A 57671-nucleotide genomic window follows, 5' to 3' on the forward strand; every position below is an offset into this window, starting at 1 on the left:
GCTGACTAACAATCAGCTTTTTTGTGCTGTCAATTTTAATCTTATTCGATTAATATATCTAATATGAATCCAAAATAATTAATATTTTTTATTTTTTCAACAAATTTATCAAATTATAATTTCCTAAGAAACAAAAAAAGACAGAGAATCACTCTCTGTCCACCTTTAACTTATTATTTTATTATTCTATATTGTTTGTCTCACATTTTTTACAGTTATTTCTAATACTCTTGTCAAAAATGGAAATTTTTCTTTCATCATATCATATTCATTTCCCGAATCAAGAAATACTGCTGTTCCTTCTATCACAAATCCAGTTCCCATTCCTACCTTACCTTGAACATCAGGACTTCCTAGCGTTACTATCATTTGATTATTTATTTTTATATTTTTTTCAGTTTTATGCAGCCAAGCAGCTGGAATTAATATCTTATTTTCACCTACAATCTGTAAATATTTGTTCCAAGTATTAGAAACATGTACATTTCCATCTGCCCAAGTTGTAATAGACACAACACCATTATGAGCTAAAACATTTTTAAAAACTTCATTAAACATAATTCATTCCTCCTTATTTTATATTTTTATTGCTTGTGATATTATTTACAATTTTTCTTCTTTTATTCCTTTTTCTCATTTTAAGTAAATGAAAAAGATATCTCTAATTAAAATGTTTGCTTTTAGTTATTTTATTAGATTCTTTATCCACTTTCCAGAACGAAGTCTTGGAATAGTAGCTACTACCTTAAATGGTTCTTCCAGACATACCATAAGGTATACAAAGATTATTGGAAATTTAAAATATACTGCTCCCAAAAATGATAATGGAACTCCAATACACCATACAGCTATAAGCTCTGTCATTATAGCATAAAGAACATCTCCTCCTCCTCGAAGCACACCAATAATCTGTACTATTCCAAAAAACCTCAGTGGAAGAGCTACTGCCATTATTCTGAGGACAATTATTACATTGTGATAAGTTTCTGGTGTTATCTTAAAGAGCATTGCTATTAATGGAGCCACTGCAAAGAATATTATTCCTATAATTATTCCAACTATTACTCCAAAAATTGATATTTTTAAAGCATCTTTTTTTGCTTCTTCCTCAAGTCCAGCTCCAATTTTATTTCCTATCAATATAGCAGAAGCTGAGGCTATTCCTATTCCGAATATATTGAATACATTATTTATGGTATTGGCTATCTGCATAGTTGCAGTAGCATTTGTTCCCAGCTTTGAATAAGCTACAAAATATGCTGTTATTCCTCCTATCCACATTACATCATTAAATATAACTGGTGCAGCTGTTTTAAAAAACTTTATTATAAGGGAAAAATTAAAATCTAAAAGCTGTGATAAGCTTCCTGCCACTATATTCTTATTTTTATATATAATAAAAAGAATAAAAGAAAGTTCCATACATCTTGATACAGTTGTTCCCAAAGCCGCACCTGCAACACCCATAACAGGTGCACCAAATTTTCCAAATATGAATATATAGTTAAGTATTCCATTGAACATAAGCCCTACAAGGCTCCCATACATTGGTATTTTAGTCTGACCTATACTCCTAAGTGACGCTGCAAAAGCCAGAGATATAGTAGTAAAAATATAGCTTAGAGCAACCATTCTCAAATAATCTCTTCCTAAGAATATTACTACTGGTTCCTTAGTAAATATACTCATTATCTTATCTGGAATAAAAAAAGCTGCAAAGGCAAAAAATATTGTTGCTCCTATTCCAAATACAAGAGATATTCCTAAAAACTTATGTATGCTTGATATATCTTTTTTCCCCCAGAACTGTGACATAAATATTCCAGCTCCTAAAGTTATTCCCATTATAGAATAATAATAAACCATGTAAAATTGATTTGATATCCCAACAGCAGCGATTTCATTTTCTCCCAGACTTCCAATCATCAGATTATCCAGAAGATTTAATGAAGCTGTTACAAGGCTTTGCAATATTATTGGAACTGCTAATACCAGCAGGGTTTTTATAAATCTTTTGTCTAGTTTCAATTTATTAAGCATTAATTTTCCTCCTAAAAAAATAAAAGCAGATGGGTTATCAGCCGCCCACCTGCTTTTTTCTTTATTTAACCTCGTATATTATACTATTTTGCCTGCTGTATGTCAATTTTAAAAATAAAGCTATACATTTGATAAAAAATAGTGTATAATACTTTTTGTAGTGATAAAAGATTTATGAGTTTTGAGGTTTTAATATTTAAAGGTCTTTCAAGAAGTATCTTCCTAAGTATTAAATTTATGCCTGATAGTTTGTCATAACTATTGCCAAAATATCACAAGTTATATCATTAAAAATTTAATTTATGGAGGAAACAAATGAAAGGTACAGTTAAATGGTTTAACCAAGAAAAAGGATTTGGATTTATTACTGGTGAGGATGGAAAAGATATATTTGCTCACTTCTCTCAAATCCAAAAAGATGGATTCAAAACTTTAAATGAAAATGAAGAAGTTACTTATGATGTAATTGAAGGTCAAAAAGGACCTCAAGCAGCTAACATCAAAACTAAATAATTAATTTGGTATTGAATTAATCGGAACTAAGGAGACTTAGTTCCTTTTTTTATACACAAAAATTTTGATTATAAAAGTATTTTTTTCTTTCATTTTTTATGGTAAAATTGTAGTTGGAAAATATGCATAAACATGTGGGAGGAATGATGTTTAAAATTTTTAAGCCTTTTATACCTAAAGCTGTATTAGCTTCACTCTTCAAAATGGGAGAAGCATTTTGTGACCTATCTCTTCCTTTAATAATGGCTAAAATTATAGATATAGGTGTTTCTAACAAAGACTTAACATATATTACCAAAATGGGTGGAACCATGGTAGCCATTGCATTGATTGGATATATATGTTCTATCTTCTGTAATTATTTTTCTGTCCATTCAACTCAAAATTTTGGTGCCTCTCTTAGAGACAAGGTATTTACTAAAATACAAAGCTTCAACTTTATACATCTCAATAAGTTTACTCAAGCATCTCTTATTACAAGAATAACTAAAGATGTAGATCAAATTATGAACATGTTTCTTATGTGTATAAGGATGGTGCTGAGAGGTCTTATAACAGGTGTAGGAGCTATAATCATGGCTGTATCTATCAATCCTGTTCTTGCTATACTTTTTATCTTCATAGTTCCAACTATTGTTGGAATTACTATGTATTATATGGAAAAATCTTTTGGTATTTATGCTGAAGTACAAAAAAAGCTTGATAATCTTACTCTTGTAATGAGAGAAAACCTTACAGGTATCAGAGTAATCCGTGCTCTTTCAAAAGAGAGAGTTGAAGCTGAAAGGTTCAAAGAAAAAAATGATGATCTCAAGCTAAAAACAATTGAAGCTGATAATCTTATGGCAAGTAAACTTCCATTTATCACCCTTATAATGAATATTGGAGTTGTTGCTGTCCTATGGTTTGGAGGTATCAGAGTAAATTATGGAAAAATGCATTTAGGTGAAGTTGTTGCTTTTATAAATTATCTTAACATGCTTCTTTTTTCTATGAATGCTCTTTCATTTCTTTTCACTTTATACAGCAGAACTGCTATATCATATAGAAGAGTTAAAGAGGTTCTCTCAGAAAATATAGTTAATATGTCAGAAGAAGAATTCGAAAAAATTTTTACAGATACTATTATTGAATTTAAAAACGTTTCATTTTCATATGATAATACTGATAATTATATTCTTGAAAATATAAACTTAAAAATAAAAAAAGGTGAAAATATTGGAATAATTGGAGGTATAGGTTCTGGAAAAACTTCTCTGATATCCCTTATTCCTAAATTCTATGAAGTAACTAAAGGTGAAATTCTTATAGATGGTATAAATGTTAATAAATACAAAGACAAAGAATTAAGAGATAAAATAGGAATAGTAATGCAGAAATCATTTCTTTTCTCTCAAAGTATAGAAGAAAATATTAAATGGGGAAAAGAACAGGCCTCTGATGAAGCTGTCAGAAATGTTATCTCGATAGTTCAAGGAAAAGATTTTGTTGAAAAACTTCCCAGTCAATATAAAACTGAAGTAACTAAAGGTGGAACTAATTTTTCTGGTGGTCAAAAACAAAGACTTTCTATAGCAAGAACTCTTATCAAAGAGCCTGAAATACTAATATTTGATGATAGTTTCAGTGCTTTGGATTTTATCACAGAATATAATCTCAAAAATGAACTTAAAAATTATCTTAAAAATACTACTATTCTTACTATTTCTCAAAGAGTCGCTTCTCTTATGAAAATGGACAGAATAATAGTAATGGATAATGGAAAAGTAGTAGGATTTGATTCTCATGCTACTTTAATTGAAAATTGTGAAATCTATAGAGAAATATGTGAATCACAGGAAATTTGTATACTAGGGGGAAATTATTGTGAAGTATAATCTATTTAAAAAACTACTCCCTTATTTAAAAAAATATAAGCTTGAATTTATTTTTTTGATTTTTCTAGCAATAATAGGAAATCTCCTTACTTTAATAGGTCCTTATCTTGTAGGAAAAGGAATAAATCAAATACACTTTCAAATGAATAAAAATGACTTTATTCAGCTTGGAAAAATGTCTATATTACTTCTTTTTTCATATATAGCTGGTGCAGTCCTCACTTTAATACAAAATATAAAAATGAATATAATATCTCAAGATGTTGTAAATAAGATGAGAAAAGATGGAATAGAAAAAATACATAAATTTCCATTAAAATATTTTGATGGTATTTCACAAGGAAATATTATCAGTATAATGATAAATGATATTGATAATATAAGTGGTTCTCTTTCTCAAATAGGTACAAGAGTAATAGTAAATATACTTACTATATTTACTGCTTTAGGAATAATGCTGTATATCAGTCCTTCCCTTACTTTAATACAACTTTTCTTAGTTTCTTTTACTGGAATATTTTTAAAAAAAATAACAGAAAAAAGCCGTGAAAAAAGAAGAGTACAGCAAAGATATCTTGGAAAACTTAGTGGATATATTGATGAAATCCTTACAGGGCAGGCTGAAGTAAAATCTTTCTCATATGAAGAAAGAGCTATTGAAACCTTTAGAACTCTCAATTCTTCTTATAAAGACAATGCAATAAAATCAATTTTCTTGGCAGGATTTAATTTTCCTACACTTAACTTTATAGGAAATTTAGGATATTCACTCATTATTTTGATTGGAGCTATATTTATGCTTCAAGACAAAATAACTCTTGGAGGTCTTTCAAGCTTTGTTATTTATTCGAAACTATTTAACAGACCCATAGCAAGCATATCTGAAGCATATAGTATTATTCAGACTGTTTTAGTCAGTGCTGAAAGATTTTTTCAGTTTATGGATCAAGATGAGGACTTAGATGTTGGTAAAAAAGATATTGATTTTGAAAACCTAAAAGGGAATATAGAATTCAAAAATGTAGATTTTTCATATAATAAAGAAGCTCCTGTTCTTAAAAATCTTTCATTCAAAACTGGAAATGGAGAAGTTGTTGCTATAGTAGGACCTACTGGAGGCGGAAAGACTACCATTGTAAATCTTTTAATGAGGTTCTATGATATAACATCTGGAAAGATACTGTTAGATGGAGTAAATATAGAAGAATACAAGAAAAGTGAAGTCAGAAAACTTTTTGGTATGGTGCTTCAAGACAGTTGGCTTTTTACAGGTACTATAAAAGATAATATAAGCTATGGAAATACTGATATTTCATTTGATAAAGTTATCAAAAGTGCAAAACTTGCATGTGCTCATGATTTTATAATAAAATTTCCTGATGGATATGATACCATAATCAGTGAAGATAATATGATCCTTTCCCAAGGCCAAAAACAACTTATTACAATAGCAAGAATTATTGCTTCAGATCCTAAATTTTTGATTCTTGATGAGGCTACAAGTGGAGTTGATACAAGAACAGAGATAAGACTGCAAAAAGCTATTGCTAACCTCATCAAAGGCAGAACAAGTTTTATAATAGCTCACAGACTTTCTACTATCAAAAATGCTGATCTTATTCTTGTTCTAAAAGATGGAAAAATAACTGAACAGGGAACACATAATGAATTGATGAATAAAAATGGATTTTATTTTAATCTGTACAGTACTCAATATGCTATATAAAAAAGGAGAATAATCAAAAAGATAAATTAATTTTTAGAAGTTTGAAAATTAAAGAGGTTTGTATAATTAATGATGTGATAAAAACATGAAAAACAGTAGTCTGAAAGAAATGAGTTTCCAGTAATTAAGCAGTTAGAAATTTTAACTGCTATAATTACTGAGATACAACAATGGAACTGCTGTAATCCTTCATTTATTCTTCTATGTTTTAGGAACAAAATAATAATAAACCTTTCTGCTGAAAAATTTCTAAAATTATATTTGCTGTGATTTGTTCTCTTTTTTATTTTCTTTAATCTAAAACTATTGCATATATTAATTTATCTCAGTGTTTTGATTAATCTTTTCATTTTATTCTCTTATATATTTTTCTAATCTATCTATTGCATCTGCTAATTTATCCTTTGTAATATCTATAGCAGCAACTTTTACATCATTTACTTCAGAAGCTCTCTGTAATACTCCTTCCATATCTTCTCTTGTTACTCCAAAATCTTTATATGATGTAGGAAGCCCTATTTCCCTATAAAAAGGGAGAAGTTTATCTATTTCTTTAGTATTATTATCCAGCATTAACTGCACTAATACTCCATATGATACAATTTCTCCATGAAGATGATTATGTTCTACCTTTTGCAATGTAGAAAATCCATAACACATTGCATGGGCTATACAACTGTTATAATCATTAATAACATGATTAGATACAAGTCCTGTGTTTATAATAATAGATAAAATAGTTTCCTCAAGCTCATTTGATACTCTATTTTCTTTGCAATCTCTTAAGGCTTTTGAACCATATTCTACTAAAGGTTCCTGACAAAGCTTAGATAATGTCACTCCCAAAGCATTAGGATGATCTAGCTTTTTTCCTCTTGATGAAAATTCAGGTTCATATCCTTTGGCAAGAGTATCTCCAATTCCAGCCCACAAATATTTATCTGGTGCTTCTGCTATGATCTTTGTATTGATAAAAGTGTGTTCAGCAGGTACATTTCTCCAATATAATCCTTCAAATACTCCATTCACAGTATAGATAGCACAAACTGATGTAACTGCTGCACATGTAGATGAAATAGTAGGAAATACAAATAATGGTTTCTCTAAATCTCCAGTAAGTACTTTACAAGTATCTATTGCTTTTCCTCCACCAAAAGCAAATATCATATCTGCTTCATGAACTGCTTTTTTCTCTTTAAGTTTTTCTACATTGGCATAAGCCGCCTCTCCTCCATACCACAAAGTATCTATTACTTCTAAATTACTTCTGCTCAACATATTTTTTACTAAATCTCCTGCTTTTTCTAAAGCTGTTTTTCCTCCAATAAATACAATTTTTTTTCCATAGTTGGAACAAACTTTCACAATTTCATTATATGCTGAATCTCCAATACTATAATTTGGTAAAAATACACTTCTATTTGACATTTTTCTTATCTCCTTTTATTATTTATTCATCATGCTAATATTTGCTGCTGATTTAATTCTTTTTCTGAAAAAATTAAATGAGATATTTCCTGAAAATACATTAGCTAATAAAGATCCTGATACTTGATGCACTACTGTAGCTACTGCTGCTGGCAATGCACATAAAGGATTTGCAAATTGTGCTGCTAATCCTACTGCCAGACCAGAATTTTGTAATCCAACTTCAATAGAAAGTGCTTTTTTCTTAGAATCATCCATTTTAGTAAACATTCCAATAACATATCCTAGAATAAATCCAAACCAGTTATGAAGACATACTGCCATAATAAGTACAGCCCCAGAATTAATAAGATTCATTTTATTAGGTGCTACACACAGCCCCATAATCATCAAAATACATACAATTGGAATAATTACCAATACTTTAGATATTTTATGTACTTTTTCTCCAAATGCTTTATGAACTGCCATTCCTAAGAAAATAGGAACAATGACAACTTTTACAATATCAAGAAGCATCGCATACATGTTAATTTCTACCCATTGTCCTGCTAAAAAATATGTAAGTGCTGGTGTTAAAAGAGGTGCTGCTAATGTAGATACAGTAGTCATTCCAATAGAAAGAGCTACATCTCCTTTAGCAAGATAAGTCATAACATTGCTTGCAGTTCCTCCTGGACAAGTTCCTAAAAGAACTAGTCCTACTGCTAATTCAGGTGGAAGTCTCAATATTTTAGCTAGAAAATAAGCCATCAAAGGCATTATTGTAAACTGTGCAAAACATCCAATAAATACATCTTTAGGTCTTGTTACAATTACTTTAAAATCTTTTTCATTAAGAGTGAGTCCCATAACAAACATAATAGAACCAAGTCCTATTGTTACCATAGATTGTCCTAAAACCTTCGTTCTTCCTAATGTAATAAACACCTGTGGTAAGACCATAGCAACTGCTACCATAAGTAAAACTAAAACAATAAAATATTTTCCTAAAAAGTCACTTAATTTATTTAATAATCTCATTTTCATCTCCTTATTTATATCTATCAAATTTCCTCTTTAAATATCCACTCACCATTTTATCCGCCTCTGATTTTTTTATCCGATCTTCTATGTATTTTCTCATTTTTTTCTCCCCTTCTATGTTTTTTAAAATTTTTGTAAAAAAAAACAGCCTCGTCAGGCTGTTAAACATACACTTTAAATATACTTAGTCAGATTCCTTATTCTATCCTAAATATCTTAAGCCCAGTCCATTTTTCCTAACATAATCTTTTGCATATAAAAATTTATTGCTTATAATGACTATTATAACCAATATTATACATATGCTTATTATTATGTTAGCTGATAAATACATAACTGGACTCCTTTTTATAATTTTTTATTTTCTTATAATACTCCTTTTTATAGAAAAATACAAGTGTTTTTTTGAAAAAAATAAAAATAAATTTTTATTTTTATTTTAATCTCCTCTTTATTTTTATTTTTTTTCAATAATATTTAAATACTAAAAATTTAAAATTTCATAATTTTAGTTTGAATATCAAATTTTTATTGACACAAAATAATTATATTGATATAATCCTATCATAAAAAGTTTATAAAATAAATTTATGTTAAGATAGATTAAGTCTATCTTAAATATAACTTTATTTTTTTGGAGCAATAATTTTAACTAAATTTAAAAGGACTATGCAGTCAGAAGAAGGAGTAGCGAAAGTGAAAAAAATAATAATACTTATAATATCTTTTTTTACCAGTATATCTTTATATTCCTACGAAATTAAAGATAATTTTCTCCATGATTCTTTTGGAAATTCCATAGAATTAAAAAAATATAATAGAATGGTAATCATAGACTTAGCTGTAGTTGAAACTATATTTATGCTCAATGGAGAAGAATGTATAGCTGGAATTGTAAAGAATTCTCAAAGTAAGGTATGGCCATATGAGAAAACTGAAAACCTTGCCTCTGTTGGTACCCCTCATAAACCTTCATTTGAAAAAATTATTTCTTTAGAACCAGATTTAGTAATACTGAATGAAGGTTCTGCATTAGCCTCTTCATTAAAAGAATTAAATATTCCATTTATTTTTCATAATTCTCTAAAAAGTCCTGATACAATATTAGAAAGTATAAAAATATTTGGAGTTCTCTTGAATAAAGAAAATAATGCAGATATTTTATATAATGAAAGTTGGAAAAAATTGAAAAATATAAAAGAAAAAGAGAAAATAAATCCTTTAAATTTAAAAGGAATGATAGTTTATTCTGCTTCTCCATTAGTTTCTTTCAGTAATAAATATCTTCCAGGAAAAGCTTTAACATATATGGGAGTGGAAAATATTGCTGGTGACCTTACTGGAAATATGCCAATAATATCTTCTGAACATATTTTAGCAAAAAATTTAGATGTTATTATCGTTTCAAAAAATGTTGGAGGAGTTGAGGAATTATTGAAAGTAAATCCTCTTTTATCTGAAACAAAGGCTGCCAAAGAAAAAAATATTATTGTATTTGATGCTATTGATTTTTTGAGAGGATCTCCCAGACTTTTTGAAACTATGGAGGTTCTTTATAAACAGCTAAGTGAAATAAAGAAATGAAATGAATGATACAAAAAAGGATAACCTACAAAGGTTATCCTCAATAATTTATTTCTCTAATTCTACTGTAAATTTAAGTCTTTTCAGTCCATTTTTTATAGCTTTTATTTTTAATTTGCTCAATTTTGTATCTGATAATTCTTCAATAGGAGCTTCCTGAATAGAAGAAAGTTCTCCATAATTTGATACAAGTTTTTCAATATCTTTTTTTGTAAGTTTACTTATTTTCCCAAGAATTCTATATCCTTTTGGGCTTATTTTATTATCTAAGCTGCTGTAACTTTTCTTATATCCGAGTACACTTGCAAAATTTTCAATCTCAAGAAGTTCTGCATTATTAAATTCTCTAAGCTGTGCAAGAATACTTTCATATTCAACTTCTTCACTTTTATAATCACTTAAAAATTCCAACATTTCTTCATGTATATCTTGAGCCAGATCCTCTAATTGAAGCTCTATAAGTCTTCCTTCTGCTCCCAGTTCCAATACATATCCTTTTAACTCTTCTTCTATTCTCATCATCATTTCAAATCTCTGTAAAACCAATGCAGAATCATAAATAGTCACTATATCATCAAGTTCCAATATAGTTAGATTTGCTAGAGATTTATCTAACACATATCTATATCTTTCCATAGTTTTCAAAGCCTGTGATGCTTCATTCATTATTTCAGACATATCTTTAAGTTTATATCTCATTTCGCTTTTATACAAACTTATAGTTTTTCTTCTTTCAGAAACAGCTATTACCAATTTATTAGTTTGTTTTCCTGCCCTCTGTGCTGTTCTATGTCTCGTTCCACTTTCTTCAGATGAATATTTTCTGTCAACTTGAAGATGTACATTTGCATATATAATTGTTTTACATTCTTCATCAACTATTATAGCTCCATCCATTTTAGCCAATTCAAATATTCTCTCTGGTGTATACTCACAATTTATATAAAATCCACCATCAAGCATTTTTTCTACTGCTTCATCCATACCAACCACTATTAATGCTCCAATTCCCGCATCAATGATATTGTATACTCCTTCTCTCAGAGGTGTTCCAGGAGTTATCTGCAAGAGCATTTCTTCAAGTTTTTTATTGACCATCCTTGTTCATCCTTTCTAAAAGTTCTTCTAAATTTTTTAAATATATTAATTTTAATTTATATTTGTTGCTGTTTTTTTCTATCTCTTTTCTATTAGCTTCTGGAATATATACTCCCTTGAATCCCAATTTTTCAAGTTCTTTCAACCTTTTTTCAATAAAAAAAACTTTTCTGATTTCCCCTCTTAGTCCTAACTCTCCAATAGCTGCTATCTTCTGGCTTATCTCTACACCTCTGTACACAGATAGAAGTGATATAAGAACAGCTAAATCTGCTGCTGGATCTTCTATACTCAAACCTCCAGGTATATTCACAAACATATCTTTCATAGCAAGACTCATATGCATTTTCTTTTCTGCTATTGCAGTAAGAATTTGTATTCTGTTTCTATCAAATCCTTGAACTATTCTTTTTGGTATTCCTATACTTGATTCTGTAAGAAGTGTTTGTATCTCTAAAAGAAATACTTTTGTTCCTTCTAATACTGGAACTACCATACTTCCTGCATTTTTTTCATCTCTTTCACTTAAAAAATATTCTGAAGAGTTTTTTATTTCCTTCATTCCATCTTCTTCCATACTAAAAACAGCTAATTCATTAGTTGAACCAAATCTATTTTTAGTACTTCTTAAAATTCTATAAAAAAGCCCTTCCTCTCCTTCAAAATTAAATACAGCATCCACCATATGTTCAAGCATTTTTGGCCCTGCTACTTTTCCATCTTTAGTTATATGTCCTACTATAAAAAATGATATATTATACTTTTTAGCAAGCTCTATTATTTTTAAAGTACATTCTCTGATTTGTGTAGGTGTACCTGGTATTGAATCTATTGATGAATTATACAATGTCTGTATTGAGTCTACTATTACTACTTTAGGTTTTTTGGCTATGAGATATTCATAAATATTAGATACATCTGTTTCAGCCATAAGAAATAAATCTTTAGCACTTATTTTAAGTCTTTCTCCTCTATTCTTTACTTGAGAAGGAGATTCTTCTCCTGAAATATATATAACTGTTCCATAGGAAGTATATCTGTCAGCTACTTGAAGCAGAAGCGTTGATTTTCCTATTCCAGGATTTCCTGTTACTAATACCACTTCTCCTTGAAGAAGTCCCCCTCCTAATACTCTGTCAAATTCTTCTACCCCAGTTTTATATCTATACATATCCTCCATCTTTATATCTGAGAATGAATATACTTTTTCAGAAGTTTCCTTCACAGAAACAGCAGAAGAAATTACAGGTGCACCTGCTGATGTTATCTCTATTTCCTCTTCAAAAGTACCCCATTCATTACATTGAGGGCACTTTCCCAGCCATTTAGATGATTTATATCCACATTCACTGCAAACATAAAAACTTTTATTTTTAGCCACTTTCTCTCCTATCCTTTGATAGTTTTTACTTTTTCTTTTACTATCTCAGCTACCTTATCATCTACAAATATATCAAGCCTAGCTCCTACCATTGCTGCTTCTCTTACAGAACTTGAACTTAAATACATGTATTCTCTTGCAGCTGGAATGAATACTGTTTCTACTTCTCCATAAGAAAGATCATGATTAGCAAAAGCATATCCAAGTTCATATTCATAATCTGAAACTGCTCTTAATCCTCTAATTATTATATCTGCCCCATTTTCTTTCATAAAATTTATTAGTAGCCCATCAAAACTTTTTACTTCTATTCTGTCATTGTTTTCTCCAACTAAAAGTTTTATCATTTTTTTTCTTTCTTCAAGAGAAAACCAGTTTTTTTTATTACTATTATTCATCACTGCTACAATAAGCTTATCTGTTATTTTCAATGATTTCTTTATAACATCATAATGTCCTTTAGTTATGGGATCAAAACTTCCAGCATAAACACCTATTTTCATAGTTCTCTCCTCTATTTAACCAGAATTATTTCATATTGGCAACTATTATTTGTAGCTATTTCTAATTCTAATACTTTTTTCTTCATTTTTAAGAACTCTTTAATAATTTCAAAATATATTTCTTTAAAAGATTCTATAAGAGTTTTTGACAATTTTACCTTTATTGTTCTGATATCTTTATCTTCAGAACACATCTTAATTTCTTTCATAAGTTCATGAATAAGCGCATCTTGTGATTTAATTTTTCCCGTTCCATTACAATGGGGACATATTTCTTGAAAATAATATGCCAAGGGTTTTCCTGAACGCTTTCTTGTCATTTCTACAAGCCCAAGATCAGTAAAATGTACAATATTATTTTTTATTCTATCTTTTTGTAAATATCTTTCTAAGACTTCTAACACTTTTATTTTATCTTCTTCTATTCTCATATCAATGAAATCTATTATTATTATTCCACCAAAATTTCTAAGTCTAAGTTGCCTAGGTATCTCTTTTGCTGCCTCTATATTTGTATTTACAACTGTTTCTTCAAGATTGAGGCTTCCTGTATTTTTTCCAGTATTTACATCAATACTGATAAGGGCTTCCGTCTTTTGTATAACAAGATATCCTCCACATTCTAACCACACCACTTCATTAAGAGCTTTCTCTATTTCTTCAGTTATTCCATATAAATCAAAAATATCCTTATCTTTTCCATCTTTGTACAATTTTATTTTTGTTTTAAGAGTTTTTTCACTAAAAGCATTAATATAGTCTATAACTTCCCAATATACCTCTTCATTATCTACTATAAGTTCATCTATATCATTAGAAAAAATATCCCTCAATACTGTAGTAATAATTCCATTATCTTTATACAGTACTTCTCCTATTTTAGCTCCTTTTATTTTCTTTTCTATATCTTCCCATTTTTTCACAAGATATTCTATTTCTCTTTCAAAATGGAATTCACTTTTCCCAAAAGCAGCAGTTCTTATTATTACTCCCATATTTTCAGGTTTTATTTCTTTAAATATACTTTCTAATCTTTCTCTTTCCTTTTCATCTTTTATTTTTTTTGAAATAGCTATATGATCATTATTAGGCATAAGCACTAAATATTTTCCTGGTATTGTAAAATGTGTAGTGACTCTAGCTCCCTTTGTACCACGAGGTTCATTGAGTATTTGCACTACTACATCATCTCCTACATTTAATATATCTTCAATAGGTCTGCTGCTATTTAATATTCCATCTAAATATTTTTCTTCAAATTCTCTCAAATCATTTACATAAAGAAAACCATTTTTTTCTAATCCAATATTTACAAAAGCTGATTCCATTCCTGGAAGAACATTAGCTACCTTTCCTTTATATATACTTCCATTTATTCGTCCTTCTTCCTCTCTCTCAACAAGTATCTCCACAACTTTTCCATTTTCTACTATTGCTGCTCTGGATTGAAATTCATCTATATTAATTACTATCTGATTCATTAATCTCCTTTCCAAGGATGTCTAATCTTGAATATATTCTGCCATTTATAACAATTTCATTTTTGCCAATACTATTGTCTATTTTTATATTAAAATATTTTTTCAGTCTCATTCTATTTGCTTTTTTTATTCCTACTAATTTTGATATATTTCTTTCATTTGCTTTTATATCTAATCTTTTTTCTTTTTTAGCTATAGAACAAAAAAATTTATAATAAATTTCTGTTTCTACAAGTTCTCTAAAAGCAGGATGAAATGGTCCATCCAAAATTACTCCTTCTTCTTGTAAATCTTCACTTGGTTGAAGTCCAACTCTTACAATGTTCACTCCATTGCTTTCTAAAAGTGAGTATATTTTTCTAGTTCTTTCTATTGCTTCATCTATAGATAAAGCTTTGTATTCTCCATTTTTAAACATTTCTTCCAACTTTGTTCCCCTTATAACAAGAGTAGGATATATTCTTGCTATGTCTGGTTTCATTTTTAAAGCTCTTTTTGCTGTTAAAAAATCACTTTCAAATGTTGACTCTGGAAGTCCTATCATTAATTGTATTCCTAATTCAATGCTATATTCTTTCAATAAATTGCATGCTTCAGTTACTATTTCTACAGGATAATATCTTGCTGTAGCTTTCAGTACCTTTTCATCCAGAGATTGAACTCCAAGTTCTACTGAAGTCACTCCATATCTTTTTAACTGTTCCACAATCTCTCTATTTATACAGTCAGGCCTTGTAGATAATCTTATACCATCTACTAACCCTTCTTTAACATATTTATGTACTGTCTCTAAATATTGTCTCTGAAGATCAAAAGAGATACCTGTAAAAGTTCCACCAAAAAAAGCCACTTCTTTCTTGGAATTCTTTGGCAGAGTTTCTAAATATGTTTCTATTATTTTTTTCAAATCTTTCATTGTCACATCAGTTTCACAACCATTTATTTTTTTTTGATTACAAAAGACACAGGCATTGGGACAACCAAAATGGCTTATAAAAATAGGAATATTATAATGCTTCATGGGTTTTTACACCTAGCTTTTTGCATAGTTCTTTAGCTGCTGACTGTTCTGCACTTTTTTTATTTTTTCCTGTTCCTCTACCTGTTTTTTCGCCAATTTTTACTTCTATTTCAAATATTTTTTGGTGATCAGGTCCAGTTTCTCTTATCACTTCATAAGAGGGTATTATTTTATATTCCCTTTGACTATATTCTTGCAGTATAGTTTTAAAATCCAATATATCTTCATTTTTATCTACATGATCTATTGAATCTTTTATATGACTTAAAGCATATTTTTTTGCTGTTTCAAAATCTGAATCAAGATATATTGCCCCTAATATTGCCTCAAATACATCACCCAATATAGAGCTTCTCTCTCTTCCTCCTGTCATTTCTTCTCCTTTACTTAAAAGAAGATATTTTCCAACATCCATTTTTTTTGAAATAGATGCCAATACAGGTTCACTTACAACCATAGATTTTATTTTAGCTAAGTCTCCTTCTGTTGAACTTTCATGGTTTTTATACAAATATTCAGTAACAACAAGATCTAGAACTGCATCTCCAAGCAGTTCTAGTCTTTCATTACTTATTTTTTTATATCTCCAGTGTTCATTTCCAAAAGATCTATGGATAAGTGAATTTTTCAGAAGCTCTTTATTATTAAAAGAATAACCTAAATTTCCTTCAAGCTCTAAATAATTCTTTTTCACTTATCCTCCTTATTTATATCTTCTCATTGCTACTACAGCATTATGTCCCCCAAATCCAAGAGAACTTGACATAGCTACTTCTATAGCTCTTTCTATTGGTTTGTTTGGCACATAGTTAAGATCACAAATTTCATCAGGATTATCATAATTTATAGTAGGTGGTACAATTCCTGTAAAAATAGTATTTGCTATTAATACAGCTTCTATTCCACCAGCTGCACCTAATCCATGACCTGTTGCCCCTTTAGTAGAAGAAACCAAAAGGTCTTTCGCTCTTTCACCAAATACAGATTTTATTGCCATAGTTTCATTTTTATCATTTGCAGGTGTAGAAGTTCCATGAGCATTTATATAGTCAACATCATTCATATCAATATTTCCTTCACTTAATGCCATTTTAAAAGCTCTTGCAGCTCCTTCTCCACCCTCAGCTGGCGCAGTTATATGATATGCGTCACAAGTTTCTCCATATCCCACTACTTCAGCATATATCTTGGCTCCTCTTGCTTTAGCTGCCTCCAGTTCTTCAAGAATAAGAATTCCAGCTCCTTCTCCCATCACAAAACCATCTCTATCTGCTGAAAACGGTCTTGAAGCTTTTTGAGGTTCATTATTCCTAGTAGATAAAGCTTTCATATTAGCAAAAGCATTCATTGCAAATGGAGTGATTGAAGCTTCTGTTCCACCAGCTATCATTGCTTTAGCTCTTCCTGTCTTTATCATTTCAAAAGCATCCCCAACTGAATGAGTTCCCGCTGCACAAGCTGTAACTATAGATTTATTTGGTCCCTTTACTCCAAAATATATTCCTATATTTCCTGCTGCCATATTAGAAATCATTCCAGGTATAGTAAATGGAGATATCCTTTTTACTCCTTTTTCCAACATAGTTTGATGCTGGGCTTCAAATATTTCTATTCCTCCAATACCTGAAGAAACAATTACACCAATATCTTCACAATTGTTTTCATTTATAACAAGTCCTGAATCTTCCAGTGCCATTTTAGTTGCAGCAATAGCAAATTGAGTATTTCTTGCCAATTTTTTGACTTCTTTTTTTTCAATTCCAAACTCTAATGGATCAAAATCTTTTACTTCAGCTGCTATTTTTACAGGCATATCTGCAGTATCATATGACTCTATAAGTCCTACTCCAGTTTCTCCTGCTAATATTTTTTTCCAGCTTTTTTCTAAACCAGTCCCCAATGCAGTTATTAACCCTAGTCCAGTAACTACTACTCTTTTCACATTCTCACCTCTATTTTTATAATTATAGCATATATAAGGAACGGGGTACATTCATACCCCGTTTCTTAATATATTAGATTTTTTTATTTTTTTGATTCAATGTAATCTATAACATCTTGTACAGTTTTAATTTTTTCAGCATCTGTATCAGGAATTTCTACATCAAATTCTTCTTCAAAAGCCATTATTAATTCAACTGTATCTAGCGAATCTGCTCCTAAATCTTCTACAAAATTAGCCTCTGGAGTTACTTGTTCAGCGTCAACCCCTAATTGTTCTACTACAATTTCTCTTATTTTATCTAACATTTTTTTCCTCCTTAAAATTCTTTATCTATGCATTATACTTAGATTTTACATTAAATTTTCCAAATCTTCAAGTTTTTCTATATTTTTTATTTCCATTTCCTTGTCGATTTTCTTTACAAGTCCTGCTAATACCTTACCTGGACCTATTTCATAAATTTTTGTAACTCCCTCAGATTTTAATTTTTTTATAGTATCTACCCATTTAACTGGTCCAAAACTTTGAGTATATATCTCATTTTTTATGTCTTCAACACTATTTAAAATATCCCCTGTAGTATTAGCTACAAGTTTTATATCTGTCATTTGAAAAGTAAAGTTTTCTGCTTCTTCTTTAAGCTTTTCTCCAGCCTCTCTCATTAGAGATGAATGGAAAGGTCCAGATACAGCAAGTGGCATTGCTCTTCTTGCTCCAGCTTCTTTTAAAGCTGTACATGCTCTCTCTATGGCATCTTTTTGCCCTGCTATTACTGTCTGGTTTGGTTCATTAAAGTTTACAGCTTCCACTATTCCTTCAACACTTTCTAAAACTTCTTTTATCTTTTCTAAGTCGAGTCCAATGATTGCAGCCATTCCACCATTTACTTTTACAGCTGTATCATTCATAAATTTTCCTCTTGCACTTGTAAGTTTTACTGTATCTTCTGTACTTAAATACCCTGCTGCTCCAAAAGCTGCATATTCCCCAACTGAATGCCCAGCAACATAATTAGGTTTTATTCCTTTAGCTTCTAATAATTTTGTAAGTATAAGGCTCATAGAAACTATAGCTGGCTGAGTATTTTTTGTTTCTTTCAATACTTCTTCTGGTCCTTCAAACATTATCGTCTTCAGATCAAAATCTAGTTTTGAAAACAGACTGTCAAATTCTTTTCTTGCCAGTTCACTGTTCTCATAAAGTTCTTTTCCCATTCCGACATATTGTGTTCCTTGTCCTGGAAAAACAAAAGCAATTTTTGACATAAAAAGCCCCCTTATTAATTACACCTGTTTTTTTAATATATCACAGCATTTAAAATATGTCAATAATTAATAAGCCCATTTCATAATAATTGATCCATAAGTAAGGCCAGCACCAAATCCTGTAAGAGCAATTAAATCCCCTTTCTCAAGAATTCCTTTTTCAAGCGCTTCCCCTAAGGCAATTCCTACAGAAGCAGCAGAAGTATTTCCGTATCTTTGAATATTCATATAAAATTTATCCATAGGAACATGGATTCTTTTAGCAGCTGATTCTATTATCCTTATGTTAGCCTGATGTGGAAATATCATTTTTAATTCTTCAGATTTGACATTTGCTATTTTTAAAGCTTTATTTGTTGCTGAAGGAAGAGCATGTACAGCAAACTTGAAAACCTCTCCTCCTTTCATTACAAGGAAATTTTCTCTATTTGCTATTGTTTCCGCATCATTAGGCTTTTTACTTCCTCCTGCTGGTATTTTAAGAATATAATCATCTTCTCCTTTTGCACCTAAATATGTAGAAAGCATTCCATATCCTTCTTCTACTTCAGATACTACTGCTGCTGCTGCACCATCTCCAAAAAGAATACAATTACTTCTATTAGTCATGTCAAGAATTCTTGAGAGAACTTCTGCACCAATAACCAAAACATTTTTATATATCCCGCTTCTTATCATTGATCCTGCTATTGTTAGAGAATATATAAATCCACTACATGCAGCATTAACATCAAAAGATGCTACATTTCTAGCTCCCATTTTATATTGTACAAGACATGCTGTGCTTTGAACAGGGTAGTCTGGTGTAACTGTGGCTACAATTATCATGTCTATATCTTCTATAGTCATTCCTGCAACTTTCAGTGCTTTTTCAGCTGCTTTTACACAAAGATCAGAAGTTGCTTCTTCAGGAGCTGCAAATCTTCTTTCTTCTACTCCTGTCATTGTTCTTATCCACTCATCATTAGTATCTAATATTTTTTCAAAATCAAAGTTAGACATAATTCTTTCTGGAACATAATATCCCATTCCTTTGATTCCTACACTCTTAAATTCCATTCTACCTCCTAATTTGTTTCTTCTTTATCAATATCTATAACTTTCTTTAATTCTTCTACAAAGTTTATTTCAGCAAATCTGTTTGCAACTTTTATTGCATTTTTTATTCCATTTGAATCCGAATTCCCATGTGCTTTTATAGAAAGACCATTAAGTCCTAAAAATATTGCTCCTCCATATTCAGAAGAATCCATTTTTAATTTTATCATCTTCAAAGCAGGCCGAAGCAGAAGGGCTCCTAACATATAAATAATGCTCTTCTTAATCTCTGCTTTTATTATATTCAGTACAAATTTTGCAATTCCTTCTGCTGTCTTTAAAACCATATTTCCAGTAAATCCATCTGTTACAACAACATCTATTTCGCCATTCATTACTTCTGTACTTTCAACATTTCCAACAAAATTAATCATTTTATTTTCTTTTAAAAGTTCATATGCTCCTCTTGTTATTTCATTGCCTTTTCCTTCTTCTGTTCCTATATTCAAAAGTCCAACCTTAGGCTGTTTTCTTCCCAAAAGAATTTCTACATATTTAGAACCCATCATAGCATATTGATTAAGAAATTCAGGCTTACAATCTGCTGTAGCTCCTACATCAAGCATTAACATATGCCCTTTCTTATTAGGAAACATAGTAGCAATGGCTGGTCTTAATACTCCTCTTATTCTTTTTAATTTAAGCTGACTAGTTGTAATTAAGGCTCCTGTATTTCCTGCTGAAACAGATGCATCAGCAATTCCTTCTTTTGCAAGTTCAAGAGTTTTATTCATAGAAGAATCCTTTTTAGTTTTTACTGCAGTTACAGGATCATCAGTCATTTCTATTACTTCTCTTGTATCTACTATTTCTATTCTCTCTTTAGAATATTTATATTTAGAAAGTTCAGCTTCAATTACCTCTTTTTTTCCAACTAATATAAGCTGTAATTCTTCTATTTCACTCAAAGCGGCTATTGCTCCCTTGATTGTTTCTACTGGAGCATTATCTCCACCCATAGCATCTAAAGCTATTCTCATTCTTTCCTCCCTAAAATAAAAAAACATTTTCTCATATATTATACATTACTTTTTCGAAATAGAAAACTAGATATTTCAATAATTTTAAAAAAATATGCACATATAAAAAAAGACAAGATTATGTTTCTTGTCTTTTTTTATTTAATTTGCATCTTACGTTGATTACTCAGCGTCTCCAGCTAAAACTTTTTTACCATTATAATCTCCACAGCTTAAACAAACTCTGTGAGGTCTTTTTGGTGATCCACAAACTTCGCAAGTTGCTAATCCAGTTCCAGTTAAAGCATGATGAGATCTTCTCATGTTCTTTTTAGCCTTAGATGTCTTTTTCTTAGGTACTGCCATCTTAGTTTCCCTCCTACTACACTCATATTTAAAAAATTAATTTTTTATTTGTAATAATTGCTGCCACCTTGAATCTATCCCATTATCACTATACTTTTCTATTTCAGAATTGTCTTCGCATTCAGGATCACATTGTGGGTATGGGGGCAGATCAAGTATTATATACTCTCTTATTAGTTCTAATAGATCTATTTCTCCATCTATGATTTCATCATAAATTTCATTACTATCTATTTCACATTCTACTTTCAGATTTTTCATATATTGTCTATATGCTGCCTCATCCAGAAAACTACCTGTAAATTCTCCAATTAAATCTATTTCAATTTTTTTTAAGCATCTTACACATTGAACAACAGCTTTTGTAAAATATTTTCCACTTACTTCTATTTTTCCATTGTTATCAGAAATTGCGCTTCCAACTATATGTATTTTATCTGAAAGTTCAATATCACCAATATTTTCTGCATAAAAATCAAATTTTATAGTATTGTTAAGAATGCCGCTAAAATCTTTAACTCTTAATTTCAAGACAACCCCCTCCAATCTATACCTAGATATTTTACTAATTTTTTTAAACCTTGTCAAGTAAAATTTCTTCACAAAGATTTTATTTTAAACATTAAATAAGAATTCCATTAGGTCTCCATCTTTTACTATATATTCTTTTCCTTCTAATCTTAATACTCCAGCTTCTTGTGAACCTTTCCATCCAGAATACCTGATAAAATCGTCAAAAGAAACAACTTTAGCTCTTATAAATCCTTTTTCAAAATCAGTATGAATTTCTCCAGCTGCTTTAGGTGCTGTATCTCCTATTTTTATAGTCCAAGCTCTCACTTCTTTTACTCCAGCTGTAAAATAAGTTTGAAGCCCCAAAAGTTTAAATCCTGCTCTTATAAGTCTATTAAGTCCTGCTTCTTCCACTCCTAAAGTCTCTAAATATTCCTGTTTTTCATCTTCAATATCCATTTCTTGAAGCTCTGCTTCCACTTTTGCAGAAACTATTACTACTTGTGAACCTACTGTTTCAGCATATTCTTTTACTTTCTCAACATATTCATTTCCAGAGGCTAAATCGTCTTCAGATACATTTGCTGCAAATATCATAGGTTTTAAAGTAAGTAATTGATATGTTCTTAACAGTTCTATTTCTTCTGGAGTTAAAGATAATATTTTCAACAACTGAAAACTTTCAAGATGTTCCTTACATTTTAACAGCACTGGCATCAGTTCCATTGATTCTTTATTTTTGCTTGTTACTAGTTTTTTATGTTTTTCAATAGCTTTTTCTATAGTTTCCATGTCAGCAAAAATAAGCTCAGTATTTATAACTTCTATATCTCTGAGAGGATCTACTGATCCACTTACATGAATGACATTCTCATCTTCAAAACATCTTACTACTTGGCATATAGCAGCAGTTGTTCTTATATTTGAAAGAAACTTATTTCCAAGTCCTTCTCCCTTAGCTGCTCCTTTCACAAGTCCTGCAATATCTATAAATTCAACAGTTGCTTGTACTACTCTTTGTGGATTAATTATAGCAGAAAGTTGATCAAGTCTCTTATCTGGTACTGTTACCATCCCTACATTTGGTTCTATTGTACAAAAAGGATAGTTTGCTGCTTCAGCAGCTCCAGCTTTAGTTATAGCATTAAAAAGTGTAGATTTCCCTACATTTGGAAGACCTACTATTCCTATTCCAATCATTAAAAAGCCCCTCCTAAAAATTTATATTACTACAAATTTTACCACATATTAGAATATTTGTAAATACTGAGAAAATCTCTATATGAAATAATGCATTCCTTTATTTTTTATTCAATAAAAAGACTTTTTATATTAGTTTATATTTTCTTTCATATACTTTTTCAAAAACTCTATAAATTTAGTTTTATAGTCACTTTCTTCTGAATTTTTCAGTGTTATCAGTTCTATTTTTAAAAGTTCAGTTTGATTGTTTAGGGGAAATATAAATATCTCATTTTCTTTAGAGTTTTTTTCATTGTGTTCTAAAATTTTCTTAGTTATCATACCAGGACAGACTACTGCTACAAGGCCAGAAGAACATAAAGCCATCTGAGTGTCATAATCTCTTGTATAATATAATGGTTTTAAATATATATCTTCACGTTTTGAATAAAAATCTATCAAATCATTTATTCTGCTCCAACCAGGCTCTCTTGCAAAAGAAATATTTTTAAATTCAGAAAAATTTACACCTTTTTTCATTTTCACTAAATCTTTTAAATTGAAATTCTTTTTAAATAATTTAGAAGAAATTATTATATTTATTTTTTCCATTCCAAGGAGATCAGCATTATATTTTGAACTGCTGTTTGCATTTACTCCAACAAATATATCAATATCTCCTTTGAGCATCATTTGTTCAAGCACTCGTGTTTCATGCATTACAAAGGATATTTCCACATCTGGAAATATTTCATTATATACTGGAAGAAGTTCTGGAAGTATAAGACTTATTCTTGTAGCATTCATTCCTACTATAAGTTTTTTATTATTTTTTAATCTGCTGAACTTCAATTTTACGTCTTCCTCTATTTTTTGTATTTCCATTACAGATTCATAAAGTACTTTTCCTGCTTCTGTAAGAGAAAAATGTGGTTTTCTATTGAAAAGTAAAATTTCATAATCCTCTTCTAGCCTTTTTATATGATCACTTACACATTGCTGTGTTACAAAACATCTTGCTGCTGCTCTGCTTACACTGAGTTCTTCAGCTACTTTTAAAAATATTTCAAAACTTGTTATCATAGTTTACTCCTCCTTTCCATTTTACAAAATTATAAACAAGTTTATTCTTGTAAGTTATTAAATAATATATTGTTTTACTTTTCTTCATTTAAAATTTATAATTTTAATATAAGGATGAAATTTAAAAAAATTAAATATGGTTTTTTTCTTAAAATAATAAAAAAATTATCTGAATCTTCTGGATAATTTTGTCATACCCTATGAAAACTACAGTTGTAATTGTAGTTTTCATTTCTTTTATTAATTTTAACATATTCATTTCTATTTGTCTTACAAGTTTATTCTTGTAAGTTGCTAAATTATATCTTGTTAAAATACAATATAAATTAATATATAAAAATAAGGCTGATCATAAAAGACCAGCCCTTGTGAGTTAGGGTTTTCACAACAAAATATAGAAAGTTCAGCAATAAGTTATTATTTAAACATATTGATGAAAAATGTTATTACTGTTGCGTTTGTAAAATCTATAAATAATGCTCCAACTATAGGCAAAACAAAGAAAGCTCTTGTTGCAGGTCCATTTTCCTTAGTAAATACTTCCATGTTAGCCATTGCATTTGGAGTTGCTCCAAGTCCAAATCCACAGTGTCCTGTTGCTATAACAGCAGCGTCATAGTCTTTTCCATTAAAGTTGAATGTAACAAAATAAGCATAAGCTGCCATAATTACTGTTTGTATTAATAGTATTGAAATAATTGGAATAGCTAGTGCTGCAAGTTCCCATAGTTTTAATGTCATCAATGCCATTGCCAAGAATAAAGAAAGTGCTATATTTCCTGTAATAGATATTTCTTTCATAGGAAGTACTTTTTTCTGCATATCAGTTATATTTCTAATTATAGCTGCAATAAACATGGGTCCTATATATGCTGGAATTACAATTCCATAAGTTTTCAAGAATGGTGCTATCCAGTATCCAATTCCCATTGCTAATGAAATAACAACTACTGCATCAAATAGAGTAGATTCTGATACTGGTTTAGTAGTTTCATCTTCCAATTCCTCAATTGACATTCCTGCTTCTTCTAAATTAGGTTTTAAATTATATTTTTCTTTAAGCCTTTTAGCAATAGGCCCTCCAATTAAACAACCTGCAATTAATCCATAAGTTGCAGCAGCTATTGAAACTGAAAGTCCTCCTGTAGCTCCAAACTCCTCCAAAACTGGTCCAAATGCTCCAGAAGTTCCATGCCCTCCTGTTAATGGTATAGAACCTACAGCAAGTCCAAGTAATGGATTAAGTCCAAATACTTTTGCTAATGCTACTCCTACTATATCTTGAATAATAACAAGAACAGTAGCTGTTATTAGGAATATAGCAACTCCAACTCCACCTTTTTTCAATAGTTTTCCACTTGCAGTAAATCCTATTGTAGTGAAGAAGATCAGCATTAGAAAGTCTTTTAAAACACCATCAAAATTAAAGCTGAAAGCACCAGTATTATGCCCAATCAATAAAAGTATAGAGAATATAACTCCACCTACAACTGGAGCTGGAATAAAGAATCTTTCAAGGAAAGCAACTCTTTTCTTAACCTCTCTACCAAGTAAAAGAACAATTATTGCAATTGCCAGCGTTTCTGCCATATTAAAGTTTAGTGTCAACATAATTTTCCCTCCATATAATATTTTATTGTTTTAAATAAAAATATAGGAGAGTCCTAATTCCGAAGTACCCGATCTTTGTATCGAGATAATATTGTATAATCAGGTCTTAATCTGATAATTTTCTCTATTAATTCAACTTTTGCTTCTGGAAGAGAATGTATCTCAATTTTCAGTATATCTTCCAAATATATAATATCATCTTTATGAATGATTCCTCTTTCCATATCAATTTTTTTAATTGTAAAAAGCGGATAATTTTTTTCATTATTTTTCTGTATATCTTCAAATATTCTATTAACTGTAGTTTCTCTAAAAACAGGAAGGGAAGTATTTTGAGTTGCACTTGATGTAGTTATAATTGCAAATACACAAGCGATCATAAAATATAAAAATTTTCTTTTCAATTTACCCCCCTCCTTATATTTAAATATTCTTTTATAACTACCTTATAGCAGTTTTAAAGAGAATTGTCAATAAAAAACCTTTTAAAGTAAAATCAATTTATCAATATTTAAAAATAACTTTTTATTTTATAATTAATATAAAAATATTTTTCAAATTTAAATTTTAGCAAAAAAATAGGGGACAGTAATAAATATGTCCCCATGTTATTTAATTTTTAATCACTATGCATGAGCTGCTGCTTCATCAGCCTTTTTTTCCTCAGCAGTTTTTAATCTTACTTGTGGCTCTCTAGGAAGAGCAAATTTAGGTATGAATCTATCAAATCCAGTCAAAGTCAAGAACAACATACTAAATACTGCCACAAAAGCTATAAAATTATATTTTATTATATCTATTGCTATAAAGTTATGTAATGGATAAACTGTTGAAGCTATACCTATATAGAATCCAATATAAACATGCCAGGGAATTAACTGAGATCCAAATACTCCCATTGCGTCACTGAATGTGGCATTTCTAAGTTTAAGAGTATATATATCCTCTTCACTTCCTACTACATTCTTTTCAACAAGGTTTCTGATAATAGGTCCAATAGTTACTATTTGAGCCATTTCATCTGCTAGTGCCATATTCCCAAATATTGAAAGAATTGCATTCCAGAACATAAGCTGTCTTACATTTTTTGAAATTTTTCCAACTAAATCAGATACAGGCTTAAAAGCATCCATAACCTTCATTATTCCACCAAACGCTGCTACCCACATCATCATTACTACAACCCAAGCCCCTGCATCTGAAAATCCTGTCATTACAAGATCATTTAAGTAATCAGTTGTACTTGTTACAGTTCCCGCAAATTTACCAAGAATATATGCAGCAGCTATTCCTAAGAATAGACATATAAATGTCTGGTATCCCATAAATGCTGCAACTAGAACTAATATTAAAGGAATTACCATATAATAAGGAACTCCATCTCTTACTTGATTTAATAGTGTAACTGCTGATTCTCTCTCTTCAGCTAGTTTTGTCCAAACTTCTGCTGGTATTTGATTGATAGCTTCTGCTCCATTACCAGTTACCGATGGAAGCCCCATCATCATTCCAGCAATTCCAAAAGCTACTACACCTAATAATAGTACAAGTCCTGACCATACACCTTGGTGTCTGATTCTTCTAACAACTTCTACTCCTTGAATTCCAGAACTTACTATTGTAGTATCTGAAATAAGACCTATATTATCTCCAAAACATGCCCCACCTGCTATTGCCGCAGTAGTAAGAAGAATATTCCCTCCTACTATATGGTTAAGCCATAAAAAGATAGGTGCACAGGCTGCAAATGTTCCCCAGCTTGTTCCTGTTGCTATTGATAAAACAGATGTCACTATTGCTCCTGTTAATGCTACAGTTTTTCCTGTTATCCCTAAATTTAATGCCATATTGATGATTGATGCTCCTACTCCAGTCGACATAAATGTTTCTGCTAGAGCATAAGCTGCCATCAAGATAAATAATGCTATTGTTATCTCCCTTACATTTGTTATTGCCGCATCAAGAATATATGCGAAATTTTTCTTCTCTGTCCACATAGCTATTAGTGCTGCAACTATTGTTGCTAATGGTGCTGCAATCAGAGCATCAAATCCACTTATCATAAGTGCTGCAAGCACAAATACTGGACTTAACTTAAGTATTGCTATCATATTTACCTCCAAAAATATTATTAAGTTAAACTGCGAATGATTCTAGCTGTAGTAGTCTTAAGCTTTATTTTATAACTCTTCAAAAAAATAAAAAAATATATCCCTAACTTATATTTTCTATTTTCCTTTGATTAGAATAGTCTATAAAAACAAATCTTAATATGGATATACTTACTCTGCTATTATCCCAATTCTCTACTACTTTTTTACCATCTTTTCGTTTAGTTGTCAAGCTATATATTTCAAAAGCAAACATATTACATATGTTTTTTTAAATTTGTATACCATCTTTCATTAAGAAAATGTATAGAAATTACCCTTTCATTGGATTTTTATTTTTTAAATCACTTATTAAAAAATATTTTATTGAAACTTTTTAACTAATACAAAAAGATATCTGTTTAAAAAACAGATATCTTCATATACAATTATTTATATTCTTTATTATTTTTTCAATAATGATTTTCCATTCATTTCTTTTGGCTTATCCAAACCTAGTATTTCAAGCATAGTTGGTGCTATATCTGATAATTTTCCATCTTCTAGTTTATAATCTTTGTATATATCTGATACCATTATAAAAGGAACTCTATTTGTTGTATGTGCTGTAAATGGTATTTTAGTAACTGGGTCTTCCATAAGTTCAACATTTCCATGATCAGCAGTTACAAAAAGTGTTCCTCCTAATTCCAATACTTTTTGAGAAACTTTTCCTAAACAGAAATCTATTTTTTTCACAGCAGCCACAGCTGCATCAAATATTCCTGTATGACCCACCATATCAGGATTTGCATAATTAACTATAATAACATCAAACTTTCCTGAATCCAGAGCTTCTATAAGCCCATCTGTTACTCCACATGCTGACATTTCAGGCTGGAGATCATATGTAGCTACTTTAGGAGATGGTACAAGTTTTCTTTCTTCTCCCTCATATTGTGCTTCTTTTCCACCATTAAAGAAAAAAGTTACATGTGCATATTTTTCAGTCTCAGCAGTTCTTAATTGTTTCAATCCAGCCTTTGATATTACTTCACCAAATGTATTAGTTATGTCTTTTTCCCCATAAATTACTGGGGCATCTATAGTAGAATCATATTGACGCATACAATAATATTTAAGCCCCAGATATTCTCTTTCAAATCCAGAAAATTCTTTATCATTTAAAGCTCTTGTTATTTCCCTTGCTCTATCAGGTCTGAAATTAAAGTTTATAAATACATCTCCTTTTTTGATAGTTCCTTCAGGATATATAACAGTGGGAATTACAAATTCATCACTTACATTTTCAGCATATGATTTTTCTATTGCTTCTATAGCTGAAGAAGCATGATTTCCTTTCCCATTCACCATAGCATCATATGCTTTTTTTACTCTATCCCAGTTCTTGTCTCTATCCATAGCATAATATCTTCCAGATATAGTTGCAATGATTCCTTCACCTATTTCTTTCATTTTTGCTTCAAGTTCTTTTAAAAACCCCTCTCCTGATTCAGGGGCTGTATCTCTTCCATCAAGAAAAGCATGAACATAAGCCTTCACACCATATTTTTTAGCCATTGTTAAAAGTCCATAAAGATGATCTGTATGAGAATGTACTCCTCCTGGAGATACCAAACCTCCAAAATGTACAGGTTTTCCTTCTTTTACTGCATATTCAAAAGCTTCTTTTAAAACTTTGTTATTAAAAAAAGTTCCTTCTCTGATATCTTTAGATATCTCAACTAATGGTTGATAAACTACTCTTCCTGATCCTATATTCAAGTGTCCTACCTCTGAATTTCCCATTTGTCCATCTGGTAATCCAACAGCTTCTCCAGAAGCTTCAAGTTCAGAATGGGGATATTCTTTCATAAGTCTGTAAAAATTTTCAGGATTTGCAGCTGTTACTGCATTTTTTTGTTCTGGATGTTTATTTATACCCCATCCATCCAATATCATAAGCATTAATGGTTTTTTATTCATTTAATTTTCCACCTCTTTTATTTTCCTGCTACAACTATTTCAGCAAATGAAGAAGCTTTTAAAGATGCTCCTCCTATAAGTCCACCATCAATATCTTTTTGAGCTAATAATTCAACTGCATTATCAGGTTTCATTGATCCTCCATATTGAATTATCATTTCTTCAGCAGTTTCATTTCCAAACATAGATATCAATACATCTCTTATTTGACTATGTGTCTCCTGTGCCATTTCAGGTGTAGCAGTTTTTCCTGTTCCTATTGCCCACACTGGTTCATAAGCAACTATTACTTTTTTAGCTTCCTCAGCAGTAAGATCTTTTAACCCACTTCTGATTTGAGTTTCAGTAACTTCACTAGTTTTTCCTGATTCCCTTTCTTCTAATTTTTCTCCAATACAAAGTATTGGCAACATTCCAGCAGCCAATACTGCTTTTACTTTTTCATTAATAAACTCATCACTTTCTTTAAAATATTCTCTTCTTTCTGAATGTCCTAAAATAACATACTCTACTCCTATTGATTTAAGCATAGCTGGAGAAACTTCTCCTGTATATGCTCCTGAATCTTTTGGATAAACATTTTCTGCTGCTATTGCTATATTGCTTCCTTTTACAACTTTTACAGCATCTGATAAAGCTGTAAATGGAGCTCCTATTATTATATCTACATTATTTATTCCTTTTACAAGTTCTTTCAATTCAGTAAGCATTTCTACTGCTTCTGCATTAGTTTTATTCATTTTCCAATTTCCAGCTATAACTTTTTTCCTCATTCTAAATAACCTCCATTTTATATTTACTTTTCAATAAATATTATCATAGTAATCATTATTTTTCAAATGTATCATTGGTCATATAATAACTATTAATTGAGCAATCTTTTACGATTTTCTTCTTCTGCAATATCATTATAATAATCTTCTACATTATCATAAAATTCTATCAAAAGATCTCCTATCGAAAATTCAAGTATATCTATAAATCCGATAAGGTCTCTTCTTTCATAAGCATGTTCTGCAACCTCCAGTTCTTTTTGAAAATCTTCTATATATTCATCAAAATCTTCATATATAAAATCAAGTATATGATTTTCTTTTATTAAAAGAAGAAGATTATAAAACCATCTCAAAAAAATAACCATTTCTATAAATTGTATTTCATCTTCATCGTTAAGACTTTCTTGTCCGCTTTCCTCAATATCATCAAATATATCAAAATATCTGTCAATAGATTCTTTAGCAATAAGAATTGATTCCAATATCATAGCTCCATGAGTTTTTGTTATTACTTCAATAACTTTAAGATCCTTACCTCCTATAATACTATTATCTCTTAAAGTGCTTCCATTCACATATATTTCATGTGGTATTTTATTTTCTTTCATAAGTTTTTTATTAATTGCAGAAATTGCATTTCCTAAACTTTTAAAGCTCTTCTGTTTCATCTCCATTTTTACATTATCTACATATACTTCCATCATGACCTCTGTTTTTTATTTATTTTTTAAAGAATTTTGACATTGCTATTGAAAAAATATATATCTCTTTTGGAGAAGTTTTTTTCGTTATTTCTTTCACTATTTCTCTTATTGTACTTCCTGTAGTTACTATATCATCTATTATGAGTATATTTTTTCCATTTGCATTTATCTCGTTATTTTTAAAGGCTTTTTTTATGTTTTCTTCTCTTTTTTTCTCTTCTAATATAGAATACATATGCTCTGTATCTCTTATTCTATCTATTGTTTCATAATCTATTCTCAATTCCTTTAATATTTCCTCTACTTGATTAAAACCTCTTTCTTTCATTCTGTTGCTGCTTATTGGAACTGGTATCACTATATTTATTCTTTTTTCTCTTATCAGTTCCTTTAAAGGTTTTTTTATCAAAATGGAAATTTCCTTTGAAAGTACTTTCCTATTCTTAAGTTTATAGTCCGTTATAATTTTTTTTATATCTTCATCATAATAATATAAAAAATAATAATTATCTATATTTTTCATTTCACTTTTTCTTCTCAATATTCTAAAGCATTCATGACATATATATTGAGTTTCAGTTTCTATAATTTTTCCACATACAGAACATTTTATTGAGAAGAAAAGTTTTCTAAAACTCTGGCTTAAGTTCTTCATCTTTTTCCATATCTACTATTTTAGCAGAATATATTTCTGTATATCCACAATTTAAACATGTCTTTATATAATAAGTGCTCAGTTCCAGCCTCAGTCCTGGACTTTTTTCTGGTAAAATCGAAGTTTTTACCTGATATTTATCACATCCGCATTTTACACACTTAAAATCCAATTTCATCACCCCATAAAATATTTTTAAACCACTTTTGTTCATTTTTCAAATAACTTATACAATCAAATCTAATATTATAGTCTTCTATATGATTTTTTATAAGATATTCTTCTGCTGTCTTATACATTCTTTTGGCTTTTCTTTTATCAACAGCTTCTATACCATAACCATAGTCAAATGTTTCTCTATATTTTACCTCGACAAATATAATTTGTCTATCCTTTAATGCTATTAAATCTATCTCCCCATGTTTTCCATGATAATTTTTTTCTAAAATTCTATATGAATTCTCCTCTAAAAACTTTGCTGCTTTCTCTTCATAAAGACTTCCTTTTTTTCTTTTGTTCATAAAAATCTCCAGTCTTTTATTCTAATATTTTAGTAAGAAAACTTTTTCTATGTATACCCAATATTCCATATTCCTTTATTGCTTCTCTATGCTGTTTCGTTCCATATCCCTTATGTCTTTCAAAGCCATATAGCGGATATTTAACAGCTTCTTCTTTCATCATTCCATCTCTTGTTACTTTTGCTATTATTGAAGCTGCCGCGATAGAAAGACTTTTTGCATCTCCTTTAATTATTGGCTTCTGCTTTCCTATATATTCTCTTATTTTAAAATTTCCATCTACTAATATAAGATATTCTCCATCACACTCTTTTTTTAAATTTTCCAAAGCTCTTCTCATTGCTAAAAATGTAGCATTAAGTATATTTATCTCATCAATTTCTTTAGTATCAGCTATTCCTATACCTACAAAAAAATGTTTTTTTATCACATTGAAAAGTTTTTCCCTCTTTTTTTCTGATATCTGTTTAGAATCATTTATTTCATCCAAATCACTATCATAGTTTTTTAATTTTACAGCAGCAGCTACTACAGCACCAGCTAAAGGACCTCTTCCTGCTTCATCTACTCCTATAATTTCCTCTCCTATATTAATATCAAAATCATAAAGAGATACAGCTTCTTTTTTCTCATTTAAAATATCTTGTTTTTTTCTGTTTTTCTCTGTTTTCTTTTCCTCAACAAGAAAAAGTTCCAATTGACTTTCTGATATTTCGTCATTTTTTTTGTTTTTCATGATCATTCCCTCTTTAAAATTTTATTTTATCTATATCTACTCCAGCAAATTTTGCTGCTTTTTTAAAGTCTTCTGGAATTTCTGCTGTAACTACCATTTCTTTTTTTGTTACAGGATGAGTAAATTTCAATCTATAAGCATGGAGCATTTGTCTTTTTATCCCTTCATTACTGCTCCCATATACATTATCTCCTAATATTGGATGGTTAAGATATTTCATATGAACTCTTATTTGATGCGTTCTTCCAGTTTCTATTCTCACTTTTACAAGGGAAAAATTTTTTCCTTCATCTAATATTTCATAATTAGAAACAGCATTCTTTCCATTAATATCTACTACTGCCATTTTTTTTCTATCTCTTATATCACGTCCTATAAGAGTTTCAATTCTCCCATACTTATCCTTAAATATTCCCTTTGCTATACATATATATACTTTTTCTAAAGTTTTTTCCTTAAACATATCTGAAAGAGCTGAATGAGCTTCATCATTCTTAGCTACCACTATAACTCCGCTTGTATCCTTGTCCAATCTATGAACAATTCCTGGTCTTATTACTCCATTGATAGTAGAAAGGTCCTTTATATGATACAATAGAGCATTTACAAGAGTTCCATTATAATTCCCATGTGCTGGATGTACCACCATATCTGGTGCTTTATTTATAACAACTATATCTTTGTCTTCATATATTATATTAAGAGGGAGATTTTCTGGTATCACATCAAGAGTTTCATCTTCTGGAATATTCACTACAATTCTTTCTATTCCTTTAAGTTTATTTCCATTTTTAGTTATTTTTTTTCCAGTTATTTCCACATATCCATTATCAATTATTTTCTGAATATATGATCTTGTTGCATCATCTATTATTTCATTTAAAAAACTGTCTATTCTTTTTCCTTTATCATTTTCATTAGTGTATACAGTTATTGTTTCTTTAATATTTTCCATAATTTCTCCACACTTTTATTTTTTTTAATTATATCATCTATTAGAAAAAAAAGAAATGAGTCCATTTCTTTAAATGATGAACCCATTTCTCAAAACACTTTATTTTCTTATATTTAGATATGAAGTATATGACCCATTTTTTCTTTTTTAGTTTTCATATATCTTTCATTTGATGGATTAAATCCTGTTTCAATAGCTTCTCTTCCAGTTACTTTTATACCATATTCTTCAAGTCCTTTAATTTTTTCAGGATTATTTGTCATTATTCTTACTGATTTTATTCCAAGAGCTTTTATCATTTGAGCTGCTATGGAATAATCTCTCATGTCTGGGTCAAAACCAAGTTTTACATTTGCTTCTACTGTGTCTGCTCCATTATCTTGAAGAGTATAAGCTCTTAATTTATTGAGAAGTCCAATTCCTCTTCCTTCCTGTCTTAAATAAAGAACTGCTCCTTCCCCTTCTTCATCTACTCTCTTCATAGCTCTTTTTAACTGAGAACCACAATCACATCTCAGTGATCCTAAAATATCCCCTGTAAAACATTCTGAATGGATTCTTATAAGAACATTTTCTTTACCTTCTAAGTTTCCTTTTATAAGAGCAATATGCTCTTTATCATCAAGCTTATTATCAAAACCAACTATTTCAAATTCTCCTTGAGCAGTTGGCATTTTTGCTTTTACAGATATTTCCATAAGTTTTTCATTTTTTCTTCTATATTTTTGAAGATCTTCTATTGATATCATTTTAAGATTAAACTTCTTAGCAAATTCTTGAAGATCATCCATTCTTGCCATCATTCCATCTTCTTTCATTATTTCACAACATAGTCCTACTGGTTTAAGTCCTGCAAGTACCATAAGATCAACTGTTGCTTCTGTATGCCCATTTCTTACAAGAACTCCACCTTGTTTTGCTCTAAGAGGGAACATATGACCTGGTCTTCTGAAATCTTTTGGTTTTGCATCTTCTTCTACTACTTTCATTGCTGTTATTCCACGTTCATATGCAGATATTCCAGTTGTTGTATCTACATGGTCAATTGATACTGTAAAAGCTGTACAATGATTATCTGTATTGTCGCTACACATTTGAGGTAAATCCAATTTTTCTATATATTCTTCTGACATAGGCATACAAATAAGTCCTCTTGCATGAGCTGCCATAAGATTTACATTCTCCAGTGTTGCAAATTCAGCTGCACAAATTATATCTCCTTCATTTTCACGATTTTCATCATCTACTACAATTATTGATTTTCCGGCTTTAAGATCTTCCAGAGCATCTTCTATTCTATCTAACATTATTAATTCACTCTCCTCTAAAATCCATTTTCTAAGAGAAACTCTCTTGTAAGTATTCCTTCTTTTTTATCTTCTCCAGAAAAATTAAGCAATCTTTCTACATACTTTCCTATGAGATCAGTTTCTACATTTATATAATCTCCTATATTCTTACTTCCTAATGTTACCATTTCTTGTGTATGTGGTATGAGAGATACACTCAGACTACTGTCTGTCATTCCCATAACTGTTAAACTTGCTCCATCTAAAGTTACTCTTCCTTTTTCAACTACATATTTCATATATTGTCTATCTATCTCTATCTGATATATCTTTGCTATTCCTTCTGAAGTTATTGAAACAATAGTTCCTTCACAGTCTACATCTCCTGTTACAAGATGCCCTCCAAGAGGAGTCGCCAGTGTAATAGATTTTTCAAGATTTATTTTATCTCCTGATTTAAGTCTTTTCAGATTAGTTCTTTTCACTGTTTCATACATACAGTCAGCAGTAAAATAATTTTCTCCTATCTCAACAGCAGTAAGACAAGTTCCATTTGTTGCTATGCTGTCTCCAATTTTGCTCTCATCTAAGACTTTTTTACATTTTATTTTTATCTTAAGAGATTTCTCACCATTTTCAATAGCAAGGACTTCTCCTATCTCCTCTACAAGTCCTGTAAAAATAGAAATCACTCTCCTCTCTATCTGTAAAACTCCATCGATACATTATTTCCATAATTATTTATTTTAACATTTGTCAATTGAAATCCATCAGAAATATATTCACAATCAAATCCTCTTATAAATGGAATTGCTTTATCATCTCCAAGTATTTTTGGAGCAATAAATATTTCACCTCCATCTATAATATTTTCAGAAAAAGCTTTTGATATCAAAAAACTTCCTCCTTCTAAAAGAACTGCATCTATTCCAAGATCTCCAATTTTTTTTAATATATCATATAATTTAAAATCTATCCCTTTTAGAAAAATCACATTTATATTTTTCTTTTTTAAAAAAGATATTTTTTCTTTTTCTACATTACTATATGAAGTAATTAGAATACTTTTTTTATCTTCAAAATTTACAAATTTTGAATCTATAGGAATATCTAAAAATGGATCTATTACTATTCTATATGGATTCCTTGCATTTTCTATTCTAGCTGTAAGACTTGGATTATCTGCAAGAATTGTATTTATTCCTACCATTATCCCCATATATTTATTTCTTAGTTTTTGTACTTTTTCTCTTGCCAGTTCATTAGTTATCCATTTGGAATTTCCTGTTCTGCTGGCTATTTTTCCATCTAATGTTATTCCACATTTCAAAAATAAATAAGGTACTTTTGTTGATATATATTTCATAAAAACTCTATTGAGTTCTGAAGCCTCTTTTTCCATGATACCAGTAATTACTTCAATACCAGCATCTGTCATCATTTTTATACCTCTTCCAGATACCAGTGGATTTGGGTCTAAAGATGCAATAATGCACCTTTTTATCCCCATATCTATTATTTTTTTGGCACATGGAGGAGTTTTTCCATAATGAGAACATGGTTCTAAAGTAACATAGATAGTTGCTCCTTCAGCTTTTTTTCCAGCTTCTCCCAGAGCAAAAACTTCAGCATGTGGTCCACCATATTTTTTATGATATCCTTCACCTACAATTTTTCCATCTTTTACTACTACTGCTCCTACCATAGGATTGGGATTTACCTTCCCTTCTCCCAGAGCAGCAAGTTCCAATGCTCTCTCCATGTACTTTTTATCCATGATTACATCCCCTTTAGTAAGTTTACCATTTCAATAGCTGTAACTCCTGCATCAAATCCTTTATTTCCTGCTTTTGTTCCAGCTCTTTGGATAGCTTCTTCTATAGTATTTGTAGTAAGTACACCAAATATTACTGGTATATCACTTTGAAGACTTACAGTAGCTACCCCTTTAGAAACTTCTGCACAAACGTAATCAAAATGCGGTGTTGATCCTTTAATTACTGCTCCCAGAGTAATTACAGCATCATATCTCCCTGATTCTGCCATTTTTTTTGCTGCTAAAGGAATTTCAAATGCTCCAGGTACCCAAGCTAATTCAATATCATCTTTTGCAACTTCATGTCTAACTAATGCGTCCTCTGCTCCACCTATTAATTTAGATGTGATGAACTCATTAAATCTTGCTGCTACAATTCCAATTTTTAACCCTCTACCTGCATAATTTCCTTCTAATACTTTCATTTTTCCTCCTTGTGATTCAGGACAAATAAAAAAGCCTAGATAAACTCCAGGCTGTAAAAGCATAAAAAAGACAATCAAAAAAGATTTCTTTTCTCTTCTTCCATCCAGACTATACTGTCGGTTTTGGAATTACACCAAATCAAGACCAAAGGTCTTCGCGGACTTTTACCGCCGGTCGGGAATTACAAAATGCTCACCCTGCCCTGAAGATAATTTTTTTATTTAATTTCTCTACATAAATAGTATAAAGCTGCTTTCTATTTTTGTCAACTAGATATTTCCAGTGTATTTTAAAATTTTTTCTTAAATTATATTGAAAATTTTTATTTATAGTGTATGATATGTATTGTTCAGATAAATTTGATTAATATTTGGAAGGTGAAAAAATGAAACAAAGTTTGAACTTAAAGACTGGAAAGATCTCAAAACTTTTTTTTAGTTTTGCTGTTCCTTCAACTATCAGTATGATAGTAACATCTCTTTATACTATTGCTGATGGTGTCTTTATTACAAGGGGTGTAGGAAGTGACGGAATTGCTGCTGTGAACATTGGATATCCCATCATCAATTTTACTGTTGCTCTTAGTCTAATGTTTGGAATAGGAGGAGCTACTCTTATTGCATTCAAAAAAGATGACATTAAATATCAAAATAAATGTTTCTCTCATATAATCCTTCTCAATATTTTTGTATATATAATAGTAGCAAGTATGATATTTTTATTTACCAAACCTTTAATGATGGCTATGGGAGCAAATGAAAAACTTCTTCCAATGATAAAAGGATATATGTATCCCTGTACAGTATCTACTTTTTTTCTTATGATATCCATGTCACTAAATGCAGTAGTAAGAAATGATAACGCCCCAAGAAGAGCAATGGTATCTACTCTTCTAGGAGCCGGATTGAATATCATATTAGATTACTTATTCATCTTTAAATTTAATTTAGGAATAGAAGGAGGAGCCTATGCTACTGCTATTAGCCAAGTAGCATCCGCTGTTTATTTATGTAGACACTTTATTGGTTCTACATTTAAAATTGATCTTTCTTTAAAAAAAATAGATTTCTTTCTTTTAAAAAAACTTTTATCCATTGGATTTCCTTCATTTGTACTGGAATTTGCAGTAGCTGTCATTACAGTTTTGCTTAATATTGCATTCATGAATGCTGTTGGTGTCTTTGGAGCTTCTGCTTATGGAATAATCTCTTACAGTTTTATGTTTTTCAGAATGCTTTTCACTGGGCTTTCACAAGGAATTCAGCCCATAGTTAGTTTCAATTATGGTAGAAAAAACTTAGTTAGAGTTAAAAGAATGCTTATCTTTGCTCACAAAATAACTTTTGGAACTTCTATAGTTTCTCTCATAATAATATTTTTTCTTGCTACTTCAGTAGTAAAAATCTTTACCCATGATACATCTCTTGTTGCTGAATCAACTAAAGGATTTATTCTTTATTCCATAGCTCTTTCGTTTTTAGGGTTTAATTTTGTAAATATTGCTTATCTTCAGGCAGTTGACAGACCTATGGTTTCTAATGTAATATGTATGTCTAGGAGTTTTCTTTTTGTATTTATAGGACTGATTTTTCTTCCAAAATTAATAGGAATAAATGGCATTTGGCTCGCCTTACCTTTTGCAGATTTCATAACAGCTGTGCTCACTGTTCCATTTATGAAGAAAATTACTGTAAATTATGTAAAAGCTTCTGTCTAAAAATAGCTAATAAGGAGAAATAAATGAAAAAATTAATATTACTGATATTTTTTACTTTAACTATTTCAACTTTTGCATTAGAAGATATAAAATTTTCAGGTAGCGAAGTTAAACAAGGTGGATTTTTTTATGTTGAATATCCTATTGATAAAAACTATGAAATAATTTTCAAAAACTCTTTAATAAAAATAAAGAATTTTGAAGAAAATGATAAAAAAATTGCTCTTATTCCTGTGCATTATTCAACTCCTGTAGGAGTATACACTGTAAAAATAATTGAAGAAAATAATGAGGCTTTTTCTAAAACTGTAAAGGTTCTTGATGGAAACTTTAAAAAGAGTTATATAACTGTTTCTAAAACTATGTCAGAAAAACGTTCTGAAAAAAATATGAAAATTATGACTAATTTCGTAGCTGAGGCTAAAAAAAATCCAGCTGAAAAAAAACTTTGGGACAGTAATTTTATACTTCCTGTACAGAAAAAAATCAGTAGCCCTTTTGGAGCCATGAGATTTGTAAATAATAAGGTTGTGGGGTATCATTCAGGTATTGATTTTCCTGTTCCTGTTGGAACTCCATTAAAAGCATCAAATTCTGGAAAAGTTGTTCTTGCAAAAGAACTGACTTCCACTGGAAATACCATTGTTATTGATCATGGAATGAATGTATTTTCAAGTTATGCTCATATGAGTGTTTTAGATGTAAAGGAAGGAGACACAATAAAAAAAGGTGATGTAATTGGAAAAAGTGGAAACACAGGTTTCACTACTGGTCCTCATCTTCATTTTACAATCAGTATAGGAACTACTTTTGTAAATCCACATATTTTTCTTGATTCTCATGTATTAGAAAACTAATAAAAAACATCCTTCTATAAATTTAAATATATGAAGGATGTTTTTTTATATATTTTCCCAAGGAACTACTCTTATCTCTACTCCCTTAGGCTTTTCTCTTTTTACACTGTTGTATTGGCAAGTTTTTTACAGGAATTATTTCTGATTTTTTCTTTTAATGGTTTATTTATATCTAAATTTTTCCTGTAAATTTCTTTGCTCCTTCACAATTTATGAGAACATTTTCCATTATTTTTATTCCTATTTCAATTTCTTCCATAGTTGCAGATAAAAAACTTATTCTTATCTCACACGAGTTTCTTTTATTATAATAAAATATACTCCCTGGTAATATTGAAAGCCCTCTCAATTTACATTTATAATAAAATTTTTCTCCATCAATATAATCAGCCAATTCTATCCAAATAAAGAAACCACCTCTTGGTACAATTAATATTTTTATATGTGGTATTTTTAAAAGTAAAGAAAGCATTTTTTGAAATTTAGCTGCCAGTATTTTTTTAGATTCTTCTAAATGTCTATCAAGATGGCCTTCTGTTATAAAATATTCTAATATTTTTTGATTTAATCCTGGTGTATTAGGATCAAGTCCATATTTTATCAATACAAACTTCTCCATAAATTTTCTTGGAGGAATCATAAAAGCTAAAGCTATTCCAGGCATAAACATCTTTGAATATGTTCTTATATATACAACTCTTTCCTCTCCGCTTTTATCCATACTTTTTATTGAGTACACCTTATTCTCATCATAATAAAATTCACAAAAGCAATCATCTTCTATTATATAAAAATCATACTCTTCTGCCAACTGAATAAGTCTTTTTTTCTTCTCATCTGACCATACTATCCCTGTTGGATTTTGAAAATTAGATATTACATAAACCATATGTATCTTTTCTTTTTTTATCATCTCTTCAAATTTTTCCATATCCCAACCATCATTTTCAATATCCATTGTCTTTATGTTACATACATCACCTAAAAAGTTTATTGCATTAGGATAGGTAGGATTTGATATAACTATTGTTTTTACAGGATGACATCCAAAAGCTTTAATCACTATATCTAAGGATTGCTGTGTTCCAGATGTTATAATTATATCTTCTCTTTCTACAAAAATATCATCTTTTTCAAGATAATCGGCTAAAGTATCCCTTAAACTAGTTAATCCCTGTACATTTTGATATCCAAATAACTCCTTGCCACAATCTTTTATTGCTTTTTCAGAAAGCCTTTGATATACTTCTACTGGAAAAAAATCTTTTGATGGTGTACCATTTGAAAAAATTATTTCAGGAAGTTCATTCTGTTGTCCATACCTAAAGCTTTCCATAATAGGAATAACCTTATCACTAATAGTAAAATCTGAATATTCTTTTACAAAGCAGCCCTTTCCTCTTATTGAATATATGTATCCATTCTCTTCCAGCATTCTGTAGACTCTCAAAACTGTATTTATATTTATATCAAATTTAATAACTGTCTGTCTTACAGAATAAAATTTTGAATCAGGTTTCATTTTTTTTGTAACTATTTCAGCTTTTAATAATTCATACAACTGAGTATAAAAATTGGTACCTGTCTTTCTAATTATTTTCTCATTCATAATAATATTTTCCTCCCATTTTGAGGTATTCTAAAAGCACTTTATTCAAAGTGTCATAAGACACTTTTGAGGTCAAATGTTTGATTTTTCTTATATTATATAATAAAATTGTATTATAATAAAGCGTTTTATTCTTATATTATCTATTAAAAACATATATTTAACATTTTTTAAGGAGGAAATATTATGAAAAATAAAAAAGCTGGATTTGGAACTGTAAGTATTCATGGTGGAAGCTGTAAAAATCCTTATGGAACATTAGCTGTCCCTATATTTCAAACTTCTACTTTCGTATTTGACTCAGCAGAACAAGGTGGAAAAAGATTTGCATTAGAAGAATCAGGATACATATATTCAAGACTTGGAAACCCTACTACTGCTGTATTAGAAGATAAAATTGCACAATTAGAACAAGGAGAAGCAGCTGTAGCTACATCCTCTGGTATGGGAGCTATTTCTTCTGTTATGTGGACTATATTAAAAGCTGGAGATCATATTATCTCTGATAAAACTCTTTATGGATGTACTTTTGCATTTTTTAGCCATGGATTATCAAAATTTGGTATTGAAGTAAGTTTTGTTGATACTTCAGATGCTGAATCTGTTAAAAAAGCTATGAAACCTAATACTAGAGGTATTTATTTAGAAACTCCAGCAAATCCTAACTTGAAAATAGTTGATATAAAAGCAATAGCTGATGTAGCTCATACTAACCCAAATACACTAGTTATTGTTGATAATACATTTTCTACTCCTTATTGTCAAAAACCTATTGAATTAGGGGCTGATATAGTTGTTCACTCAGCTACAAAATATCTAAATGGACATGGAGATGTTATTGCAGGTATTGTTATTTCTAGAAAAGATTTAATTGATCAAATAAGATTAGTTGGAATAAAAGATATGACAGGGTCAGTTTTAGGACCTATGGAAGCATATTTAATAATCAGAGGTATGAAAACTCTTGAAATAAGAATGAAAAAACATTGTGAAAACGCTATGAAAGTTGCCGAATTCTTGACAGCTCATGATAAAGTTGCTGAAGTTTATTTCCCTGGACTTAAATCACATCCAGGTCATAACATTGCAGCAAAACAAATGGATGCTTTTGGTGGAATTATGTCTTTTGAATTAAAAGGTGGATTTGAAGCTGGAAAGATTCTTCTAAATAATTTAAATTTATGCTCTTTGGCTGTATCTCTAGGAGACACTGAAACTCTAATTCAGCACCCTGCATCTATGACTCACTCTCCTTATACTAAAGAGGAAAGAATGGAGGCTGGAATAACTGATGGATTAGTAAGGTTATCAGTTGGACTTGAAAATATTGAAGATATTATAGCAGATTTAGAATACGGTCTCAGCAAAATATAGAGATATAATAGGAGGTCTATATGGAGAACAAATCTAAACCAAGTTTTATAGGGTTAATTCCCCTTTTAATATTTGTTATCATTTATCTTGGAACAGGTATCGTCCTTCAAATGAAGGGTGTAGCAATGGCATTCTATCAATTACCTTCACCAGTTGCTGTTTTTGTAGGTATTATTTTTGCATTCATATTGTTTAAAGGAACTATCATGGAAAAATTTGATACTTTCCTTGAAGGTTGTGGACATCAAGATATAATTACAATGTGTATAATTTATTTGCTTGCAGGTGCGTTTGCAGGTGTATCTAAAGCTATGGGGGGAGTAGATGCTACTGTAAATATGGGACTTACATATATCCCTGCTCATTATATTGCAGCAGGATTATTTATAATAGCCTCTTTTATATCTACTGCTACTGGAACTTCTGTAGGAGCCATAGTTTCTATTACCCCTATTGCAGTAGGACTAGCTGAAAAGAGTGGAGTTCCCCTTCCTTTAATCTTGGCTGCTGTTATGGGTGGAGCTATGTTTGGAGATAATCTTTCAGTTATATCAGATACAACTATTGCAGCAACAAAAACTCAAGGTGTAGAGATGAGAGATAAATTCAGAGTAAATTTATATATTGCTGCTCCAGCTGCAATTATTACAGTTATCTTGCTTTTAATATTTGGAAAACCAGATCATATTCCTCAAATAGAAGTGCTAACATATAACTTTTTGAAAGTACTTCCATATTTGGTAGTTCTTATTTTAGCTATTGTAGGAGTAAATGTTTTTATTGTTCTTACTAGTGGTATATTTCTTTCAGGAATAATTGGGTTAGCTTATGGAAATTTTACTTTGCTTTCTTTAACAAATGAGGTATATTCTGGTTTTTTAGGTATGAATGAAATATTTCTTCTTTCATTACTGACTGGAGGATTAGCTGCAATGTCTACAAAAGCTGGTGGTATCCAATGGTTGATTGAACAGATACAAAGAATAATAATTGGAAAGAAAAGTGCTAAAATTGGTGTTGGCCTTTTAGTTGCAGTAACAGATATAGCAGTTGCTAATAATACTGTTGCCATTATTATAAATGGTTCTATTGCAAAAAGAATATGTCAGAAATATAGTGTTGACCTTAGAGAAAGTGCAGCTATACTGGATATCTTCTCTTGTATATTCCAGGGACTTATCCCTTATGGGGCTCAAATGCTTATTCTTCTAGGATTTACAGCTGGAAAAGTTTCTCCACTAGATGTGATTCCTTTATTATGGTATCAATTTCTATTGTTTATATTCACAGCTATATTCATATTCTTCTCTGTCAATGAAAAAATTATTGCTAAGTTGGATAAAAATAAAGTAAAAGCTAATTAAATATCAATATATAAAGAGGGTGAAATCATTTTCACCCCCTTTTATTTTCCTTGCAACTAATTATTGCTCTAATAATTTTAAATCTACAATCACAGGAATATGATCACTTACTTTATTCCATTGAATTCCATCTTTTTCATTTTCTTTGTTAGGTACATATGTTTGTGCTTCCCATACTTGTGCTTTATTTAAATATATTTGGTCAATTGCAACTTCTGGATTTACTGCTGGCCATGTTCTGTGGTCTATCTTATCATCAAATACTGATACCCAATATCTTTCCATTTCTTTTCCTATTACTGAATTAACAGTATCATTAAAATCTCCAACTAATATTTTTATTCCTCTCATATCAAGAGTTATTTCATTTATAGTTCTTACTTGCTGTAAACGAACTGTTGGATCTTCATGCCAATCTAAATGAGTATTGATAAATGTAATAGGTACTTCAAATCCTGGAACTTCTATTTGAGTAACTAGAGCTATCCTTTGTTCATAGCCAGGACTTGTTATATCCCCATTAGGAAAAGAAGGTAATACAAGACTTTGCTGGCTTAAAATAGGATATTTTGATAAAACTGCTATTCCATAATCTCCTCCATCATGATCAATAGTTTTTCCAAATACCATATTATACCCAGTAAGATCAGCAAGAATTTGTGCTTGATCTATCTTTCCACTACGATTAGTATTTCTATCCACTTCTTGTATAGCTATAATATCTGGATTTATTTTTTTTATCGTTTCTGCTGTAACCTTCAAATCTACTTTAAAATTATTTGCTCCTGCTGCAATGTTGTAAGTCATGATTTTCATTTTTGGATTGTTTTTTGTTATTTTTTTATTGTATAAAACTTTTGTTTCTGCAAAAGATACAACAGAAAGAATTACAAATAACAATGCTAACATTTTTTTCATTTTGAACCTCCTTATTATTAAATTTTCAACAGGATATTTTGTATCCAATATCCAACTTCATAGTAGCACTTACGAATTAAAATTTCAACTATTTTTTTATTTTAATTATTAAAAAATCAGAAAATATTATTTTCTTTTAATATAATTTGTTCTATATTTAATGTATAAAATATAAAATGCTATTTTAATAAAAAAATTTCACAATAATTAAATAGCCTTAACTATAATAATTACTGTGAAACTGTTATAAATTTTACTTTTATTTTTTCTTTAATAAATATTTCTATTTACAATTTATTTCTGTTTTCCTAAAAAATTACTTATTGTAATTTTTCAATTTCTTTAATAATATTTACAGCAACAGGAGCAAATAATTCTCCTATTCCCTCTTCTATCCCTTTTGTAAGCCCTGCTATTCCTCTAGTCATAGGAAGTTCTCCTAATAAAGTAAGCCCCATTTCATTTAAAAAGTCATTCATTCCATTTTCTTCATTAAAACTTATTTTAGTTTCACATCCTGGGCAAACTATATAACTCATATTTTCTACTACACCTAATATAGGTATATTCATTTTTTTAGTCATATTTACAGCCTTTGCCACTATCATTGATACCATATCCTGAGGAACTGATACCATTACTACTCCATTTACAGGTGTTGACTGCATAACTGTTAAAGCTACATCTCCTGTTCCTGGAGGCATATCTATCAATAAAAAATCAAGTTCACCCCATACTACATCTTCCCAGAACTGCTTTACAGCTCCACCTATCACTGGTCCTCTCCAAATTACTGGTTCATTTTCATCATCTATTAATAAATTAAGAGAGATAACTTTTATTCCTTCTTTAGAGACCACAGGATATATATTTTCTCCATCTCCCATAGCTTTTTCATCTTTCATTCCCATCAATCTTGGAATACTAGGTCCAGTTATATCTGCATCCATTATTCCCACTTTATATCCCAATTTATTCAATTCTTTTGCAAATAAAGTTGTTACTGTAGATTTTCCAACTCCACCTTTACCACTCATTACTCCAATTACTTTTTTTATATTATTATGTGGATTATTTACTATTCCACAACTTTCTTTATCTTTTGTACAACTGCTTCCTGATGGACAAGTATTACAATCTGACATTTAACTTCCTCCTTAAATTTTTCTACCAAACTATCTATTATAATACTCCTTACATAGTTTTTTGTCAATCAGTATCAAACATCTGTCAAGATATAAAATATTTTTCTAATAAAAAAAGTTTTAGAATTTTTTGCTAGAATATCTCTAACTCAAAAATTCTAAAACTCAATTTTCATTTTATCCTGCTGCTCTCATCTGCTCTTTTTCTATTTTAGAATTATATATTTTAACAAGTTCTGATTCAGTTATTTTCTTACTTTCTACATCAAGTATAACTCTTCCCTTATCCAACATAATTATTCTATCAGCATACTGTACTGCATCTCTTAAATTATGAGATATCATCATAGTTGTAATATTCTGCTTATCAATAAGTTGCTTCGTCTTTTCCATTATCACCTTTGATGTCTTTGGATCAAGGGCTGCTGTATGTTCGTCTAAAAGAAGAAGTTTTGGTTTTTTTAAAGTCGCCATAATAAGAGAAAGAGCTTGTCTTTGTCCTCCTGAAAGAAATTTTACCTGAGTATCCAGTTTATTTTCAAGTCCTAAATCTACTTCTTTTAAAATTTCTACAAATCTTTTTATCTTATCTTTTTTTATAAGATTTCTCAAAGAAAACTTTTCACATTTCTTATCTGCCAAAGAAAGATTTTCTAATATAGTGAGAGAAGGAGATACTCCCTTAGATGGGTCTTGGTGGACTTTTCCTATGCCCCAAGCTCTTTCTTCTTCTTTTAAGCTATTTATTGATTTTTCATCAAGAATGATACTTCCAGTATCTTCTTTTAATGAACCACTTATAAGATTAAAAAGAGTACTTTTTCCACATCCATTTGATCCTAATATTGCTACAAATTCACTATCTTTTATATTAAGATTAAATTCTTCAAATATATTTAATTCATTTTCAGTTCCACCATTAAAACTTTTTGACAGGTTCTTTATTTCCAGCATTTTCCTCTCCTCCTTTCTTCTTTAGACTAAAGAATGATGCATTATTATATCCTATAAATATTATTACTATTATTGCACTGATAGCTTTCAGATCTGTTGGAGCAAGTCCTAAATCTATTGCTATTCCACCTATTATTTTATAACTTATAGAACCAAGTATAGCTCTTGTTGTTCCTTTTAATTTTGTTGATTTTTTTAAAATAGTATCACCTATTATTATTGAAGCAAGTGCAGAAACTATTATAGATGTTCCCATATTTATATCTGCAAATCCTTGTCTTTGTCCCATTAATGCTCCACTTACAGCTACTAATCCATTTGAAAGCATAAGCCCTAAAAGTTTAAACTTATCACAGCTTACTCCTAAAGATTTTACTAAAGTTTCATTATCTCCAGTAGCTATGAGTAAATATCCTATCTCTGTTTTAAGAAACATATCCATTAATATTTTTATAAGCATGACTATTACCACAAGAACTACTATCTTATTTCCTAATGAAAAAACAGATGGATTATTATATAAAGGGATATTTGCTTTTCCATTTATTCTCAAGTTTACAGAATAAAGAATAGTCATTGTAAGTATTCCAGCAAGTATGGGAGCTATCTTCATTTTAATATGAAGAAAATATGTTATCACTCCAGCTAATGACCCAAATACAAAAGCTAGCACAGTACTTAGTATTGGATCAAGACCCAAAGTTGCGAATCTTGCAAAAATAAATGCCCCAAATGGAAATGTTCCTTCTACCGATAAATCAGGGAAATCCAGTATTTTATATGTTATAAATACTCCCATTGCCAATACTGCAAATATGAGTCCCTGTTCTATAGATATAGTCATTAATGAATTCATTTTTTACCCCTTTTTCTATTGTTCTATAAATTCTGCTCCTTCAAAAACTGAAAGATTTTTATCTAATTTAAGATTTTTCATTGTTTTTTCGTTTACTACTTTAGTTGTATTTGCCAAAGTTTCTACTGGCATATCTTCTGGATTCTTTCCCTCTACAAGTATTTCTTTAGCCATACGACCAGTTTGTTTACCTAATTCATAATAACTAAGTCCATCTGTCAGAAGTATACCTCCTTTTACGTGAGCTTCTTCTGCTCCTACTGTTACTATTCCTTTTTCATTTGCTGCCATAGAAATAAGATTTATTGCAGAAGCAACTATATTATCAGTAATAGTATAAAAGCCATCCACTTTGGATATCATAGAATTTACAGCTTGAGGTATATCATTTATATTATTTACCCCAACAGCTCTCACTTCAAGTCCCATCTTAACACTTATTTTTTTTGCATTAGCTACTTGTATTTCTGAATTTGATTCACTTGTATTATATATTATTCCTATTGTTTTTATTTTAGGATCAATCTTTTGAAATAATTCTAATTGTTTTTCCATAGGTGTAGCATCAGTCGTTCCTGTTACATTTCCTCCAACTTTATCCATTGTTTTTACTAATTGCGAATTTACTGGATCAGTTACAGCACTGAAAAGAACAGGTATTTTATCTGTTGATTGTTTAGCAGCTTGAGCTGATACAGTTGCTATTCCAAATATCAAATCCACTTTATCTGATACAAATTTTTGAGCTATTACCCCTGCTACTCCTGTATCTCCCTGTGAATTTTTATACATTATATCTGTATTTACTCCCAAAGATTTTAATTCATCTTCAAAACCTTTTCTTACATCATCTAATGCTGGATGTTCTGCAAATTGTGAAATACCTATTTTAAATTTTTTTCCCTCTTGAGCTACACTTTGTATCCCAATCATAATTAAAAACATTGCCGTCATTATTAATCTCTGTCCTACTTTTATTTTCATTTTCTCCTCCTGATTATTGAACAGAAAATAAAAAAACCTTTTTACATAAAATTGTAAAAAGGTAAAATCAACATAATACAACAAATCCCCTTTGAAAAGGTGATTCTGAAAAAAGCATTAAATTTTCCTACTATCCTACAATTCTACTATCCTGTTTTTTATTTCTTTTCAATCCCTACTATTTTACTATTCTACATATCATTAATGATAATTATATAAAAAATATCTGCTTTTGTCAACTGGTATTTATTCATGCTCTACAGGTACCGCTCTATGTCCCAATCCAATTACTACTTCATCCAATCTGAACATCCCTATTGTAAGAAAAATACATACTGAAAGATGCTCCTGAGATCTTGCAATTCCTATTTTCCCTCCAACATTAAATCCAACTGCTTTATCCATAATTTGAGCTATAGCTTCTCTTGTGGCTCCTGTAAGAGCTCCTTCATATATATGTGATTCTGATATTATTCCATTTCTTTTAGATGCCACTAAAGCTCTTTCTAAGATTTTAGAAATAGAATCAACCACATTTCCCCCTATATCTACAGCAGCTGTTTTTATTCCTGAATTAAGATATCTTACTTTAAGTTCTGCCTCTTCATCTCTTGAACTCATAGCCATTATTACTGAAGCTTTTGCTATATCTTTACTTTTATACTGCATTTTACACCTCACAATTTCATATATACAAATATAGCATACCATAAAAAAAGAAGGAAGTACAAAAGAATTTGTACTTCCTTTCAATATTTTACCATTCCCCTTTAAAACTGTCTACATTTTCTTTATTTACCTCTACTTGGATCATAGGTGTTACTGGTTCAAGTTTTTCTCCTCTCAATAATTTTCCAGCTGCTTCTATAGTTTTTGCTCCTTCTTCTACAGCTGACATATATGTAGTTCCATCAATAAGACCATCTTTTATAGCTGCAAGTCCTTCTTTGCTTCCTCCAAGTCCTATTACATATATTTTATCTTTTAATCCTGCTTCTTGTAATGCCATTCCAGCTCCCATAGCTGAGTTGTCATCTTGAGTTATTATTATATCCATTTTTTGATTTTTCTGAATAAGATCTTCAACTATTTTCATAGCTCTTTCTTTTTCCCATCTGCTTGTTTGATTATATACTATTTCCATTTTTGTTCCTGCTATTTCTTCAGTAAGACCTTTTTTTCTGTTTCTTTGAGGAGGTGTTCCTGGAACTCCTTCTATAAGAACTATTTTTGCATCATCTTTTTTTAATAAATTCTTTGCTATTTTCCCTGTTAATGCTCCTGTTTTCACTTCATTTTGTCCAACATAAGTAACTACACCATCATATTTACCATCTTCATCGCTTCCTATTGCATTTGTAAATGCTATAACTGGTATTTTTGCTTCATTAGCTATTGCAATTGCTCCTTTAATAGCTTCTGAATCTGCTGCTGCTACTGCTATTACATCTACTTTTTTTGCTACAAGATCTTCTATTTGAGATAATTGCTTGATAGGGTCCCAGTTAGCATCTGTATATTCTAATTTTACCCCTTCTTTTTTAGCCTGTGTGTCCATTCCGTCTCTTACAGCTATAAAATATCCCACTGGTCCAGGCAAAGATACTCCAATAACTTTTTCTGCTGCAAAAGCAGTTGCTCCAAGTATTAAACATAATGCTCCTAATAATAATTTTTTCATCTTGCTCCTCCTTATTCTTATGTTGAAATTTATTTTTTCTTAAAACTTCCAAACCCTACTGCTGCTAGTATTATTATTCCTTTAAAAACATATTGAAAATATATACTCACACCTATAAGATTGAAACTATTACTTATAACACTCATGAGAAGAACCCCTATTATTGTTCTCATAACATTTCCTTCTCCACCATTTACACTTGTTCCCCCAATTACAACTGAAGCTATAGCATCCATATCATATCCTTCTCCTGCTGTAGGAGTTGCTGTGCTCAATCTTGAAACCAAGATAAGCCCTCCTATTATTGAGGCCATACCATTTATCATGAATACCATTATTTTATACTTTATAGTATCTATACCTGACAGTCTGCTGGAATCTTCATTCCCTCCTACTGCATATATTCTTCTTCCCATTACTGTCTTTCTTAAAACTATATTAGCCAGTATCACCCCAAGGAAGAAAATTATTACAGGCACAGGTATTCCTAAGATATAGCCTCTTCCAATAAGAGAAAGGACTGGATTTGTTCCAGATATTGGATATCCCCCTGTATATATAAAAATGAGCCCCTGTAAAATTACGACCATTCCCATAGTTGCTATAAGAGATGGTATTTTAATGACTGCAACTGCAAATCCGTTAATTAATCCAATAACTGCTCCTGCTAAAAGTGCTGTTAAAAATGCTATAATAAAGCTATGACCATTTGAAATCATACTCATTATTATAGTTCCACCTAGGGCAGCTATTTTTCCTACTGATATATCAAAATTTCCAGAAATTATTACAAATGTCATTCCAGTTGCTATAACTCCTATTATTGATGATTGCCTCAATAGGTTAAGTATGTTGTTTCTTGTAAGAAAATTAGGTGTTGCAAAACTTATTATTGTACATAAAACTAAAAAGCCTATTATTATTCCATAATTTTTCAGTAGATTTTCCCTTCTGAAAGAATTCTTTAACTGTACTAACATAGATCCTCCATCCTAACCATTTAATGCCAAATAGTTTATTTTTTCTATATTTATATCATTTCCTCTAAGTTCATTGATAAAATTTCCTCTCTTTAATACAAGAACTCTATCTGCTATTCTTTCTACTTCTCCAAGATCAGAAGATATAAAAATTATTCCTACTCCTTTAGCTGCATAATTTTCAATTACCTTAAAGATATCTTCCTTGGCATTTACATCTATTCCTTTTGTTGGTTCATCAAATATCAAAATTTTTAAATCCATATCTTTCCATTTTGAGATAACTACTTTTTGTTGATTTCCTCCACTAAGACTTGATACTTTCAAATCATAATCTGAAACTTTTATTGAAAGATCTTTTATTGATTCCTCAATATGTTTATTTTCTTTTTTACTGTTTAAAAGAATGCCAGATAGCATATTTTTTATTTGTATTAGTGTAGAATTATCTTTTATTGTATGTTTCAATATAAGTCCAAAATTCTTTCGATCTTCTGGTATTAATCCTATTCCATTTCTTATAGCATCTTTAGGATGAGAGAATTTTTTCTTTTTTCCATCAAGATAAATTTCTCCTTTATCTATCTCTCTTGCTCCAAATATACATTCTGCTAATTCACTTCTTCCAGAACCAACTAATCCTGCTATTCCCAAAATCTCTCCTTTTTTTACCTGAAAAGACACATCTTCTAATATATTTTTATACTTCAGTTCTTTTACTTCAAGAATTACTTCATTTCTATTATCTTTTTTTTCTCTTGTATTTCCTTTTTTAACTGCTTTTCCTGTCATTAATTCTACTACTTTATCTTTTGTAAGATCTGAAACTTTTTTAGTAGCTATAAATTTTCCATCTCTCAAGACACTTATTCTATCACAGACTGAAAATACCTCCTCAAGCATATGAGAAATATATATAACTGTCTTCCCTGCTTCTTTTAATCTTCTTATAACATCAAACAAAGATTTTTTCTCTTTTTCTGATAATGAAGTAGTTGGTTCATCCATTATTATAATATCTGAATCATTTGCTACAACTTTAAGTATTTCTATCATCTGTTGTTTAGATATACTCATATTTCTAGTTATTTCCATAGGATCAATATCAAAATTTAATTTTTTACATAACTCTTTAAATTTTTTAATCATGGCACTATCATCAGTAAATACACCATATTTTTTTATCTCATTTCCTACAAAAAGATTTTCATAGTTTTTAAGTGTTGATACAAGACTTAATTCTTGATATATTATACTTATTCCTTTTTTTTGTGCTTCTAAAGGTGTTTTAAATTTTTCTACATTTCCTTTATATATAAGTTCTCCGCCATTAGCTTCATGTACCCCACATATTATCTTCATCAAAGTAGACTTTCCAGCACCATTTGCGCCTATTATTGCATGAACTTCACCTTTTTTTATTTCAATATTTATATTTTTTAAAACTTCTACTTTGGAAAAAGATTTGCTTATATTTTTACAATTTAGAATTACATCTCCTAATCGCATTTATCCTCCTTTTCCAGAAATATCTTCAAATGTTCTTCTGGTATACTCATTAAATCCCATGAAAGAACTATTCCTTTTGAATCCCCTTCTTCTAAAATATCAAATACCTCTTTTATATATTCTTCATTACTCAATGCAATATTTTCTTTTCTATTGAAATCTATTCCCAGAAATATATTCTCTAAATTTTTAGACAAATATTTTACTTCCTCTGTCATCTGTTTTTTTCCTATATTATCTTTTAAATCTTCTTCTCCTATAATCTTTAAAAGAAACTCCCCAGCTTCTTTATTATACATCTTTTTAAAAGTTTGAATTTCAAAGGGTATTCCTGCTGGTGCATAGGTTCTTCTATAATACATTGGTTTAATAAAATCTGCTTTTTGGTTGAGTCTGATTATATCCTGTCCAAAGAGATAGGAAATGTCAGAAGCATATGTATCTAAACCAACTTCTAATCCTTTAGTTTTGAAGAAATCAATAAGCTCATTTATTTTTTCAACTATTGAATCATTTTTAAATTGAAAATATTGATTCATTTCCTTATTTTTAAATTTATATCTGAAATTTTTATACTTTTCTATCTCAAGAGGGTTACTTTCTAGTTTTTCAAAACTTTGCTCAATATATATTTTTAATTTCTCTACATCTATTCCCTTTTCTCTCATTTTCTCTATACATACAGGGCAAAAACAACTAAATACAGCTTTTCCTCCATTTGAAAATGCTGGATACCTTATTTTATCAAGAAAAACTCCATCTATTTCATAATCTGAAAACTTATCATTAAATATTTCTTTTATATTTTTAATATTTTCAATAGTATTAGGACAATAAAATTCAAAATTTTCCCCTTCTTGAAATGAAAAGTTTTCTATTCCCTCTTCTTTACAGTCTAATACTTTACTGAATTTTTTATAATAAGATAGTTCTGAAAACACTGGAAACCAAAAATATAGTTTTGTTTCATAAGGTCTTAGAAATTCTTTTAATTCTTTGTATAATTCTTTATTTTCATTCCACCCTATAATAATTCCATCTATTTTTTTTATCTTCATTATTTTTAAAAGTTTTTCTTTCAATTTATTTATATCTACTTCCAGATTTGAAAATCCTCCAGAAAATACCTGCAAATATTTTTTCATTTTCACCACCATCTAGATATTTTTATTCAGATAATTAAGTCCTATATTTATTCCACCATCAACAGGTTCATATTTATTAGTAACTAACTTTATCTTCCCTTCTAAATTGTATTGTATTAGTTTTTCTTTTATTTTAGAGGTAACTATTTCATTTACAGCTACTCCTCCGGATAATACAAGAGTATACATATCTTTTTTTATAATCTTAGATATCTGTTTAATCATTTTTGTAAGTTCTTCTGCTGCTTCATCTAATATTTTTTTACATAATAATGTATCTTTTTCTTTTATAACAAACTTTGCTACACTTGCTATTTTTTCTGTTGTATCATATTTTTCAACTATTTTTTCCAGTTGTTTCCTTTTATCATTAGCCAATATTTCTATTTTATCAAAAGAATCATCCTTTTCTTCCATATCTTCTAAATAAAGGATATATTTTTCAAGAAATTTTCTTCCAATCCAATATCCTGATCCAAGATCACTAAGTTCTTTTCCCCAACCTCCAACTCTTACTACTTTTTTTTCATCAAAAGCAAAACCTATAGACCCTGTTCCAGATACAATAACTCCACCATCTTCAAATGGACATATTGCTCTGAAAGCTAATTCTGCATCATTCATTATTACAAAATTCTCTTTTATTCCAATATGTTCAAGCAGTTTTTTAAAAAGATTATAATCTTCAGCAGTGTCACAACTTGAAAGTCCAAAAACAAAATATTTTATGTCTTTAAAACTAATATTTTTTTTACTCATTATTTCATTAATATTTTCTTCAAGATTACTTTTAACAGCATCTATTCCAATATTTTTATAATTGGTGCTGTTTCCTTTAATATATTCCTTACAGTTATTCTCTATTTCATAAAGACAATATAAAGTTTTACTTCCTCCCCCATCTACTGATAATATATATTCCATTTTTTACTCCTATTTTCCTATTATTTTTAAATCCTTATCACTTTCTTGAAGAGCTAATTTTAATGCACCTTTCATTCCATTTTCAATATCATTGCTGTCAAGGATAATTTCTGGCATATTTTTTTCTCCAAGTCTTTCAGATATCTTTTTGATTATATGCCTTAATAAACTTTTCTCTATTTTTAATATATCACTGCTTAGCACTATTATTTCTGGATTCAAAACAGAAATAATTATCATAAGTATAAAAATAATCATTTTTTCAAATTTTTCCATATCTTTTCTTTTTATTATTTCTTTATAATCATCTTCTAAAGTTTTTTCTTCTGATATAGGAAGTTCTCCTATTTCACCAGAAAAATTAGATTTTCCTTTATGAAGTTTCCCATCAATTACAGTTCCTGTTCCTATACCAGTTCCCATATAAATATATACAAGATTTTTAGCATTAAATTCTACTTTGTCTATAAGACCAAAAGTCACCAAATTTGCATCATTTTCTATTATTACTGGTATATTATATCTTTCTTCTAATACTCTTTTTAAGAAAACTCCATTAAATTTTCTCAAAGTATATACATTATTAATACTTCCATTTTCTTCTGTTATTCCTGCAATTCCAATAGAAACAGCTTCTATATTCTCTTTACTCTTAGATTCATTTATTATTTTATCTAAAACTGAAATTAATATTTTCTCATCACTATCTTCTTTCAATTTTTTTACTTTCTCATTCTTTATTTTTCCAATAAGATTATATTCCCTTACTGTAAGAACTGTTCCTTTAAAATATGCAGCTATATATGATACATGATCACTATTTATTTCATAAAACACAGGCTTTTTTCCACTCCCTTTTACCTGTATCTCTCCTTCAAATATCTTCACTATCTCTTTTTCAAGAAGTTCATCTACACATTTATTTACAGTTGGCAAGCTAAGCCCTAATATTTTTGACAGTTCTGGTTTTGTTATAGGTGAATGTCTAATAATATTTTTTCTAACTAAAGCCATATTTATTTCTTTTATTATTTTAGGTTTTCCATTAATAGTCATCATTATTCTCTCCTTTCATTTTTTAATAAAGAAAGTTTATTAATTAATATAAGTATACTCTATGATTTTTTTATTGTCAACTATTTTATGATTTATTTTTAAACAATTTCCCTTATATTAAATCAAAATTTAATATTGCACATCATAAAATGAATTAATTTTTTATTATAAAATATAAAAATCCACAAGTAATTATACTTGTGGATTTTATTATTAATATATTTATTTTTATTCATCCCAGCATTCAGCATTCTTTAATCCCGGAATTGATGAAGTCTTAAATTGAGGGTTTAAACCTTTTTTCTTTTGAGTAATATAATCTTTAAGAGCTGCTATGGCTACTTTATAAAGCAATGCTATTACTACTAGATTCATTATTGCCATAAATCCCATAAATAAGTCTGCCATATCCCATACTATCTGGACTTTAGCAAGGCAACCAAACATTACCATGAATACAACAAAACATCTATAAAGATTCAGCCAAATTTTATTACCATTTAGAAATTCAATATTTGTTTCTCCATAATAATAATTCCCTATAATAGATGAAAATGCAAATAGAAATATGCATACAGCAATAAATATACTTCCCCAAGAGCCTACCTGTGAAACAAGTGCATCCTGTGTCAGCTGTATTCCATTGGACTCTCCTTGTAAATCTACTCCAGACATTAATATTATAAAAGCTGTTGCAGAACAAATTAATATAGTATCTGTAAATACACCTAAAGTTTGAATAAGGCCTTGTTTTACAGGATGTGTAACATTTGCTGTTGCTGCAGCATTGGGAGCACTTCCCATCCCAGCTTCATTGGAAAATAATCCTCTTTTTATCCCCTGCATAATAACAACTCCAAGTCCTCCACCTACTGCTTGTTTAAATCCAAGAGCATTAGAAATAATAGAGTTTACAACTGATGGTATCATTGTAAAGTTTTTTA

Annotated in this window: 57 protein-coding genes and 1 riboswitch (1 of these 58 running past the window's edge); of the genes, 8 read left to right on the top strand and 49 right to left on the bottom strand. The window is 29.7% G+C overall.

Annotation, left to right across the window (positions count from 1 at the left end):
• Positions 1–186 precede the first annotated feature (186 nt).
• Together E6771_RS02245 and E6771_RS02250 are read right to left on the bottom strand one after the other, a co-directional pair.
• Positions 187–558 (bottom strand): pyridoxamine 5'-phosphate oxidase family protein, encoded by a 372-nt coding sequence (locus tag E6771_RS02245; protein ID WP_316089398.1) that lies wholly within the window; start codon positions 556–558, stop codon positions 187–189.
• A 126-nt stretch (positions 559–684) separates the two neighbouring features.
• Positions 685–2040 carry an MATE family efflux transporter gene (locus E6771_RS02250; protein WP_316089400.1) on the bottom strand — a complete coding sequence of 452 codons (1356 nt, stop codon included), beginning with the start codon at positions 2038–2040 and terminating at the stop codon, positions 685–687.
• Between the two features lie 315 nt (positions 2041–2355).
• Here E6771_RS02250 and E6771_RS02255 point away from each other — a divergent pair, with 315 nt between their 5' ends.
• The 3 genes from E6771_RS02255 to E6771_RS02265 all read left to right on the top strand — a co-directional run bounded on the left by E6771_RS02255 (position 2356) and on the right by E6771_RS02265 (position 6156).
• The gene (locus E6771_RS02255) at positions 2356–2553 is read left to right on the top strand and encodes a cold-shock protein (protein ID WP_005949158.1); all 198 of its coding nucleotides are present in this window, start codon (positions 2356–2358) and stop codon (positions 2551–2553) included.
• Between the two features lie 146 nt (positions 2554–2699).
• Positions 2700–4430 (top strand): ABC transporter ATP-binding protein, encoded by a 1731-nt coding sequence (locus E6771_RS02260; protein ID WP_316089403.1) that lies wholly within the window; start codon positions 2700–2702, stop codon positions 4428–4430.
• Entirely contained in the window at positions 4420–6156 is a 1737-nt protein-coding gene (locus E6771_RS02265; RefSeq protein WP_316089405.1) for an ABC transporter ATP-binding protein, read from the top strand. Before E6771_RS02260 ends, E6771_RS02265 begins: the two co-directional genes overlap by 11 nt.
• 351 nt (positions 6157–6507) lie before the next feature.
• Here E6771_RS02265 and E6771_RS02270 read toward each other — a convergent pair whose 3' ends face one another.
• Positions 6508–7584 (bottom strand): iron-containing alcohol dehydrogenase family protein, encoded by a 1077-nt coding sequence (locus tag E6771_RS02270; RefSeq protein WP_316089407.1) that lies wholly within the window; start codon positions 7582–7584, stop codon positions 6508–6510.
• Positions 7585–7602: 18 nt separating this feature from the next.
• Entirely contained in the window at positions 7603–8607 is a 1005-nt protein-coding gene (locus E6771_RS02275) for a bile acid:sodium symporter family protein (RefSeq protein ID WP_316089409.1), read from the bottom strand.
• Positions 8608–9279: 672 nt separating this feature from the next.
• Here E6771_RS02275 and E6771_RS02280 point away from each other — a divergent pair.
• Positions 9280–10194: an ABC transporter substrate-binding protein gene (locus E6771_RS02280; protein WP_316089411.1), complete on the top strand. Its 915-nt coding sequence runs from the start codon at positions 9280–9282 to the stop codon at positions 10192–10194.
• Between the two features lie 48 nt (positions 10195–10242).
• Here the strand turns inward: E6771_RS02280 and disA are convergent, their stop codons facing one another.
• The 31 genes from disA to ribE form a co-directional block, all read right to left on the bottom strand.
• Complete coding sequence (gene disA, locus E6771_RS02285; RefSeq protein WP_316089413.1) at positions 10243–11292, bottom strand: DNA integrity scanning diadenylate cyclase DisA; 1050 nt, start codon at positions 11290–11292, stop codon at positions 10243–10245.
• Positions 11282–12673 carry a DNA repair protein RadA gene (gene radA, locus E6771_RS02290; protein WP_316089415.1) on the bottom strand — a complete coding sequence of 464 codons (1392 nt, stop codon included), beginning with the start codon at positions 12671–12673 and terminating at the stop codon, positions 11282–11284. The genes disA and radA overlap by 11 nt, the downstream gene beginning before the upstream one ends.
• An 8-nt stretch (positions 12674–12681) precedes the next feature.
• Positions 12682–13176: a pantetheine-phosphate adenylyltransferase gene (coaD, locus tag E6771_RS02295; protein ID WP_316089417.1), complete on the bottom strand. Its 495-nt coding sequence runs from the start codon at positions 13174–13176 to the stop codon at positions 12682–12684.
• An 11-nt stretch (positions 13177–13187) separates the two neighbouring features.
• Complete coding sequence (locus E6771_RS02300) at positions 13188–14657, bottom strand: Rne/Rng family ribonuclease (protein ID WP_316089419.1); 1470 nt, start codon at positions 14655–14657, stop codon at positions 13188–13190.
• Complete coding sequence (locus tag E6771_RS02305) at positions 14638–15678, bottom strand: elongator complex protein 3 (RefSeq protein WP_316089421.1); 1041 nt, start codon at positions 15676–15678, stop codon at positions 14638–14640. The genes E6771_RS02300 and E6771_RS02305 overlap by 20 nt, the downstream gene beginning before the upstream one ends.
• Positions 15665–16372 (bottom strand): ribonuclease III, encoded by a 708-nt coding sequence (gene rnc, locus E6771_RS02310; protein ID WP_316089423.1) that lies wholly within the window; start codon positions 16370–16372, stop codon positions 15665–15667. Before rnc ends, E6771_RS02305 begins: the two co-directional genes overlap by 14 nt.
• 9 nt (positions 16373–16381) lie before the next feature.
• Complete coding sequence (fabF, locus tag E6771_RS02315; RefSeq protein WP_316089425.1) at positions 16382–17620, bottom strand: beta-ketoacyl-ACP synthase II; 1239 nt, start codon at positions 17618–17620, stop codon at positions 16382–16384.
• Between the two features lie 83 nt (positions 17621–17703).
• On the bottom strand, positions 17704–17928 hold the full coding sequence (gene acpP / locus E6771_RS02320) for an acyl carrier protein (RefSeq protein ID WP_316089426.1): 225 nt from the start codon (positions 17926–17928) through the stop codon (positions 17704–17706).
• A gap of 45 nt (positions 17929–17973) precedes the next feature.
• Positions 17974–18888 carry an ACP S-malonyltransferase gene (gene fabD / locus E6771_RS02325; protein WP_316089427.1) on the bottom strand — a complete coding sequence of 305 codons (915 nt, stop codon included), beginning with the start codon at positions 18886–18888 and terminating at the stop codon, positions 17974–17976.
• 66 nt (positions 18889–18954) lie between these two features.
• Positions 18955–19947 (bottom strand): beta-ketoacyl-ACP synthase III, encoded by a 993-nt coding sequence (locus E6771_RS02330; RefSeq protein ID WP_316089428.1) that lies wholly within the window; start codon positions 19945–19947, stop codon positions 18955–18957.
• Positions 19948–19955: 8 nt separating this feature from the next.
• Positions 19956–20966 carry a phosphate acyltransferase PlsX gene (gene plsX, locus E6771_RS02335; protein WP_316089430.1) on the bottom strand — a complete coding sequence of 337 codons (1011 nt, stop codon included), beginning with the start codon at positions 20964–20966 and terminating at the stop codon, positions 19956–19958.
• 162 nt (positions 20967–21128) lie between these two features.
• Positions 21129–21311: a 50S ribosomal protein L32 gene (rpmF, locus tag E6771_RS02340; protein ID WP_316089432.1), complete on the bottom strand. Its 183-nt coding sequence runs from the start codon at positions 21309–21311 to the stop codon at positions 21129–21131.
• Positions 21312–21347: 36 nt separating this feature from the next.
• On the bottom strand, positions 21348–21842 hold the full coding sequence (locus E6771_RS02345; protein WP_316089435.1) for a DUF177 domain-containing protein: 495 nt from the start codon (positions 21840–21842) through the stop codon (positions 21348–21350).
• An 84-nt stretch (positions 21843–21926) separates the two neighbouring features.
• On the bottom strand, positions 21927–23024 hold the full coding sequence (gene ychF, locus E6771_RS02350) for a redox-regulated ATPase YchF (RefSeq protein ID WP_316089437.1): 1098 nt from the start codon (positions 23022–23024) through the stop codon (positions 21927–21929).
• A 132-nt stretch (positions 23025–23156) separates the two neighbouring features.
• On the bottom strand, positions 23157–24089 hold the full coding sequence (locus E6771_RS02355; RefSeq protein WP_316089439.1) for a LysR family transcriptional regulator: 933 nt from the start codon (positions 24087–24089) through the stop codon (positions 23157–23159).
• Between the two features lie 417 nt (positions 24090–24506).
• Entirely contained in the window at positions 24507–25700 is a 1194-nt protein-coding gene (gene gltS, locus E6771_RS02360; RefSeq protein ID WP_316089440.1) for a sodium/glutamate symporter, read from the bottom strand.
• Positions 25701–25753: 53 nt separating this feature from the next.
• On the bottom strand, positions 25754–26104 hold the full coding sequence (locus E6771_RS02365) for a hypothetical protein (protein WP_316089442.1): 351 nt from the start codon (positions 26102–26104) through the stop codon (positions 25754–25756).
• Positions 26105–26326: 222 nt separating this feature from the next.
• Positions 26327–27811 (bottom strand): Na+/H+ antiporter NhaC family protein, encoded by a 1485-nt coding sequence (locus E6771_RS02370; RefSeq protein WP_316089445.1) that lies wholly within the window; start codon positions 27809–27811, stop codon positions 26327–26329.
• Between the two features lie 103 nt (positions 27812–27914).
• Complete coding sequence (locus E6771_RS02375) at positions 27915–28067, bottom strand: hypothetical protein (RefSeq protein WP_316089446.1); 153 nt, start codon at positions 28065–28067, stop codon at positions 27915–27917.
• Between the two features lie 188 nt (positions 28068–28255).
• On the bottom strand, positions 28256–29776 hold the full coding sequence (gpmI, locus tag E6771_RS02380) for a 2,3-bisphosphoglycerate-independent phosphoglycerate mutase (protein ID WP_316089447.1): 1521 nt from the start codon (positions 29774–29776) through the stop codon (positions 28256–28258).
• Between the two features lie 17 nt (positions 29777–29793).
• Complete coding sequence (tpiA, locus tag E6771_RS02385) at positions 29794–30549, bottom strand: triose-phosphate isomerase (RefSeq protein ID WP_316089449.1); 756 nt, start codon at positions 30547–30549, stop codon at positions 29794–29796.
• A 92-nt stretch (positions 30550–30641) separates the two neighbouring features.
• Positions 30642–31253 carry a chemotaxis protein gene (locus E6771_RS02390; protein WP_316089450.1) on the bottom strand — a complete coding sequence of 204 codons (612 nt, stop codon included), beginning with the start codon at positions 31251–31253 and terminating at the stop codon, positions 30642–30644.
• Between the two features lie 19 nt (positions 31254–31272).
• Positions 31273–31911: a ComF family protein gene (locus tag E6771_RS02395; protein WP_316089451.1), complete on the bottom strand. Its 639-nt coding sequence runs from the start codon at positions 31909–31911 to the stop codon at positions 31273–31275.
• A complete protein-coding gene (locus E6771_RS02400) occupies positions 31886–32089 on the bottom strand; it encodes a zinc finger protein (protein WP_005949092.1) in 204 nt (67 codons plus the stop codon). Before E6771_RS02400 ends, E6771_RS02395 begins: the two co-directional genes overlap by 26 nt.
• Positions 32073–32432, bottom strand: a complete 360-nt coding sequence (locus E6771_RS02405) for a YraN family protein (protein WP_316089452.1) — start codon at positions 32430–32432, stop codon at positions 32073–32075. Before E6771_RS02405 ends, E6771_RS02400 begins: the two co-directional genes overlap by 17 nt.
• Positions 32433–32448: 16 nt before the next feature.
• A complete protein-coding gene (locus E6771_RS02410) occupies positions 32449–33168 on the bottom strand; it encodes a ribonuclease HII (protein ID WP_316089453.1) in 720 nt (239 codons plus the stop codon).
• Positions 33169–33181: 13 nt separating this feature from the next.
• On the bottom strand, positions 33182–34123 hold the full coding sequence (locus E6771_RS02415) for an RluA family pseudouridine synthase (protein ID WP_316089454.1): 942 nt from the start codon (positions 34121–34123) through the stop codon (positions 33182–33184).
• A gap of 113 nt (positions 34124–34236) precedes the next feature.
• The gene (locus E6771_RS02420; RefSeq protein WP_316089456.1) at positions 34237–35430 is read right to left on the bottom strand and encodes a bifunctional 3,4-dihydroxy-2-butanone-4-phosphate synthase/GTP cyclohydrolase II; all 1194 of its coding nucleotides are present in this window, start codon (positions 35428–35430) and stop codon (positions 34237–34239) included.
• 17 nt (positions 35431–35447) lie between these two features.
• A complete protein-coding gene (locus E6771_RS02425; protein ID WP_316089582.1) occupies positions 35448–36095 on the bottom strand; it encodes a riboflavin synthase in 648 nt (215 codons plus the stop codon).
• Between the two features lie 17 nt (positions 36096–36112).
• Complete coding sequence (gene ribD, locus E6771_RS02430) at positions 36113–37174, bottom strand: bifunctional diaminohydroxyphosphoribosylaminopyrimidine deaminase/5-amino-6-(5-phosphoribosylamino)uracil reductase RibD (RefSeq protein ID WP_316089584.1); 1062 nt, start codon at positions 37172–37174, stop codon at positions 36113–36115.
• Positions 37175–37191: 17 nt separating this feature from the next.
• Positions 37192–37653 carry a 6,7-dimethyl-8-ribityllumazine synthase gene (gene ribE / locus E6771_RS02435; protein WP_316089457.1) on the bottom strand — a complete coding sequence of 154 codons (462 nt, stop codon included), beginning with the start codon at positions 37651–37653 and terminating at the stop codon, positions 37192–37194.
• Between the two features lie 88 nt (positions 37654–37741).
• Positions 37742–37868, bottom strand: a riboswitch (FMN riboswitch).
• A 171-nt stretch (positions 37869–38039) separates the two neighbouring features.
• Here ribE and E6771_RS02440 point away from each other — a divergent pair.
• Both E6771_RS02440 and E6771_RS02445 read left to right on the top strand, forming a co-directional pair.
• Positions 38040–39371: an MATE family efflux transporter gene (locus E6771_RS02440; protein ID WP_316089458.1), complete on the top strand. Its 1332-nt coding sequence runs from the start codon at positions 38040–38042 to the stop codon at positions 39369–39371.
• A gap of 23 nt (positions 39372–39394) precedes the next feature.
• Entirely contained in the window at positions 39395–40228 is an 834-nt protein-coding gene (locus tag E6771_RS02445; protein ID WP_316089459.1) for a peptidoglycan DD-metalloendopeptidase family protein, read from the top strand.
• A gap of 172 nt (positions 40229–40400) precedes the next feature.
• Here E6771_RS02445 and E6771_RS02450 read toward each other — a convergent pair whose 3' ends face one another.
• Complete coding sequence (locus E6771_RS02450) at positions 40401–41837, bottom strand: PLP-dependent aminotransferase family protein (RefSeq protein ID WP_316089460.1); 1437 nt, start codon at positions 41835–41837, stop codon at positions 40401–40403.
• A 186-nt stretch (positions 41838–42023) separates the two neighbouring features.
• On the opposite strand from E6771_RS02450, the gene megL reads away from it, so the two are divergent.
• Positions 42024–43211 carry a methionine gamma-lyase gene (gene megL / locus E6771_RS02455; RefSeq protein WP_316089461.1) on the top strand — a complete coding sequence of 396 codons (1188 nt, stop codon included), beginning with the start codon at positions 42024–42026 and terminating at the stop codon, positions 43209–43211.
• Positions 43212–43231: 20 nt separating this feature from the next.
• Positions 43232–44575 (top strand): Na+/H+ antiporter NhaC family protein, encoded by a 1344-nt coding sequence (locus tag E6771_RS02460; RefSeq protein WP_316089462.1) that lies wholly within the window; start codon positions 43232–43234, stop codon positions 44573–44575.
• A gap of 60 nt (positions 44576–44635) precedes the next feature.
• Here E6771_RS02460 and E6771_RS02465 read toward each other — a convergent pair whose 3' ends face one another.
• The 13 genes from E6771_RS02465 to E6771_RS02525 all read right to left on the bottom strand — a co-directional run.
• A complete protein-coding gene (locus tag E6771_RS02465; RefSeq protein ID WP_316089463.1) occupies positions 44636–45493 on the bottom strand; it encodes an endonuclease/exonuclease/phosphatase family protein in 858 nt (285 codons plus the stop codon).
• Between the two features lie 320 nt (positions 45494–45813).
• Positions 45814–46638: an Mrp/NBP35 family ATP-binding protein gene (locus E6771_RS02470; RefSeq protein WP_316089464.1), complete on the bottom strand. Its 825-nt coding sequence runs from the start codon at positions 46636–46638 to the stop codon at positions 45814–45816.
• 177 nt (positions 46639–46815) lie between these two features.
• Positions 46816–47592 carry an ABC transporter ATP-binding protein gene (locus E6771_RS02475; protein ID WP_316089466.1) on the bottom strand — a complete coding sequence of 259 codons (777 nt, stop codon included), beginning with the start codon at positions 47590–47592 and terminating at the stop codon, positions 46816–46818.
• Positions 47558–48448, bottom strand: a complete 891-nt coding sequence (locus E6771_RS02480; RefSeq protein WP_316089468.1) for an ABC transporter permease subunit — start codon at positions 48446–48448, stop codon at positions 47558–47560. The genes E6771_RS02475 and E6771_RS02480 overlap by 35 nt, the downstream gene beginning before the upstream one ends.
• A gap of 15 nt (positions 48449–48463) precedes the next feature.
• A complete protein-coding gene (locus tag E6771_RS02485) occupies positions 48464–49432 on the bottom strand; it encodes an ABC transporter substrate-binding protein (RefSeq protein ID WP_316089469.1) in 969 nt (322 codons plus the stop codon).
• Positions 49433–49678: 246 nt separating this feature from the next.
• Positions 49679–50101 (bottom strand): HutP family protein, encoded by a 423-nt coding sequence (locus E6771_RS02490; protein ID WP_316089471.1) that lies wholly within the window; start codon positions 50099–50101, stop codon positions 49679–49681.
• Positions 50102–50189: 88 nt separating this feature from the next.
• Positions 50190–51113, bottom strand: coding sequence for a sugar ABC transporter substrate-binding protein (locus E6771_RS02495; RefSeq protein WP_316089473.1), 924 nt, complete (start codon positions 51111–51113; stop codon positions 50190–50192).
• 29 nt (positions 51114–51142) lie between these two features.
• Complete coding sequence (locus E6771_RS02500) at positions 51143–52093, bottom strand: ABC transporter permease subunit (protein ID WP_316089474.1); 951 nt, start codon at positions 52091–52093, stop codon at positions 51143–51145.
• 12 nt (positions 52094–52105) lie between these two features.
• On the bottom strand, positions 52106–53602 hold the full coding sequence (locus tag E6771_RS02505; protein WP_316089475.1) for a sugar ABC transporter ATP-binding protein: 1497 nt from the start codon (positions 53600–53602) through the stop codon (positions 52106–52108).
• Positions 53593–54747, bottom strand: coding sequence for a hypothetical protein (locus tag E6771_RS02510; RefSeq protein ID WP_316089477.1), 1155 nt, complete (start codon positions 54745–54747; stop codon positions 53593–53595). Before E6771_RS02510 ends, E6771_RS02505 begins: the two co-directional genes overlap by 10 nt.
• Before the next feature lie 12 nt (positions 54748–54759).
• The gene (locus E6771_RS02515) at positions 54760–55671 is read right to left on the bottom strand and encodes a BadF/BadG/BcrA/BcrD ATPase family protein (protein WP_316089479.1); all 912 of its coding nucleotides are present in this window, start codon (positions 55669–55671) and stop codon (positions 54760–54762) included.
• Positions 55672–55680: 9 nt separating this feature from the next.
• A complete protein-coding gene (locus tag E6771_RS02520) occupies positions 55681–56730 on the bottom strand; it encodes an ROK family transcriptional regulator (protein ID WP_316089481.1) in 1050 nt (349 codons plus the stop codon).
• Positions 56731–56955: 225 nt separating this feature from the next.
• A protein-coding gene (locus E6771_RS02525; RefSeq protein ID WP_316089482.1) for an alanine/glycine:cation symporter family protein crosses the window boundary here: on the bottom strand, positions 56956–57671 show its 3' portion. Its footprint extends 700 nt past the window's final position; the window shows 716 of its 1416 coding nt (coding positions 701–1416); its start codon lies off the right edge, out of view; the stop codon is at positions 56956–56958.

Source organism: Fusobacterium sp. (genome assembly GCF_032477075.1).
Classification (GTDB): domain Bacteria; phylum Fusobacteriota; class Fusobacteriia; order Fusobacteriales; family Fusobacteriaceae; genus Fusobacterium_A.

Bases quoted from the DNA above. Each gene is read 5' to 3' on its own strand.
- E6771_RS02450 (WP_316089460.1), bottom strand. From the start codon at position 41,837: ATGAATGAGAAAATAATTAGAAAGACAGGTACCAATTTTTATACTCAG.
- E6771_RS02390 (WP_316089450.1), bottom strand. From the start codon at position 31,253: ATGGAAGTATATGTAGATAATGTAAAAATGGAGATGAAACAGAAGAGC.
- E6771_RS02475 (WP_316089466.1), bottom strand. From the start codon at position 47,592: ATGCTGGAAATAAAGAACCTGTCAAAAAGTTTTAATGGTGGAACTGAA.
- E6771_RS02395 (WP_316089451.1), bottom strand. From the start codon at position 31,911: ATGAAGAACTTAAGCCAGAGTTTTAGAAAACTTTTCTTCTCAATAAAA.
- E6771_RS02515 (WP_316089479.1), bottom strand. From the start codon at position 55,671: ATGGAATATATATTATCAGTAGATGGGGGAGGAAGTAAAACTTTATAT.
- E6771_RS02480 (WP_316089468.1), bottom strand. From the start codon at position 48,448: ATGAATTCATTAATGACTATATCTATAGAACAGGGACTCATATTTGCA.
- E6771_RS02255 (WP_005949158.1), top strand. From the start codon at position 2,356: ATGAAAGGTACAGTTAAATGGTTTAACCAAGAAAAAGGATTTGGATTT.
- E6771_RS02370 (WP_316089445.1), bottom strand. From the start codon at position 27,811: ATGATAGCAATACTTAAGTTAAGTCCAGTATTTGTGCTTGCAGCACTT.
- E6771_RS02485 (WP_316089469.1), bottom strand. From the start codon at position 49,432: ATGAAAATAAAAGTAGGACAGAGATTAATAATGACGGCAATGTTTTTA.
- disA (WP_316089413.1), bottom strand. From the start codon at position 11,292: ATGGTCAATAAAAAACTTGAAGAAATGCTCTTGCAGATAACTCCTGGA.
- E6771_RS02510 (WP_316089477.1), bottom strand. From the start codon at position 54,747: ATGAAAAAATATTTGCAGGTATTTTCTGGAGGATTTTCAAATCTGGAA.
- E6771_RS02330 (WP_316089428.1), bottom strand. From the start codon at position 19,947: ATGGAATTTAAGAGTGTAGGAATCAAAGGAATGGGATATTATGTTCCA.
- fabD (WP_316089427.1), bottom strand. From the start codon at position 18,888: ATGTCAAAAATTGCTTTTGTTTTTCCAGGACAAGGAACACAATATGTC.
- E6771_RS02405 (WP_316089452.1), bottom strand. From the start codon at position 32,432: ATGAACAAAAGAAAAAAAGGAAGTCTTTATGAAGAGAAAGCAGCAAAG.
- plsX (WP_316089430.1), bottom strand. From the start codon at position 20,966: ATGAGAATAGCTTTAGATGCTATGGGTGGAGATAATGCTCCAGTAGAA.
- E6771_RS02420 (WP_316089456.1), bottom strand. From the start codon at position 35,430: ATGTTAGATAGAATAGAAGATGCTCTGGAAGATCTTAAAGCCGGAAAA.
- gpmI (WP_316089447.1), bottom strand. From the start codon at position 29,776: ATGAATAAAAAACCATTAATGCTTATGATATTGGATGGATGGGGTATA.
- E6771_RS02305 (WP_316089421.1), bottom strand. From the start codon at position 15,678: ATGAAGCATTATAATATTCCTATTTTTATAAGCCATTTTGGTTGTCCC.
- E6771_RS02275 (WP_316089409.1), bottom strand. From the start codon at position 8,607: ATGAGATTATTAAATAAATTAAGTGACTTTTTAGGAAAATATTTTATT.
- E6771_RS02270 (WP_316089407.1), bottom strand. From the start codon at position 7,584: ATGTCAAATAGAAGTGTATTTTTACCAAATTATAGTATTGGAGATTCA.
- tpiA (WP_316089449.1), bottom strand. From the start codon at position 30,549: ATGAGGAAAAAAGTTATAGCTGGAAATTGGAAAATGAATAAAACTAAT.
- E6771_RS02280 (WP_316089411.1), top strand. From the start codon at position 9,280: ATGCAGTCAGAAGAAGGAGTAGCGAAAGTGAAAAAAATAATAATACTT.
- rpmF (WP_316089432.1), bottom strand. From the start codon at position 21,311: ATGGCAGTACCTAAGAAAAAGACATCTAAGGCTAAAAAGAACATGAGA.
- E6771_RS02440 (WP_316089458.1), top strand. From the start codon at position 38,040: ATGAAACAAAGTTTGAACTTAAAGACTGGAAAGATCTCAAAACTTTTT.
- E6771_RS02250 (WP_316089400.1), bottom strand. From the start codon at position 2,040: ATGCTTAATAAATTGAAACTAGACAAAAGATTTATAAAAACCCTGCTG.
- E6771_RS02465 (WP_316089463.1), bottom strand. From the start codon at position 45,493: ATGAAAAAAATGTTAGCATTGTTATTTGTAATTCTTTCTGTTGTATCT.
- ribD (WP_316089584.1), bottom strand. From the start codon at position 37,174: ATGGAGAGAGCATTGGAACTTGCTGCTCTGGGAGAAGGGAAGGTAAAT.
- coaD (WP_316089417.1), bottom strand. From the start codon at position 13,176: ATGAAAATAGGTGTTTATGCTGGAAGTTTTGATCCCATAACTAAAGGA.
- E6771_RS02375 (WP_316089446.1), bottom strand. From the start codon at position 28,067: ATGTTTGCTTTTGAAATATATAGCTTGACAACTAAACGAAAAGATGGT.
- gltS (WP_316089440.1), bottom strand. From the start codon at position 25,700: ATGTTGACACTAAACTTTAATATGGCAGAAACGCTGGCAATTGCAATA.
- megL (WP_316089461.1), top strand. From the start codon at position 42,024: ATGAAAAATAAAAAAGCTGGATTTGGAACTGTAAGTATTCATGGTGGA.
- E6771_RS02260 (WP_316089403.1), top strand. From the start codon at position 2,700: ATGTTTAAAATTTTTAAGCCTTTTATACCTAAAGCTGTATTAGCTTCA.
- acpP (WP_316089426.1), bottom strand. From the start codon at position 17,928: ATGTTAGATAAAATAAGAGAAATTGTAGTAGAACAATTAGGGGTTGAC.
- E6771_RS02410 (WP_316089453.1), bottom strand. From the start codon at position 33,168: ATGAAAAACAAAAAAAATGACGAAATATCAGAAAGTCAATTGGAACTT.
- E6771_RS02445 (WP_316089459.1), top strand. From the start codon at position 39,395: ATGAAAAAATTAATATTACTGATATTTTTTACTTTAACTATTTCAACT.
- E6771_RS02505 (WP_316089475.1), bottom strand. From the start codon at position 53,602: ATGCGATTAGGAGATGTAATTCTAAATTGTAAAAATATAAGCAAATCT.
- E6771_RS02520 (WP_316089481.1), bottom strand. From the start codon at position 56,730: ATGATGACTATTAATGGAAAACCTAAAATAATAAAAGAAATAAATATG.
- E6771_RS02500 (WP_316089474.1), bottom strand. From the start codon at position 52,093: ATGTTAGTACAGTTAAAGAATTCTTTCAGAAGGGAAAATCTACTGAAA.
- E6771_RS02460 (WP_316089462.1), top strand. From the start codon at position 43,232: ATGGAGAACAAATCTAAACCAAGTTTTATAGGGTTAATTCCCCTTTTA.
- E6771_RS02355 (WP_316089439.1), bottom strand. From the start codon at position 24,089: ATGATAACAAGTTTTGAAATATTTTTAAAAGTAGCTGAAGAACTCAGT.
- E6771_RS02415 (WP_316089454.1), bottom strand. From the start codon at position 34,123: ATGGAAAATATTAAAGAAACAATAACTGTATACACTAATGAAAATGAT.
- ribE (WP_316089457.1), bottom strand. From the start codon at position 37,653: ATGAAAGTATTAGAAGGAAATTATGCAGGTAGAGGGTTAAAAATTGGA.
- E6771_RS02470 (WP_316089464.1), bottom strand. From the start codon at position 46,638: ATGTCAGATTGTAATACTTGTCCATCAGGAAGCAGTTGTACAAAAGAT.
- E6771_RS02490 (WP_316089471.1), bottom strand. From the start codon at position 50,101: ATGCAGTATAAAAGTAAAGATATAGCAAAAGCTTCAGTAATAATGGCT.
- ychF (WP_316089437.1), bottom strand. From the start codon at position 23,024: ATGATTGGAATAGGAATAGTAGGTCTTCCAAATGTAGGGAAATCTACA.
- E6771_RS02245 (WP_316089398.1), bottom strand. From the start codon at position 558: ATGTTTAATGAAGTTTTTAAAAATGTTTTAGCTCATAATGGTGTTGTG.
- E6771_RS02300 (WP_316089419.1), bottom strand. From the start codon at position 14,657: ATGAATCAGATAGTAATTAATATAGATGAATTTCAATCCAGAGCAGCA.
- E6771_RS02400 (WP_005949092.1), bottom strand. From the start codon at position 32,089: ATGAAATTGGATTTTAAGTGTGTAAAATGCGGATGTGATAAATATCAG.
- E6771_RS02495 (WP_316089473.1), bottom strand. From the start codon at position 51,113: ATGAAAAAATTATTATTAGGAGCATTATGTTTAATACTTGGAGCAACT.